Origin of the sequence: Gordonia malaquae, assembly GCF_037148075.1 — a bacterium.
Classification (GTDB): Bacteria; Actinomycetota; Actinomycetes; order Mycobacteriales; family Mycobacteriaceae; genus Gordonia; species Gordonia malaquae.
This window is the reverse complement of record NZ_JBBCUB010000001.1, coordinates 453,071-508,770: the sequence shown is the minus strand read 5'-3', so window position 1 is coordinate 508,770 and position 55,700 is coordinate 453,071. Positions and strand designations below refer to the sequence as shown.

At 66.1% G+C, this 55,700-nt stretch carries 64 protein-coding genes (2 of these 64 running past the window's edge); 20 read left to right on the top strand and 44 right to left on the bottom strand.

The window, feature by feature from the left end:
• The 5 genes from rpsD to infA form a co-directional block, all read right to left on the bottom strand.
• Positions 1 to 562, bottom strand: partial view of a 30S ribosomal protein S4 gene (rpsD, locus tag WFK36_RS02410; protein WP_008375923.1) — the 5' portion only. 44 nt of this gene lie to the left of the window's left edge; only the first 562 of its 606 coding nucleotides appear in the window; the start codon lies at positions 560 to 562; its stop codon lies off the left edge, out of view.
• A gap of 21 nt (positions 563 to 583) precedes the next feature.
• Entirely contained in the window at positions 584 to 991 is a 408-nt protein-coding gene (gene rpsK, locus WFK36_RS02405) for a 30S ribosomal protein S11 (protein WP_006895581.1), read from the bottom strand.
• On the bottom strand, positions 991 to 1,359 hold the full coding sequence (rpsM, locus tag WFK36_RS02400; protein ID WP_008375925.1) for a 30S ribosomal protein S13: 369 nt from the start codon (positions 1,357 to 1,359) through the stop codon (positions 991 to 993). The genes rpsK and rpsM overlap by 1 nt, the downstream gene beginning before the upstream one ends.
• Positions 1,360 to 1,532: 173 nt before the next feature.
• Positions 1,533 to 1,646, bottom strand: coding sequence for a 50S ribosomal protein L36 (gene rpmJ / locus WFK36_RS02395; RefSeq protein WP_024332746.1), 114 nt, complete (start codon positions 1,644 to 1,646; stop codon positions 1,533 to 1,535).
• 30 nt (positions 1,647 to 1,676) lie between these two features.
• Positions 1,677 to 1,898: a translation initiation factor IF-1 gene (gene infA, locus WFK36_RS02390; protein ID WP_007616247.1), complete on the bottom strand. Its 222-nt coding sequence runs from the start codon at positions 1,896 to 1,898 to the stop codon at positions 1,677 to 1,679.
• A gap of 306 nt (positions 1,899 to 2,204) precedes the next feature.
• Between infA and WFK36_RS02385 the strand changes: the two genes are divergently transcribed.
• From WFK36_RS02385 to WFK36_RS02365, 5 genes are read left to right on the top strand one after another with little or no spacing between them, the layout of a single operon-like run.
• Positions 2,205 to 2,714, top strand: a complete 510-nt coding sequence (locus tag WFK36_RS02385) for a hypothetical protein (RefSeq protein ID WP_336789343.1) — start codon at positions 2,205 to 2,207, stop codon at positions 2,712 to 2,714.
• 39 nt (positions 2,715 to 2,753) lie between these two features.
• Positions 2,754 to 3,161: a phage holin family protein gene (locus WFK36_RS02380; protein ID WP_008375930.1), complete on the top strand. Its 408-nt coding sequence runs from the start codon at positions 2,754 to 2,756 to the stop codon at positions 3,159 to 3,161.
• Complete coding sequence (locus tag WFK36_RS02375) at positions 3,158 to 3,787, top strand: SIMPL domain-containing protein (protein ID WP_336789341.1); 630 nt, start codon at positions 3,158 to 3,160, stop codon at positions 3,785 to 3,787. The genes WFK36_RS02380 and WFK36_RS02375 overlap by 4 nt, the downstream gene beginning before the upstream one ends.
• Position 3,788: 1 nt before the next feature.
• A complete protein-coding gene (gene dtd, locus WFK36_RS02370) occupies positions 3,789 to 4,241 on the top strand; it encodes a D-aminoacyl-tRNA deacylase (protein ID WP_008375932.1) in 453 nt (150 codons plus the stop codon).
• A gap of 53 nt (positions 4,242 to 4,294) precedes the next feature.
• Positions 4,295 to 5,530 (top strand): glycosyltransferase 87 family protein, encoded by a 1,236-nt coding sequence (locus WFK36_RS02365; protein ID WP_336789339.1) that lies wholly within the window; start codon positions 4,295 to 4,297, stop codon positions 5,528 to 5,530.
• Here WFK36_RS02365 and WFK36_RS02360 read toward each other — a convergent pair.
• The 11 genes from WFK36_RS02360 to rpsH all read right to left on the bottom strand — a co-directional run bounded on the left by WFK36_RS02360 (position 5,516) and on the right by rpsH (position 12,202).
• Entirely contained in the window at positions 5,516 to 5,938 is a 423-nt protein-coding gene (locus WFK36_RS02360) for a hypothetical protein (protein ID WP_157435714.1), read from the bottom strand. The two genes, WFK36_RS02365 and WFK36_RS02360, sit on opposite strands and share 15 nt — an antisense overlap.
• Positions 5,923 to 6,525: a hypothetical protein gene (locus tag WFK36_RS02355; RefSeq protein ID WP_336789334.1), complete on the bottom strand. Its 603-nt coding sequence runs from the start codon at positions 6,523 to 6,525 to the stop codon at positions 5,923 to 5,925. Before WFK36_RS02355 ends, WFK36_RS02360 begins: the two co-directional genes overlap by 16 nt.
• Positions 6,526 to 6,626: 101 nt before the next feature.
• Positions 6,627 to 7,421 carry a type I methionyl aminopeptidase gene (gene map / locus WFK36_RS02350; RefSeq protein WP_008375936.1) on the bottom strand — a complete coding sequence of 265 codons (795 nt, stop codon included), beginning with the start codon at positions 7,419 to 7,421 and terminating at the stop codon, positions 6,627 to 6,629.
• Positions 7,422 to 7,431: 10 nt separating this feature from the next.
• Positions 7,432 to 7,980, bottom strand: coding sequence for an adenylate kinase (locus WFK36_RS02345; RefSeq protein WP_008375937.1), 549 nt, complete (start codon positions 7,978 to 7,980; stop codon positions 7,432 to 7,434).
• Positions 7,977 to 9,308: a preprotein translocase subunit SecY gene (gene secY / locus WFK36_RS02340; RefSeq protein WP_008375938.1), complete on the bottom strand. Its 1,332-nt coding sequence runs from the start codon at positions 9,306 to 9,308 to the stop codon at positions 7,977 to 7,979. Before secY ends, WFK36_RS02345 begins: the two co-directional genes overlap by 4 nt.
• A 218-nt stretch (positions 9,309 to 9,526) precedes the next feature.
• Positions 9,527 to 9,967 (bottom strand): 50S ribosomal protein L15, encoded by a 441-nt coding sequence (rplO, locus tag WFK36_RS02335; protein WP_336789330.1) that lies wholly within the window; start codon positions 9,965 to 9,967, stop codon positions 9,527 to 9,529.
• Between the two features lie 3 nt (positions 9,968 to 9,970).
• Positions 9,971 to 10,150, bottom strand: coding sequence for a 50S ribosomal protein L30 (gene rpmD, locus WFK36_RS02330; RefSeq protein ID WP_006895590.1), 180 nt, complete (start codon positions 10,148 to 10,150; stop codon positions 9,971 to 9,973).
• Positions 10,151 to 10,152: 2 nt separating this feature from the next.
• The gene (gene rpsE, locus WFK36_RS02325) at positions 10,153 to 10,809 is read right to left on the bottom strand and encodes a 30S ribosomal protein S5 (protein WP_008375941.1); all 657 of its coding nucleotides are present in this window, start codon (positions 10,807 to 10,809) and stop codon (positions 10,153 to 10,155) included.
• A 43-nt stretch (positions 10,810 to 10,852) separates the two neighbouring features.
• Positions 10,853 to 11,248: a 50S ribosomal protein L18 gene (gene rplR / locus WFK36_RS02320; protein WP_008375942.1), complete on the bottom strand. Its 396-nt coding sequence runs from the start codon at positions 11,246 to 11,248 to the stop codon at positions 10,853 to 10,855.
• Between the two features lie 3 nt (positions 11,249 to 11,251).
• Entirely contained in the window at positions 11,252 to 11,788 is a 537-nt protein-coding gene (gene rplF, locus WFK36_RS02315; RefSeq protein WP_336789326.1) for a 50S ribosomal protein L6, read from the bottom strand.
• Between the two features lie 15 nt (positions 11,789 to 11,803).
• Positions 11,804 to 12,202, bottom strand: a complete 399-nt coding sequence (gene rpsH / locus WFK36_RS02310; protein ID WP_008375945.1) for a 30S ribosomal protein S8 — start codon at positions 12,200 to 12,202, stop codon at positions 11,804 to 11,806.
• Positions 12,203 to 12,582: 380 nt separating this feature from the next.
• Between rpsH and WFK36_RS02305 the strand changes: the two genes are divergently transcribed.
• Positions 12,583 to 13,488 (top strand): hypothetical protein, encoded by a 906-nt coding sequence (locus tag WFK36_RS02305; RefSeq protein ID WP_336789324.1) that lies wholly within the window; start codon positions 12,583 to 12,585, stop codon positions 13,486 to 13,488.
• Between the two features lie 32 nt (positions 13,489 to 13,520).
• Here WFK36_RS02305 and WFK36_RS02300 read toward each other — a convergent pair whose 3' ends face one another.
• The 9 genes from WFK36_RS02300 to WFK36_RS02260 form a co-directional block, all read right to left on the bottom strand.
• The gene (locus tag WFK36_RS02300; protein WP_336789322.1) at positions 13,521 to 15,197 is read right to left on the bottom strand and encodes a purine-cytosine permease family protein; all 1,677 of its coding nucleotides are present in this window, start codon (positions 15,195 to 15,197) and stop codon (positions 13,521 to 13,523) included.
• A gap of 134 nt (positions 15,198 to 15,331) precedes the next feature.
• On the bottom strand, positions 15,332 to 15,817 hold the full coding sequence (locus WFK36_RS02295) for a Fic family protein (RefSeq protein WP_336789320.1): 486 nt from the start codon (positions 15,815 to 15,817) through the stop codon (positions 15,332 to 15,334).
• Between the two features lie 22 nt (positions 15,818 to 15,839).
• A complete protein-coding gene (locus tag WFK36_RS02290; RefSeq protein ID WP_008375950.1) occupies positions 15,840 to 16,853 on the bottom strand; it encodes a HoxN/HupN/NixA family nickel/cobalt transporter in 1,014 nt (337 codons plus the stop codon).
• On the bottom strand, positions 16,850 to 17,590 hold the full coding sequence (locus WFK36_RS02285; protein WP_008375951.1) for an urease accessory protein UreD: 741 nt from the start codon (positions 17,588 to 17,590) through the stop codon (positions 16,850 to 16,852). Before WFK36_RS02285 ends, WFK36_RS02290 begins: the two co-directional genes overlap by 4 nt.
• The gene (locus WFK36_RS02280; protein WP_336789317.1) at positions 17,583 to 18,251 is read right to left on the bottom strand and encodes an urease accessory protein UreF; all 669 of its coding nucleotides are present in this window, start codon (positions 18,249 to 18,251) and stop codon (positions 17,583 to 17,585) included. The genes WFK36_RS02285 and WFK36_RS02280 overlap by 8 nt, the downstream gene beginning before the upstream one ends.
• Entirely contained in the window at positions 18,251 to 19,960 is a 1,710-nt protein-coding gene (locus WFK36_RS02275; protein WP_336789315.1) for an urease subunit alpha, read from the bottom strand. Before WFK36_RS02275 ends, WFK36_RS02280 begins: the two co-directional genes overlap by 1 nt.
• Positions 19,960 to 20,298, bottom strand: a complete 339-nt coding sequence (ureB, locus tag WFK36_RS02270) for an urease subunit beta (protein ID WP_336789313.1) — start codon at positions 20,296 to 20,298, stop codon at positions 19,960 to 19,962. The genes WFK36_RS02275 and ureB overlap by 1 nt, the downstream gene beginning before the upstream one ends.
• 10 nt (positions 20,299 to 20,308) lie before the next feature.
• Entirely contained in the window at positions 20,309 to 20,611 is a 303-nt protein-coding gene (locus WFK36_RS02265) for an urease subunit gamma (protein ID WP_336789311.1), read from the bottom strand.
• A 45-nt stretch (positions 20,612 to 20,656) separates the two neighbouring features.
• On the bottom strand, positions 20,657 to 21,742 hold the full coding sequence (locus tag WFK36_RS02260; protein WP_336789309.1) for a hypothetical protein: 1,086 nt from the start codon (positions 21,740 to 21,742) through the stop codon (positions 20,657 to 20,659).
• A gap of 162 nt (positions 21,743 to 21,904) precedes the next feature.
• On the opposite strand from WFK36_RS02260, the gene WFK36_RS02255 reads away from it, so the two are divergent.
• The 7 genes from WFK36_RS02255 to WFK36_RS02225 all read left to right on the top strand — a co-directional run bounded on the left by WFK36_RS02255 (position 21,905) and on the right by WFK36_RS02225 (position 30,496).
• A complete protein-coding gene (locus WFK36_RS02255) occupies positions 21,905 to 25,609 on the top strand; it encodes a nitrate reductase subunit alpha (protein WP_336789307.1) in 3,705 nt (1,234 codons plus the stop codon).
• Entirely contained in the window at positions 25,609 to 27,270 is a 1,662-nt protein-coding gene (gene narH, locus WFK36_RS02250) for a nitrate reductase subunit beta (RefSeq protein WP_336789305.1), read from the top strand. Before WFK36_RS02255 ends, narH begins: the two co-directional genes overlap by 1 nt.
• Positions 27,267 to 27,929 (top strand): nitrate reductase molybdenum cofactor assembly chaperone, encoded by a 663-nt coding sequence (gene narJ / locus WFK36_RS02245; protein ID WP_336789303.1) that lies wholly within the window; start codon positions 27,267 to 27,269, stop codon positions 27,927 to 27,929. Before narH ends, narJ begins: the two co-directional genes overlap by 4 nt.
• Positions 27,926 to 28,675, top strand: a complete 750-nt coding sequence (gene narI, locus WFK36_RS02240; protein WP_336789301.1) for a respiratory nitrate reductase subunit gamma — start codon at positions 27,926 to 27,928, stop codon at positions 28,673 to 28,675. Before narJ ends, narI begins: the two co-directional genes overlap by 4 nt.
• A complete protein-coding gene (locus WFK36_RS02235) occupies positions 28,672 to 29,886 on the top strand; it encodes an MFS transporter (RefSeq protein ID WP_336789299.1) in 1,215 nt (404 codons plus the stop codon). Before narI ends, WFK36_RS02235 begins: the two co-directional genes overlap by 4 nt.
• The gene (locus WFK36_RS02230) at positions 29,883 to 30,215 is read left to right on the top strand and encodes a cupin domain-containing protein (protein WP_336789297.1); all 333 of its coding nucleotides are present in this window, start codon (positions 29,883 to 29,885) and stop codon (positions 30,213 to 30,215) included. The genes WFK36_RS02235 and WFK36_RS02230 overlap by 4 nt, the downstream gene beginning before the upstream one ends.
• 149 nt (positions 30,216 to 30,364) lie before the next feature.
• A complete protein-coding gene (locus tag WFK36_RS02225) occupies positions 30,365 to 30,496 on the top strand; it encodes a hypothetical protein (RefSeq protein ID WP_336789294.1) in 132 nt (43 codons plus the stop codon).
• 78 nt (positions 30,497 to 30,574) lie between these two features.
• On the opposite strand, the gene WFK36_RS02220 is transcribed toward WFK36_RS02225, so the two are convergent.
• Positions 30,575 to 31,201, bottom strand: coding sequence for a trimeric intracellular cation channel family protein (locus WFK36_RS02220; protein WP_336789292.1), 627 nt, complete (start codon positions 31,199 to 31,201; stop codon positions 30,575 to 30,577).
• A gap of 93 nt (positions 31,202 to 31,294) precedes the next feature.
• On the opposite strand from WFK36_RS02220, the gene WFK36_RS02215 reads away from it, so the two are divergent.
• Both WFK36_RS02215 and WFK36_RS02210 read left to right on the top strand, forming a co-directional pair.
• Positions 31,295 to 31,534 carry a hypothetical protein gene (locus WFK36_RS02215; protein WP_008375965.1) on the top strand — a complete coding sequence of 80 codons (240 nt, stop codon included), beginning with the start codon at positions 31,295 to 31,297 and terminating at the stop codon, positions 31,532 to 31,534.
• Positions 31,531 to 32,901 carry an AIM24 family protein gene (locus WFK36_RS02210; RefSeq protein WP_336790933.1) on the top strand — a complete coding sequence of 457 codons (1,371 nt, stop codon included), beginning with the start codon at positions 31,531 to 31,533 and terminating at the stop codon, positions 32,899 to 32,901. Before WFK36_RS02215 ends, WFK36_RS02210 begins: the two co-directional genes overlap by 4 nt.
• Here WFK36_RS02210 and WFK36_RS02205 read toward each other — a convergent pair.
• The gene (locus WFK36_RS02205; protein WP_336789289.1) at positions 32,853 to 34,319 is read right to left on the bottom strand and encodes an aminotransferase-like domain-containing protein; all 1,467 of its coding nucleotides are present in this window, start codon (positions 34,317 to 34,319) and stop codon (positions 32,853 to 32,855) included. The genes WFK36_RS02210 and WFK36_RS02205 overlap by 49 nt on opposite strands.
• Before the next feature lie 95 nt (positions 34,320 to 34,414).
• Between WFK36_RS02205 and WFK36_RS02200 the strand changes: the two genes are divergently transcribed.
• Positions 34,415 to 35,635, top strand: a complete 1,221-nt coding sequence (locus WFK36_RS02200) for an aminotransferase class I/II-fold pyridoxal phosphate-dependent enzyme (RefSeq protein ID WP_336789287.1) — start codon at positions 34,415 to 34,417, stop codon at positions 35,633 to 35,635.
• A 12-nt stretch (positions 35,636 to 35,647) separates the two neighbouring features.
• Here WFK36_RS02200 and WFK36_RS02195 read toward each other — a convergent pair whose 3' ends face one another.
• Positions 35,648 to 36,604: a glycosyltransferase family 2 protein gene (locus WFK36_RS02195; RefSeq protein ID WP_336789285.1), complete on the bottom strand. Its 957-nt coding sequence runs from the start codon at positions 36,602 to 36,604 to the stop codon at positions 35,648 to 35,650.
• Positions 36,605 to 36,807: 203 nt separating this feature from the next.
• Between WFK36_RS02195 and WFK36_RS02190 the strand changes: the two genes are divergently transcribed.
• On the top strand, positions 36,808 to 39,126 hold the full coding sequence (locus tag WFK36_RS02190) for a GGDEF domain-containing protein (protein ID WP_336789283.1): 2,319 nt from the start codon (positions 36,808 to 36,810) through the stop codon (positions 39,124 to 39,126).
• Here WFK36_RS02190 and WFK36_RS02185 read toward each other — a convergent pair.
• The 8 genes from WFK36_RS02185 to WFK36_RS02150 all read right to left on the bottom strand — a co-directional run bounded on the left by WFK36_RS02185 (position 39,114) and on the right by WFK36_RS02150 (position 44,381).
• Positions 39,114 to 40,025, bottom strand: a complete 912-nt coding sequence (locus WFK36_RS02185) for a LysR family transcriptional regulator (RefSeq protein WP_336789281.1) — start codon at positions 40,023 to 40,025, stop codon at positions 39,114 to 39,116. The two genes, WFK36_RS02190 and WFK36_RS02185, sit on opposite strands and share 13 nt — an antisense overlap.
• A 107-nt stretch (positions 40,026 to 40,132) precedes the next feature.
• On the bottom strand, positions 40,133 to 40,318 hold the full coding sequence (locus WFK36_RS02180; protein ID WP_008375971.1) for a type Z 30S ribosomal protein S14: 186 nt from the start codon (positions 40,316 to 40,318) through the stop codon (positions 40,133 to 40,135).
• Between the two features lies 1 nt (position 40,319).
• Positions 40,320 to 40,898, bottom strand: a complete 579-nt coding sequence (gene rplE / locus WFK36_RS02175) for a 50S ribosomal protein L5 (protein ID WP_008375972.1) — start codon at positions 40,896 to 40,898, stop codon at positions 40,320 to 40,322.
• 2 nt (positions 40,899 to 40,900) lie between these two features.
• Entirely contained in the window at positions 40,901 to 41,218 is a 318-nt protein-coding gene (gene rplX, locus WFK36_RS02170) for a 50S ribosomal protein L24 (RefSeq protein ID WP_008375973.1), read from the bottom strand.
• A 3-nt stretch (positions 41,219 to 41,221) separates the two neighbouring features.
• A complete protein-coding gene (gene rplN / locus WFK36_RS02165) occupies positions 41,222 to 41,590 on the bottom strand; it encodes a 50S ribosomal protein L14 (protein ID WP_008375974.1) in 369 nt (122 codons plus the stop codon).
• Positions 41,591 to 41,801: 211 nt separating this feature from the next.
• Positions 41,802 to 42,866 carry a hypothetical protein gene (locus WFK36_RS02160; RefSeq protein ID WP_336789276.1) on the bottom strand — a complete coding sequence of 355 codons (1,065 nt, stop codon included), beginning with the start codon at positions 42,864 to 42,866 and terminating at the stop codon, positions 41,802 to 41,804.
• Positions 42,851 to 44,083 (bottom strand): sensor histidine kinase, encoded by a 1,233-nt coding sequence (locus WFK36_RS02155; RefSeq protein WP_336789274.1) that lies wholly within the window; start codon positions 44,081 to 44,083, stop codon positions 42,851 to 42,853. Before WFK36_RS02155 ends, WFK36_RS02160 begins: the two co-directional genes overlap by 16 nt.
• 16 nt (positions 44,084 to 44,099) lie before the next feature.
• Positions 44,100 to 44,381: a response regulator transcription factor gene (locus tag WFK36_RS02150; protein WP_336790931.1), complete on the bottom strand. Its 282-nt coding sequence runs from the start codon at positions 44,379 to 44,381 to the stop codon at positions 44,100 to 44,102.
• A 227-nt stretch (positions 44,382 to 44,608) separates the two neighbouring features.
• Here WFK36_RS02150 and WFK36_RS02145 point away from each other — a divergent pair, with 227 nt between their 5' ends.
• Entirely contained in the window at positions 44,609 to 45,064 is a 456-nt protein-coding gene (locus WFK36_RS02145; protein ID WP_336789272.1) for an SRPBCC family protein, read from the top strand.
• Positions 45,065 to 45,189: 125 nt separating this feature from the next.
• On the opposite strand, the gene WFK36_RS02140 is transcribed toward WFK36_RS02145, so the two are convergent.
• Positions 45,190 to 45,840 carry a response regulator gene (locus tag WFK36_RS02140; protein ID WP_040519232.1) on the bottom strand — a complete coding sequence of 217 codons (651 nt, stop codon included), beginning with the start codon at positions 45,838 to 45,840 and terminating at the stop codon, positions 45,190 to 45,192.
• A gap of 162 nt (positions 45,841 to 46,002) precedes the next feature.
• Between WFK36_RS02140 and WFK36_RS02135 the strand changes: the two genes are divergently transcribed.
• Together WFK36_RS02135 and WFK36_RS02130 are read left to right on the top strand one after the other, a co-directional pair.
• The gene (locus tag WFK36_RS02135; RefSeq protein WP_336789269.1) at positions 46,003 to 46,758 is read left to right on the top strand and encodes an acetoacetate decarboxylase family protein; all 756 of its coding nucleotides are present in this window, start codon (positions 46,003 to 46,005) and stop codon (positions 46,756 to 46,758) included.
• 62 nt (positions 46,759 to 46,820) lie between these two features.
• Positions 46,821 to 47,303, top strand: coding sequence for an MTB12 C-terminal domain-containing protein (locus WFK36_RS02130; RefSeq protein ID WP_336789267.1), 483 nt, complete (start codon positions 46,821 to 46,823; stop codon positions 47,301 to 47,303).
• An 89-nt stretch (positions 47,304 to 47,392) separates the two neighbouring features.
• On the opposite strand, the gene WFK36_RS02125 is transcribed toward WFK36_RS02130, so the two are convergent.
• The 7 genes from WFK36_RS02125 to WFK36_RS02095 form a co-directional block, all read right to left on the bottom strand.
• Positions 47,393 to 48,472, bottom strand: a complete 1,080-nt coding sequence (locus tag WFK36_RS02125) for a hypothetical protein (RefSeq protein ID WP_336789265.1) — start codon at positions 48,470 to 48,472, stop codon at positions 47,393 to 47,395.
• Positions 48,457 to 49,623, bottom strand: a complete 1,167-nt coding sequence (locus tag WFK36_RS02120) for a sensor histidine kinase (protein ID WP_336789263.1) — start codon at positions 49,621 to 49,623, stop codon at positions 48,457 to 48,459. The genes WFK36_RS02125 and WFK36_RS02120 overlap by 16 nt, the downstream gene beginning before the upstream one ends.
• A complete protein-coding gene (locus WFK36_RS02115; protein ID WP_336789262.1) occupies positions 49,620 to 50,675 on the bottom strand; it encodes a hypothetical protein in 1,056 nt (351 codons plus the stop codon). The genes WFK36_RS02120 and WFK36_RS02115 overlap by 4 nt, the downstream gene beginning before the upstream one ends.
• Positions 50,672 to 51,910 carry a sensor histidine kinase gene (locus WFK36_RS02110; RefSeq protein WP_336789260.1) on the bottom strand — a complete coding sequence of 413 codons (1,239 nt, stop codon included), beginning with the start codon at positions 51,908 to 51,910 and terminating at the stop codon, positions 50,672 to 50,674. The genes WFK36_RS02115 and WFK36_RS02110 overlap by 4 nt, the downstream gene beginning before the upstream one ends.
• Before the next feature lie 54 nt (positions 51,911 to 51,964).
• Positions 51,965 to 52,312: a hypothetical protein gene (locus WFK36_RS02105; protein ID WP_336789258.1), complete on the bottom strand. Its 348-nt coding sequence runs from the start codon at positions 52,310 to 52,312 to the stop codon at positions 51,965 to 51,967.
• Positions 52,313 to 52,575: 263 nt separating this feature from the next.
• Entirely contained in the window at positions 52,576 to 52,797 is a 222-nt protein-coding gene (locus WFK36_RS02100) for an MbtH family protein (protein WP_008375990.1), read from the bottom strand.
• A 109-nt stretch (positions 52,798 to 52,906) separates the two neighbouring features.
• Positions 52,907 to 55,700, bottom strand: partial view of a non-ribosomal peptide synthetase gene (locus tag WFK36_RS02095; protein WP_336789255.1) — the final stretch only. Its footprint extends 10,721 nt past the window's final position; the window shows 2,794 of its 13,515 coding nt (coding positions 10,722-13,515); the start codon falls outside the window, past its right edge — the gene reads right to left on this strand; its stop codon occupies positions 52,907 to 52,909.

Genomic DNA, 55,700 nt, shown 5'->3' with positions numbered 1-55,700 from the left:
CGTCGATCTGAGCACGCTCAGGCACCGAGTGCACGAGGATGCGCAGCGTCGACGGAACCACCTGCAGCCAGGCCGGAGGGGTCCGGTCGCCGACGGTCTCCAGAGAGATCTGGAACGGCGTCGACTGCAGCGACTTCTGACGAACGTCGATGATGTCGTACTGGCTCACGCGGTAGCTGGGCACGTCCACGCGGACACCGTTGACGGTGAAGTGGCCGTGGCTGACCATCTGGCGAGCCTGACGACGCGTGCGGGCGATGCCTGCACGGTAGACGACGTTGTCGAGACGGGTCTCGAGAATCTGGAGCAGCACGTCGCCGGTCTTACCCGAGCGGCGGTTGGCCTCCTCGTAGTAACGACGGAACTGCTTCTCCATGACGCCGTAGGTGAAGCGAGCCTTCTGCTTCTCCTGGAGCTGGAGCAGGTACTCCGACTCCTTGATGCGTGCGCGACCATGCTGGCCGGGCGGGTAGGGGCGACGCTCGAACGATGCGTCGCCGCCGATCAGGTCGACGCGAAGACGACGGGACTTCTTGGTGGCGGGGCCGGTATAACGAGCCATGTCTTATCTCTTCCTTTCCGCTTAGACCCGGCGCCGCTTGGGCGGGCGGCAGCCGTTGTGCGGCTGCGGGGTCACGTCGGAGATGGTGCCGACCTCGAGGCCGGCGGCCTGCAGCGAACGGATAGCGGTCTCGCGACCCGAACCCGGTCCCTTGACGAACACGTCGACCTTCTTGACGCCGTTCTCCTGAGCCTTGCGAGCGGCGTTCTCGGCAGCGAGCTGCGCGGCGAACGGGGTGCTCTTACGCGAGCCCTTGAAGCCCACGTGGCCGGACGACGCCCAGCTGATCACGTTGCCCTCGGGGTCGGTGATCGAGACGATGGTGTTGTTGAACGTCGACTTGATGTGCGCGTGGCCCAGCGGGACGTTCTTCTTATCGCGACGGCGGGTGCCCTTCTTCGGGCCTGCGCTACGTGACTTCGGAGGCATTACTTCTTCTTCCCGGCGATGGTCTTCTTCGGGCCCTTGCGAGTGCGGGCATTGGTCTTGGTGCGCTGACCATGGACCGGCAGGCCGCGACGGTGGCGCAGACCCTGGTAGCAGCCGATCTCGATCTTGCGACGGATGTCGGCCTGCACCTCGCGACGGAGGTCACCCTCCACCTTCACCGAGGCTTCGATGTATTCGCGCAGCTTCGAGACGTCTGCGTCGGTCAGATCCTTCGCACGCAGATCGGCCGAGAGACCGGTGGCGGCGATGATCTCCTTGGAGGTGGTACGACCAACTCCGTAGATGTACGTGAGTGCGATCTCCAGCCGCTTTTCGCGGGGGAGATCCACACCTGCAACACGTGCCATGTGGGGCGTTCCTTCTGTATCTCAGAGGTCTGCTTCCAGTCCGTCCCGAACTCATGCGTCGGGCCCCGGCCTCTGAACCGGGGGTCGGTGTCCACGCGTCTGCGGACACTGGTTCTGGAAGTTCATACGCGGTATTCAGTTGTGTGTTTCAAGCGACCTGTAAAAGGCGCTGATCAGCCCTGACGCTGCTTGTGACGCAGGTTCTCGCAGATCACCATGACCCGGCCGTTACGACGGATCACCTTGCACTTCTCGCAGATCGGCTTGACGCTCGGATTGACCTTCACGTCAGCGTTCTCCTTGTTGAACTTCTGGGGTTACTTGTACCGGTAGACGATTCGTCCACGGGCGAGGTCGTAGGGCGAGAGCTCTACAACGACGCGGTCTTCCGGCAGGATGCGGATGTAGTGCTGCCGCATCTTGCCGCTGATGTGGGCGAGAACCTTGTGACCGTTCTCCAGCTCAATGCGAAACATCGCATTGGGCAGGGGTTCGACAACGCGACCCTCAACCTCGATGGCTCCGTCTTTCTTAGCCATTTCCTCCGCGATTCTCCCGGTCACACGCTTTCACGCGTTACCGAGCCTGGATCCTTCGTGCTTCCGGTACGGTGGCACTGAACGCGAGCTCCTCCCCGGCCGGACGTGAACAACGCCCGGGCGAAGACATGCGGAAACCCGCGCGACGCACCGAGGTTCGAGTCTACGTCAGATGTGTTGTATCAGCCAACTCCGACCACCGCTGTCGTCCCGCGGGCGTGGCGACGCGCGGATCGGTCTCCGTTCGGTCGATTCACCTCTTTGATCTCTGTCGCATCGAGAGAGCACGGCATAGGGTGGCGAATCGTGATTTCTGAAATCGTCGCTTCAAGCGATCCCGTCATCGACTTGGCTGTCGATCATCTCGCCCGTCGCCGTCGAGGCGGCGGGAGCTTCTCGTTCGGAACCATCATCGTGCTGATCATCGTGGCCGCGGTGATCGGTGTCCTTGTAAAGGTGTTCAGCGACCCGGCCAAGCGCGCCCGTGTGATGGGTGCGTTCTCGTCGAACACCAACGGGCAGCCGGGCGGCTACCCTCAACAGCAGCCCGGATACGGGCAGCAGTACCCGCCGCAGCCGGGAATGCCCCAGCAGGGCTATCCCCCGCAGCAGGGTTTCGGGCAGCAGGGTTTCGGGCAGCAGCCGTACGGCACGCCGCAGCAGGGATATTCACAGCAGCCTGGCGGACAGCAGCAGCAGGGCTACAGTCCGCAGGGCTACGGCCAGCAGCCGGGACTCCCAGCGGCGCCGAACATGTATCCGCCTGCGCCACAGCAGGGACAGCAGCAGTGGCCGGCCCAGCCTCCCCAGTACTGATTCGCCTGCACCCATGACCACCCGTGCAACACTGGTCTCATGCGCGCATTCCTCATTCGCAGCGCCCTGACGGGCTTTGCACTCTGGGTCGCGGACGTCATCGTCCCCGGCGTCTACTTCGACTTCGGCGGTCTGAGCTCCTGGTGGGCGAAGACCGCCGTCGTTCTTCTCGTGGCCATGGTGTTCGGCTTGGTCAACGGATTCATCAAACCCGTCGTGCAGGTCCTGTCGATCCCGCTGTACATCTTGACGCTCGGGTTGATCCACGTCGTGATCAACGCGTTGATGCTGAACATCACGTCGTGGCTGACGACGGACGTCTTCCATGTCGGCCTGGTGGTGGACGGCATCTTCTGGTCCGGGGTGTTCGGCGCGATCGTGATCTCGGTGGTCGGGTGGATCACCACGATGCTCCTCAAGGATCGACCGGAGAACCTGTACCGGTGACCGACGTGGAGCGGACAGTGACCGTGGTCGGTCACGGCGCAGCGCAGACAGTCCCCGATGTGATGCACGTGGATCTCGGTGTGGAATGCCACGCGTACAGCGTGGGCGTGTCCCTGCAGGACGCGGGCGCCGCGGTCGCCGATCTGATCGCGACGCTGACCGATGCGGGTGTGCCGTCTCGTGACATCCAGACGTCCCATCTATCGGTGCAGCCGCGTTACGGCGACCACGGACCGAACGGCGCGCCGATCATCGGCTACACGTCGTCGCACACCATGACGGTGGTCCTCCGGGATCTGGAGCGAGTCCCGACCGTGCTCGCCGCAGCCGCCCGCGCCGGCGGCGACGCCGCGCGGATCCAGAACGTGTCGTTCGCGATCTCGGACGACACCGGCCTCGCCGCCGCGGCACGCGACGCCGCGTTCGCCGACGCCGTCTCCCGCGCCGAGCAGTACGCGATGCTCGCAGGCGCGCGTCTCGGTGCGGTGCAGTCCGTGACCGAAGAACCGGCATCGGACGTCCGACCGCTGTACTCCGCGCGCGCGATGGCCGCACCGATGCCGATCCAGGCCGGTTCGTCGTCTGTGACGGCGTCGGTCACCGTCGTGTTCTATCTGGACGACTGACATGCGGGCAGTTCTGCAACGAGTCAGTTCGGCGTCGGTGACCGTCGACGGCGAGATCGTCGGCTCACTCGACCTCGCCGACGGAGCACAGGGTCTGGTCGCGCTCGTCGGCGTCACCCACGAGGACGACGAGGCCGACGCCCGTACGCTCGCCGACAAGATATGGGGACTCCGCATCCTCGACGGCGACGACGACCGTCCACAAGCGGCCGCAGCCGACGTCGATGCGCCGATCCTCGTGATCAGCCAGTTCACCCTGTACGCGAACACCACGAAGGGCCGACGTCCATCGTGGAACGCCGCGGCGCCGGGGCCTGCCGCCGAACCCCTCGTCGATTCCGTCGTCGAGTCGCTGCGCGGATTCGGCGCCACGGTCTCGACGGGTCGATTCGGTGCCCACATGCACGTCGATCTGGTCAACGACGGACCGGTGACGATCCTGCTCGAGACCTGAATCACCCCTGCCCGATTCGGCGTTTGCGCAGGCAGCGCTGGTATTCTTGCCCGGTGCCGACCCCGCTGATGCTCCGCAACCGCTCCCCGAGGACCCTCGTGATCGCGGCTGCGGTGTTTCTCGCCGCCACTACCGCGATTGGTCTGACGCTACGTGTGTGGCACGGCTACCTGGACCTCATGGTGTACCGGCTGGGCGCACAGACGTTCCTCGACGGCAACGACGTCTACGGTCCGCTCCCGCCGCTCGACGGGAACATCCACCTGCCGTTCACGTATCCCCCACTCGCGGCCATCGTGTTCGCGCCGTTCGCCGCCATGCCCGCGACACCAGCCGCGACCGTCATGTTCGTGCTGACGCTCGCGTCCATCGGACTGACGGTCTGGCTGGTCCTCGACCGCTTGCGCCCGACGATGGACCGCGGCGTCCGCCTCGCGATCGTCCTCGTCGTCCTCGCCTTCGCGCAGTTCCTCGAACCTGTCCGCGAGACGCTCGGCTTCGGTCAGGTGAATGCCGTCCTCATGGCTGCCGTCGCCTTCGACGTCCTGAACCGTTCCGAGAGATGGCCGCGCGGCCTGCTGATCGGCATCGCGATCTCGATCAAGCTGACCCCTGCCGGTTTCCTGCTGCTGTTCCTGATCAGGCGGGACTGGCGCGCGTTCGTGACGACTATCTGCTCGACGATCGTCTCGATCGGCGTCGCATGGCTGATCATGCCCGGCGACTCCCACACCTATTGGTTCACGAAGCTCCGCGAGACCGGTCGCATCGGCGCACCGCACTTCGCAGGCAACGAATCGTTGAAGGGACTCGCTTTCCGTCTCGGCCTCGGCGAGACTGCGTCGTCGCTGGTGTGGATCGCCCTGTCCGCGATCGCTGTGGTCCTCGCGGCGATCTGGATGCGCAGACTCCTCGCCGACGGCAACCTCGCGACCGCACTGATCGTGAACGCGGCCGCGGTGCTTCTCGTCTCACCGATCAGTTGGTCCCACCACTGGGTGTGGGCGGTGCCCGCCCTCGTCGTCGCTCTCGACGCGATCGTGAAGGGCCGCCGCGACCTCCCGTTCTGCCTGACGACAGGCGCCGCCCTGGTGATGTTCTACGTGGGTCCCCACTGGCTCATGCCTGCCCGCGACGACCGCGAGCTGACGTGGTCGTGGTGGCAGCAGATCATCGGAGCGTCGTACGTTCTCGTCACGTTCGCCGTGCTCGCAGTGGGAGCGTGGACCGCCCTGTCGAAGCGAACGAGCGGCAGTCGAGACCACCGACCGGAGTCAGTGACCCGGTAGGTCCGAGATGCACCAATCGCCGTTGTGCTTCTCCAAGCGCATGGGCAGGTCGGTGCGCACGCCCCGAGTGTCCAGGACTGCGTCGACCACGGCGCTCGAACCGGTGATCGTCACGTCGTTGATGACCGCCGTGGACTGCACGACGACTTCGCCCGGGGGCTCGGTGACCGCGCTGCGTGCCACCGGGGTCGCCGAGCATGATCGCCCGACGGCGGCGAGGAACGCTCCGCGTGACAGATCGTCGACATAGCCGCGGACCTGCTCTTCGATGAGCTCACGGTCGGACGGCGCGGCAGGAGGCGACGGTCTCGCCAGCGCCAGCACGCCCACCAGCACGCCCGCCGCCGCCACCGCTGCCCCGAGCCACATGATCATCCGCATGCGTGCCGACATCACGTCATCAGACACCACTGGCCGTCCACCTTCTTCGCCGCTCCCGGCATGGGAGCGTTCTCGAGCCCGGGGAAGTCGAACGTCGCCTGCACTGTGGCGTCGTCGCCGTTGATCTGAATGTTCTGGACGTCGATCCCGAAGTCGAGGGTCCGTCCTTCGCCGACGGTCTGGGAGAAGAGCCCGAGTCCCTGAACGATCGGCCGCATAGGCGATTCACGGCAGATCCGGTCCGCGGCCGACGACCAGTCGCCTGCACCGAGGTCTTCGACGTAGCCCTCGAACTGCGCGACGATCTGTTCCTCGTCCGAACTGCCGCCGATGCCGCCGCCGTCGATGAGCCGAGGAACCACGATCACGCCTGCCACCACGACCACGACCGCCGCCACGATCCCGATGATCCAAGCGATCGGCGCACCGACACGGGGACCGCGCGGCGCACCACCGTTCGGCTGCGGGTACGAGAACCGTGGATTCGGGTACTGGGGTTGCGGGTACTGGGGTTGTGGGAAGGGATACTGCGGGTGCGGATTCTGAATCGGCGGCGGATTTCCCCACGCGGGTGTGCCCGGACCGCGGCGCGGATCTCCGTACGGATACGTCATCGTGGGCCTCCTCGCCGTACCGGAATAGAGGAGATCATCGCACGCAGCACGACGCGCACTGCACTGTCAGTCGAACGGTTCACAGACCGTCGAGTGCCGCGTCAGGCCGGGCGTGTGGTGAGGATCCGCGGTCCATCGGCGGTGACCGCCACGGTGTGCTCCCAGTGCGACGCGCGTGTTCCGTCGTCGGTGACGACCGTCCAGCCGTCGTCGAGTTCGGTGGTGTCCTCGGTGCCGAGCGTCAGCATCGGCTCGACGGCGAGCGTCGATCCGATCACCAGACGCGGACCGCGGTTCGGCTTGCCCTCGTTCGGGAGGAACGGTTCCATGTGCATCTCACGGCCGATGCCGTGGCCGCCGTAGCCTGCGACGATGCCGAACCGCCTGCCGAACTTCTCGCCCGCGGCGATCGTGCCCCGTTCGATGGCCGCGGAGACGTCGGTGAGACGCGCTCCGTCGACCATCGCGGCGATTCCGGCTTCCAGCGACAGGCGAGTCGCCTCGTTGAGTTCGTGGTCCGGCGTCGACAGTTCGCCGACCCCGAAGGTCCACGCCGAGTCGCCGTGCCAGCCGTCGAGAATCGCACCGCAGTCGATCGAGACGAGGTCGTGTTCGGCCAGGACGACGTCCTTGGACGGTATGCCGTGGACGACGACGTCGTTGACCGAGCTGCAGATCGATCCCGGGAAACCGTGGTAGCCCTTGAACGACGGCACGGCGCCCGCGTCGCGGATCACCGCCTCGGCGACCTGATCGAGATCGAGTGTGCTGACACCGACGGCGGCTGCCTCGCGCACCGCTACGAGCGCGGCGCCGACGATCTCGCCTGCCGCCGCCATCGCGTCGAGCTCACCGGCCGTACGGAACGGAACGGCCTTGGGTTTGCGGAATCCCACTGGCGTCCGGTCAGGCCTTGCCGAGCGAGGTCAGGACGCGCTGATGCACTTCCTGCACGTCACCGACGGCGTCGATACGACTGACGGTCGACGCGTAGTGGTCGAGCAGCGGAGCGGTCTCAGCGGCGTACACCGACATGCGGTTGCGGATGACCTCTTCGGTGTCGTCGGCGCGCCCGCGAGCAAGCATGCGCTCGACGACCACGTCGGCGTCGACCTCGAACGACAGAACGCCGTCGAGTGCGGTCCCGAGGTCGTCGAGGATGCCTTCGAGAGCGACCGCCTGCTCGGTCGAGCGGGGGAAGCCGTCGAGGATGAATCCGTTTGAGGCGTCGGGTTCAGCGAGACGTTCACGCACCATGTTGATGGTGATCTCCGGCGGAACGAGGTTGCCTGCGTCGAGGTACTTCTTCGCTTCGACGCCGATCGGGGTGCCCTGCGAGATGTTGGCGCGGAACAGATCACCGGTGGAGATGTGCGGAATGCCGAGCGACTCCGACAGCAACTCTGCCTGAGTGCCCTTACCTGCGCCGGGGGGACCGAGAATGACAAGTCTCACTTGAGGAACCCTTCGTACTTGCGTTGCATCAACTGACTGTTGACCTGCTTGATGGTGTCGAGGCCGACGGCCACGATGATCAGGAGGGCGGTGCCGCCGAACGGGATGTTCGCAGCGCTGCCGCTTCCGATGTCCATGAAGAGGTTGGGGAGGATCGAGATGATGCCCAGGTACAGCGAACCAGGCAGCGTGATCCGGTTGAGCACGTAGCCCAAGTATTCGGCGGTCGGGCGGCCGGGTCGGATGCCCGGGATGAATCCGCCGTAGCGCTTCATGTCGTCGGCGCGCTCTTCCGGGTTGAACGTGACAGCCACGTAGAAGTACGTGAAGAACACGATCAGCAGGAAGTACGTGACGATGTGGAAGACGCTGGACGGGTTGATCAGATTGTCCTGCATCCACACCTGCCAGCCGGCCACCTCGGTGCTGTTCTGATTGGTCAGCTGGAGGATGAGCTGCGGAATGTACAGCAGCGACGACGCGAAGATGACCGGGATGACGCCCGCGGTGTTCACCTTGATCGGCATGTACGTCGACGATCCGCCGTACATCTTGCGGCCGACCATGCGCTTGGCGTACTGGACGGGAATCCGGCGCATGCCCTGCTCGATGAACACGACGGCGATCAGGATGATGAGGATCGCGACGCAGACGAGACCGAAGCGAAGGCCTCCGCTGCTGTTGAGGATGTTGCGTCCCTCGGAGGGGAGGCGGGCGACGATGCCCGCGAAGATCATCAGCGACATGCCGTTGCCGACGCCGCGCTCGGTGATGAGCTCACCGAACCACATGACGAGCATCGCGCCTGCGGTCATCACCATGATGATGATGACGAGACCGAAGATCGAACGGTCGGAGATGATGTCCTGCGAGTTGCAGTCCGGCCCGGTGCTCGGCAGCAGGTTGCCGCTGGCGGCCAGCGCGACGATGCCCGTCGACTGAAGCACGGCAAGTGCCAGCGTCAAGTAACGCGTGTACTGCGTCATCTTGTTCTGGCCGGACTGGCCTTCCTTACGCAGCTGCTCGAACCGCGGGATGACAACGGTGAGCAGCTGAACGATGATGCTGGCCGTGATGTACGGCATGATGCCGATCGCGAACACCGACAGCTGCAACAGCGCGCCGCCGGAGAACATGTTGATCAGCGAGTAGATCTGACCGGAGTCGCCGCGGCTGGCGGCTTCGACGCATCGGTCGATCTCTTTGAAGTTGACGCCCGGCGACGGCATGGTCGTACCGAGGCGGTACAGCACCAGGATGCCGAGGACGTAGAAGATCTTCTTCCTCAGATCGGGCGTCCTGAAGGTCGCCACGAGGGGGGAAAGCACCAAGTCCTCCTATAAGCACCTGAAACATGCGGGCCTGTGCGGCCTCGGCGTGGTCGGGGCGTCACACTCGAAAAGATTGCAGGGCACTCACTCTTGGAGAATGCCCCCACGAACTCTAACAGTCATCCAATCAGCGACGGTCAGGTGAGCACCCACAGGACGGCGTACGTCCCGCGTTTGCTCACCTGACCGGCGTGATCAGAGATTCACCGACGTCTTTACAGCTCGGTGGCGGTGCCGCCGGCGGCGACGATCTTCTCCTTGGCGGAGCCGGAGAACTTGTTGGCGGTGATGTTCACCGCAACGGTCAGTTCGCCTTCGCCCAGCACCTTGACCAGTTCGTTCTTGCGAACGGCACCGGCTGCCACGAGCTCGTCGACACCGATGGTGCCGCCCTCGGGGAACAGTGCGGACAGATCGCCGACGTTGACGACCTGGTACTCCACGCGGTTGCGGTTGGTGAAGCCCTTGAGCTTCGGCAGACGCATGTGCAGCGGCATCTGGCCGCCCTCGAAACGTGCTGGGACGTTCTTGCGCGCCTTGGTGCCCTTGGTGCCGCGGCCTGCGGTCTTACCCTTCGAGCCCTCACCGCGACCCACGCGGGTCTTCTCGGTCTTCGCACCCGGTGCGGGGCGAAGGTGGTGCAGCTTGATGGTCATGACTTAAACCTCTTCGACTGTCACGAGGTGACGGACCACGTTGATGAGACCGCGGTTGATCGGCGTGTCCTCGCGGGTGACGGTCTGGCGGATGCCCTTGAGACCAAGGGTGCGCAGGCTGTCACGCTGGTTCTTCTTGGTACCGATGGTGCCCTTGATCTGGGTGATCTTGAGTTCAGCCATGGTTATGCTCCCTTGTTCGCGGCGGCAGCGGCGCGTGCGCGCAGCATGCCGGCAGGGGTGACCTCTTCGACGGTCAATCCGCGACGAGCAGCGACCTCTTCAGGCTGCTGCAGCATCTTCAGTGCGGCGACCGTGGCGTGGACGACGTTGATCGCATTGTCCGAGCCGAGGCTCTTCGCGAGAACGTCGGTGACGCCTGCACACTCGAGGACGGCGCGAACGGCGCCACCGGCGATCACACCGGTACCCGAGCTGGCCGGGCGGAGCATGACGACGCCTGCTGCGGCCTCACCCTGGACGGGGTGGGTCACGGTGCCGCCGATCAGCGGGACGCGGAAGAAGCTCTTACGAGCCTCCTCGACACCCTTCTGGATCGCCGCGGGGACTTCCTTGGCCTTGCCGTAGCCGACGCCGACCATTCCCTGGCCGTCACCGACGACGACGAGAGCGGTGAAGCTGAAGCGACGGCCGCCCTTGACGACCTTCGAGACGCGGTTGATGGTGACGACGCGCTCGAGGTGGTTCTTCTCCTCGCGCTCGCGTCCGCCGCGGTTGTCGCGACGATCGCCGCGGCCGCGGCCGCGCTCGTTGCCACCGTTGGCGTTGCTGTTGTTGTTTCCGGCGGGTCCGTTGCCGCCGTCACGCTGACGTCCGGGCATCAGATGTCCCCTCCGTTGTTGGTCATGTCGATCGTGATCATCATTAGAAGCTCAGGCCTCCCTCGCGGGCGGCGTCGGCCAGAGCCGCGATGCGGCCGTGGTACGCCTTGCCACCGCGGTCGAAGACGACGGCTTCGACGCCTGCGGCCTTGGCGCGAGCTGCGACGAGCTCTCCGACCTTGGCTGCCTGAGCCGACTTGTCGCCACCGGCTGCGCGGACGTCGGCCTCGATGGTGCTGGCTGCTGCCAGGGTGCGACCGGTCAGATCGTCGATGAGCTGCACGTGGATGTGACGGCTGCTGCGCTTGACTGCCATGCGCGGACGCTCTGCCGTGCCGGAGATGTTCTTGCGCAGGCGGAAGTGACGACGCTTGGTCGCGGTGCGACGACGGGTCGAGACGTCCTTGCCGATGGGCTTACGAACGGTTGTTTCACTCATGTCTTACTTACCCGCCTTTCCGACCTTGCGGCGGATCTGCTCGCCTTCGTAGCGGACGCCCTTGCCCTTGTACGGGTCGGGGCGACGCAGGCGGCGGATGTTCGCCGAGATCTGGCCCACCTGCTGCTTGTCGATGCCCGAGACCGAGAACTTGGTGGGCGATTCCACTGCGAAGGTGATGCCTTCCGGTGCCTCGATCGGCACGGGGTGGCTGTAGCCGAGAGCGAACTCGAGGTCCTTGCCCTTGGCTGCGACGCGGTAGCCGACACCGAAGATCTCCATCTTCGTGGTGTAGCCCTGCGTGACACCGATCACGAGGTTGTTGACGAGAGTGCGCGAGAGGCCGTGCAGGGCACGGCTGCGGCGCTCGTCGTTGGGCCGGGCGACGACGATGGAGTTCTCTTCCTTCGTCACGGTGATCGGCTCGGAGACGGTGAGGTTCAGTTCGCCCTTCGGGCCCTTGACCTTCACGTCCTGGCCGTCGATCGTGACGTCGACACCGGCGGGAATTGCGATGGGATTCTTACCAATACGCGACATTGTTTCTACGCTCCCCTACCAGACGTAGGCGAGGACTTCGCCGCCAACGCCCTGGTTCTTAGCCTGGCGATCAGTGAGCAGACCGGACGACGTGGAGATGATCGCCACGCCGAGGCCGCCCAGGACCTTAGGCAGATTGGTGGACTTCGCGTACACCCGGAGACCCGGCTTCGAGACGCGGCGGAGACCAGCGATGCTGCGCTCCCGGCTCGGGCCGTACTTCAGGGTGACGACGAGCTTCTTGCCGACCTCTGCGTCTTCGACGCTGAAGTCGGTGATGTAACCCTCGCGCTTGAGGATCTCGGCGATGTTCACCTTGATCTTCGACGACGGGAGGCTCACCTCGTCGTGGAACGCCGAGTTGGCGTTGCGCAGACGTGTCAGGAAGTCTGCGATCGGATCAGTCATGGTCATGGTTGTTGACCGTCAACCTTTCTCGTAGCGGTTCCCATACAGCAGTGACCTGCGGATTTCTCCGCCTGTTCGCCGGTGGGCCTTCCACGAAGTGGATAGTTGTGCATTGTTCTCGCCTACCGATGCCATTGGCTTTTCGCCGGCACCCGTGAGCTATGAAGTTGTGGCTCCCGGGGGCACACTTCACCCGGGCAACCACACAAGTGTAGGGAACTTGCTGGCCAGAGTCGAATCGGCGGGCCTGCGGCATCGTTCACTGCTCGCTCCGAGCCCAGTGACCACATATTGGTCACGAGGCTCGGAACAAGGGCTACTGTCCGGTATCCACAGATCGCCGGATGGGTCTCGTTTTCATCGCCGCTCTGGTTCACACTGAGCGGATGGGGGACGATCAGCGGGCGTTGGCGCGCCTGGACCAGGTGATTCACGATCAGTCCGGGGTGGTGAGCCGACGCCAGGTGCTCGACTGCGGCCTCGACTCGGCGTACGTCCGACAGCGATTGCGGCGACGCGCGTGGTGCGCGCTCCTGCACACCTGGCCGTCCGCGTTGTCACACCGGTCAGCGTGGATGTTGCTCACCGGGAGGGGTTCGACGGCCGGGCCGATCCATGTCGCGGTCGACGCCCGACGGAACCTTCGGCGGGTGGACGGGATCGTCGTCCACTACCGCTCCGACTACGACGACGCGGTTGTCGCGACCGTCGCTCCGCCGCGGGTGCGACTTGAGCAGACGGTCATCGATCTCGCAGCCGACGCGACGACGGCGGTGGAAGTGATCGCGGTCCTGTCCGACGCGGTCGGGTCGCGGCGGACCACCGCGATGAGGCTGCTGGCCGCACTCGACGCGCGCTGCCGCACCCGGAACGGCAGGTTCATCAGGGACGTCCTGGATGATGTGCACGCCGGGACCTGCTCGGTCCTCGAGCACGAGTATCTGACCGCCGTCGAACGTGCCCACGGACTGCCCGCTCCTCTGCGTCAGGCTCCTACCGGCGTCGGTCGGCCCGGATTTCGCGACCTCGACTATCCCGAATGGGGCGTAGTCGTGGAACTCGACGGGCGGCTCGGCCACGCCGACGCGGTGTCGCGGGACCGCGACATGGAACGCGACCTCGACGCGGCCGTCCACGCAGACCGCCGTACCTATCGGATCGGATACGGACAGGTCCGCAATCGCGCGTGCAGCACTGCCGAGAAGGTTGCGATCGGGCTCCGCAAAGGCGGATGGACAGGCCGACCGCACCCGTGCCGCTCACCGTCCTGCACCTTGCTCCGAGCCGCGTGACCACATAGCGGTCACGCGGCTCGGAGCAAGTCCTACTTCTGTGCCGGGAGCACGTGAAGTCCGGTCTTGTCGCAGGCCAGGGCCAGCGAGGAGATGTACTGCTTGGAGCCGTCGGCCGCGGGGACCGCGGAGGCCAACATGTCGGGGCGTTCGAACTCGACGCCGGAGACACAGCACAGCAGCTTCTCGTCGCTGGGGTTGCCGTGCTCGTCGTACATCGGGAGATCGATCCCGTCATCGGTGCGACGCAGGTAGTAGCGCCCCTTGGTCGCGACCGCCAGGATCGGAGGCAGCAGCATCGCGAGGACGGCGGCCACCAGCGGCGAGAATGGCGCGATGCCGTCGCCGAACAGTCCGAAGAACACTGCGATCGACGCGCCGGCGGCGACGATCACGGACACGAAGCCCACTGGATTGACCGCGTACAGCATGCCGCGGCGGAACTCCGGGTGCTTGGGGCTGATGCCGAGCAGGTACTTGTTGACGACGATGTCGGTGGCGACCACCACGATCCAGGCGATGCCGCAGTTCGCGTAGAAGTTCAGCAGCTCCGACAGGAAGCTGAACATGTTCGCTTCCATGAGAACGAGCGCGATGACCAGGTTCACCACGACGAACACCAGGCGTCCCGGGTAAGTCTTGGTGACGCGCGTGAACGAGTTGGTCCAGGCCAGCGAGCCGGAGTAGGCGTTGGTGACGTTGATCTTGATCTGCGAGATGACCACGAGGATCACGGCGAGGGTCATCGCCAGCCAGTGCGGCATCATCTCCTCGTAGGTGATCAGGAACTGGTGAACAGGCTGGTTCGCGATGCCCGCGCCGTCGGCGACGTTGGCGATCAGGTAGACGGCGAGGAACAGACCGACGATCTGCTTGACCGCGCCGAACAGCACCCAGCCCGGGCCTGCGATCAGCACGGCGGACCACCAGCGGCGCTTGTTCTCCGGAGTCTTCGGCGGCATGAAGCGCAGGTAGTCGATCTGCTCGGCGATCTGAGCGATCAGCGACAGGCAGACGCCTGCGCAGAGCATGATGCCCGCCCAGCTGACGCCTTCGCCGCGAGGTGCGCCGTTCTCGTCGACACCGGAGAACGCGAGGAATTCACTCACCGAACCGGGATGTGCCGCCAGCAGATAGATCAGCGGCCCGACCATCATGACCAGCCACAACGGCGTCGTCCACACCTGGAGTTTGGCGAGCGCCTTCATGCCGTAGATGACCAGCGGGAGGACGATCAGCGTCGACACCAGATATCCGACCGGCAACGGGACGGACAAGCCGAGGTGCAGACCCTGCGCCATGATCGAGCCCTCGAGGGCGAAGAAGATGAAGGTGAACGACGCGAAGATCAAGTTCGTGACGACCGAACCGTAATAGCCGAACCCGCTGCCGCGCGTGATCAGGTCCAGGTCGAGGTTGTAGCGGGCCGCGTAGTACGCGAGAGGGATGCCCGTCGCGATGATGACCGCGGCGAACAGGCCGATGCCCCACAACGCGTTGCCGGTGCCGTGCGCGATGCCGATGTTGGCGCCGATCGAGAAGTCGGCGAGGTAGGCGATGCCACCCAGCGCCGACGTCGCGACGACCGCACCGCTCCACTTGCGGTAGCTGCGCGGCGCGAACCGCAGGGTGTAGTCCTCCAGGGTCTCCTTCAGCGCACCTGATTCGGCGCCCTGCGCGGGTGCGACCCGCGTCAACTGATCCGTCATCAAACCTCCACTCACCGCCAGAAACATTCCGGTGAGAGGAAAGTTATGCAGGTGGTGTCACGACGACGGTGCGGAAGTGTTTCGTCGGCGATACAGAACGCGCCGCGTTGTTACGGGCGGATGGCAACGACAGCTCATCGACGTGTCCAGGTCGCGCCGCGCCCGACAGAGTCGACCTCGACCAACCCTTCGGAACGGAGCGCGTTCAATGCGATCCGGATGGTCTGATCCGAGACCCCCGGAAGCGCAGTTCTCACATCCGCGATCCGAAACACCGACGGCGCATGGCTGAGCACGTACTCACGAACACGTTCCTGTTTGCTCCCACTTGATCGGGCGGCCCCCGTCACCGCCGCGAACTCCGCGTATGTCGCGGAGACAAGTCCGATGAAGTATCGGAGCCACGGCCAGGGATCGTGCTCAGCGTCGTGCCAGCCGGCCGTCGATGCCAGCAACGAGGCGTAGTACCCATCCGCAGACTTCGCGATGGATACCTCCAACGAGACGTACCGCGTGACGTCGTACCCGACGTCGTGAAGAAGGACATTCGTCAGTGCCCGCGCAATCCGTCCGTTGCCGTCGATGAACGGATGGATCGTGAGCAAGTAACAACTAGCCAATCTGCCATCCTTCTTAGCTAGTTCAGCTAGTTCTGTTGGGCAGCAGGTCGCGCCGCGACGCGACGAAGACTGCGGCCCAGATGGCGAGGAGGACTCCCGTCAACCAGAATCCGAGTGTTTCGAGGTCGGCGCCGCCGATCCACGCGAAGAGGCCGTGCCAGCCGAACTCGTCGACTGCGAGGGCCGACAGTTGGACTCCGGCGATCGCGATGGCGACCGCCGCGGATATCCACGTCATCAACGCGCTGTACGAGAAGAGTCGCGACCGCTCCCCCGCGGGCGACCACTGGTAGGCGCGGCGCATCACCGCTCCCTGCACGGTGTCGAGCAACGACATTCCCGCCGCGAACAGGATCGGGAGTGTGAGCACGGCCCACCAGGGGACAGCGCCGAGTGTCGCGGTCCCGGCCAATGCGAGCAGGCCGATCTCGGTGGCTGTGTCGAACCCGAATCCGAACACGAAACCGACGCCGTACATGCGCGTCGGACGGTCGACGGCGGCCTCGAAACGACCCAGCAGACGCCACATCAGACCGCCGGGCGCGGCGTCGTCCGTGTCTCTGCGACGCAGCGACCACACGTTGATCACCGCTATCACCACGAGGAAGATCGACGACACCATCGGGCCCCACACACCGGTGAACTGGTGCAGGCCGGACTCCTCGTCGGACACGGCCCGACCGAGCGCCCCGATCCCGACGACGAGTGCCAGACACAGCAGGAACACCACCGACGAGTGGCCGAGAGAGAACCACAGCCCGACGGTCGACGCCGGGCGTCCGCGGTCGACGAACCGACGCGTGGTGTTGTCGATGGCGGCGATGTGATCGGCGTCGAACGCGTGCCGGAGACCGAGCGCGTACGCGCTGAGGCCGACGGCGAGGGCCGCAGGCCCACTCGTCGAGTAGCTGACCCCGGACGGCAGGACCAGCAGCAGCAGAGCACCCCATCCGAGGAGATGCAGGCCGACGATCACTCCGACCGCCCACCGCCAGCCCGGATCGCGGACTGTCCCGGTACGAGTCGTCGACGTCATGTGAGGTCCTCCATCAGGGTTCTCGTCCATCGGTCCCATGTCGGATCGAGTGGACTCTCGTGCAGGTGTTCGCCGAGGTGACGCGCCAATGCGCCAGGACCCGCCAGGTCCATCACATCGCAGGCGTCGACGTCGGATGATCGGCTGTCGCGGATTCCCGCGAGCAGGACCGACTCCATCACCCGATGTCTGCCGAGCACTCCGGGCTGCGGACGATCACCGCGAACGTCGAGCGACTCCACCAGGAGCGGAGTGTCGCCGCAGGTGACGGCGCTCTCGAGAAGAAGCCTGCCGCCACGCTCGCCGGATCGGCCGAACACGGTGACCTCCCGGATCACCGCGCGGGCCGACTCGGCCATCGTGATGTCGGTCCGGCGGTGCAGGTCGGCGCCGTCGGAGATCACCGTCTCCAGGCCGCGCCAGACGAGCCTGGCGCCGTCGTCGAGAACGATTCGGGTGGTCCACCAGGATTCGACGCCGTCCGCGTTGTACACGACGGTCCCGCCGACCTCGCTGAGTTCGAGGAGACAGCCGGCGCCGACGTGGATGTCGAGGCTGATGGTGTCGCCGCCGAGGATCATTGCGCCGCCCGCGACGAGTGCAACACGCGCGGAGTTCTCGGTGCGGTGCAGGAGTCTCGGGACCAGTGTCGCGCCGACTGCCGCCGAGAGAGCGACACGGGCACGGCCGGGTGCGGCGGTCACCCCGACCGTGGCGCGGAGCACCGGCTCAGGCACGGAACAGCCGATGCGTCGCGCGCGAGTGCCGCTGTGCCCACTCTTCGCTCTGCGGGGTCCCGGCGCCGGGAATCCCGGCCGGTTCGGTGATGGTCGAGAGACTCGCGACCTGATGTTCGGCGTACTCGCACGTGTCGAGGATCCACTTCGTCGTCTCTGCGGGATCCCGCGGATCGAGCTTCAACAGCGCTCCGGCCGCGGTGGCCGCCTCGTCGTAGATCACCACCCGCACGAGTTCGTCGGCGCCCAGCCCGGCCTCCGCAGCGATGGCGCCGACCACGACGGACCTGCTCGGCGACCACGACGCGCCCCGCATCTGCGCCAGGGACGAGGCAGCAGGCCACAAGCGGACCGCCAACCGGAGGTATCCCCTGGCCTGTGCGATCGACGCGTCGCGCACCGCGGGTGCGGGCGTGCGCGCCGCCCACGCGGCGTCGACCGACCGGACGTCCGCGCCGGTGAGCACTGCATGACGGGCCGCGACAGCGGTCCCGGCCTCCACACGCGACGACGTGACAGCCCGCGCGCGGAGGAACTCCGGGACCGATGACGCCGGGAGCCCGCCCATCATCGCGGGTTCCAGTCCCGCAGAGTAGGCGTGTCCACCGGTCGGCAGCCTGCCGTCGGCCAACAACATCGCGACCAGGGTCGACGATCCCATCAGAACATCGTGTACAGCTGCGCCAACGGGAGGACGTCAGCCGGTGCAGGTGTGACGACGGCTTCGTCGATCGCGATCTCGAACGTGTCGGGTCGGATGTCGATCGTCGGCAGCGCGTCGTTGACTTTCATGTCGGCTTTTCCGGTGGCCCGGGTGTCCTTCAGCGCAGCGAGTCGGCGACGCAGCCCCAGCCGCCCGGCGAGACCGTCGTCGAGTGCGTACGGCGACACGAATGTGAGGGACAGATCCGCGCCGATCGCGTCGCCGAAGGTCGGGCGCATCAGGACGGGCTGCGGGGTCGGTATCGACGCGTTCGGATCACCGAGGGCGCCCCAGACGATGCTTCCGCCCTTGATCACGATGGACGGCCGGACGCCGAAGAACCGCGGATCCCACAGGGTGAGGTCGGCGAGCTTGCCTATCTCGATCGACCCGACTTCGTGGTCGATCCCGTGCGCGACTGCGGGATTGATCGTGTACTTCGCGACGTACCGTTTGGCCCGCAGGTTGTCGGCGACGTCGCCGCCCGGCTCATCGAGCCGTCCGCGATGATTCTTCATCACGTGCGCGACCTGCCATGTGCGGGTGATGACCTCACCGATCCGGCCCATCGCCTGTGCGTCCGACGACGTGATCGACAGTGCGCCGACGTCGTGGAGGATATCTTCCGCCGCGATCGTCGTCGCACGGATCCGTGACTCGGCGAACGCCAGATCCTCGGGCACCGCGGGGTTCAGGTGATGACACACCATGAGCATGTCGAGGTGTTCGGCGACAGTGTTCACCGTGTGTGGAAGGGTCGGATTGGTGGATCCCGGCAGGACGTTCGGCAGACTTGCGATCGACAGGATGTCTGGTGCGTGACCGCCGCCAGCGCCTTCGACGTGGAACGCGTGGATGCTCCGACCCGCGATCGCGTCGACTGTCGAGTCGACGAAGCCCGCCTCGTTGAGCGAATCCGAGTGCAGCGCCACCTGCAGGCCCCACTCCTGAGCCGCACGCAGAGACGCGTCGATCGCGGCGGGCGTCGACCCCCAGTCCTCGTGGACCTTGTACCCGGCGGCCCCGCCGAGGGCCTCTTCTTCCAGGCCTCTCCACGACACCGTGTTGCCCTTGCCGAGCAGGAGGATGTTCACCGGCAGCGCATCGAGCGCGCGGTGCATCTGGTGCAGGTGCCACGGTCCGGGTGTCACCGTGGTCGCCTTCGACCCCTCGGACGGCCCGGTTCCGCCGCCGATCAGCGTGGTGAGGCCGGTGGCGAGTGCTTCGTGAGCCTGTGACGGGGAGAGGAAGTGGACGTGGGAGTCGATACCACCCGCGGTCAGGATCTTGCCTTCGCCCGCGATGACGTCGGTGGAGGGCCCGATCACCAGGTCGGGGTGAACGCCGTCGGCGATGTCCGGGTTTCCCGACCGCCCGACGCCGATGATCCGGCCGTCTTTGATTCCGACGTCGGCGCGTTCGATTCCCCACCAGTCGAGGACGATGACGTTGGTGATGACGGTGTCGAGCGCCCCCGCACTGCTCGGGACGGTCGACTGCGCCATCGATTCGCGGATCGACTTTCCTCCGCCGAACACTGCCTCCTCGCCGCCGACTGTGTGATCACGTTCGATCTCGATCCAGAGATCGGTGTCGCCGAGACGAACCTGGTCTCCGGCTGTCGGACCGTACAGCGACGCGTATGTGCCACGATCGATGCTCACCATCAGCTGCACTGTCCTTCGGTTCGGATCACGATGCCGGGAACGAGACGATGTCCACGGAAGGCGACGGCTGCCACACGCTTGGACGCCCCGGGTTCGAATCGCACAGACGTGCCCGACGGGACATCGAGTCGGAAGCCTTCGACGGCGCCGCGGTCGAAGTCCAGGGCGGTGTTGGCGTCGGGGAGATGGAGGTGGGATCCGATCTGGACCGGCCGGTCTCCGGTGTTGACGACGACGATCTCGCGCCTCTCGTCCGCTGTCCGGTCAGCGTTCAATTCGATGGTTCCCGGCTTCACCCGGACCGCGCCGGGGCCGGAGGAACGTGGGGTCGAAGCCATTGCCGTCTCCTCAGTCGATCGGGTGATGAATGGTGACGAGCTTGCGGCCGTCCGGGAACGTCGCCTCGATCTGAACGTCGTCGATCATCTCGGCGACACCCGGCATCACTTCGTCTCGCCCGAGCACCGATCGACCGGTCTCCATCAGTTCGGTGACCGGGACGCCTTCCCGAGCGCGCTCGAGCACCCACGTCGTCAGCAAAGCGACGGCTTCCGGGTAGTTGAGCTTCACCCCGCGGTCGCGGCGGTCCCGGGCGACCATGCCCGCCACCGACAAGAGGAGTTTCTCGGTGTCCGCAGGCGTGAAATGCATTCTGCGATAGTGCCACGTTCTCCGCCGGCCGGCAGTCCCGGCCGGTCAGCGATAGTCGATCGTGTGGTCGGCGAGGACCGCGACGATCTGGTCCTCCAGCTCCGGATCGCGGACGACGCGGGCGTCGAAGTAATCCCGGAAGTCGGTCAGCGGCTGCGCCAGGACGTCTACCGAGCTGGACCAGTCTCCCGCGTCCACCCGGTCCCAGATGTCCAGGAGCGACCCCGCGACGCGACCTTCGACCTCATCGCCGTCGTCCCAACCAGCGATCTCTCCGAGGCCTCTGACGTCGACCTCTTCACCGTCGTCGAACACATGCCGCGTGTCGCCGAGGAAGTGGGCGGAAGTCGCGACCGCGAATCCCTCGGTCCAGGCGCACGTCGTGGACGTGGCGACGGCGGCCTCGTGGTGCTCGCAATCGGTGACCACGGGCGTGTTCTCGGGACCTTGGACGTTGTACTGGAACCAGTGGGCGGCCTCGTGAATGATGACGTGCTTGGATTGCGCGTCCTTGTGACCGAGAATCACCTGGTTCGACGCCTCATCGAAGTACGAGTCCTCCGATCCTGGTTCGACCGCCCACCTGATGACCAGCCGATCGCAGGTCAGGTTCGTCCAGCACCCGGGGCGCCCGGTGCTGCGCGCGTCGTACAGCATCCCGACTGTGTCGACGACCTTCCACGCCTGTGACGGGGCAATGTCATCCCCGACGACGAGGTCGCCGAAGTCACGCGTCCCGGATGTCGTCTTCGTGTCGAACGACAGCACGTCACCGTCCGTCGCCCCGACGACGGCGACCTCGGTCGCCGAACTCGATGAGAGGAAACGCATGCTGTGCGCCACGTCCCCCTCGGCACATGCACGCCATCGACCGTCCAGGCCGGTTCGTCCGCGATCCACCACGCGTGGACCGTCGCCATCGTGCTCGACCATTTCCCAGTCGATTCGACGAGCCGGCGCGGAGACGACCGGGAGGTCGGTGCCTGCTTCGGCGTCGGGAGCCTCATACAGGAGCTTCCCAGACAGGCACTGTTGCGAGGCGGATCGGTCGAACTCGGTGACGGCCACGGCTGCGCCGATGACGGCCAGGATCGCCATCAGCGCTGCGATCACGAGTGGTGCACGACGCATCAGAACTCCCTTCTGGTGACCACGCGTCGCCCGTCGGTTGTCGACACAATTTCGAACACCGTTCATAATTTGCGGTCAGCGGAACGCTGTCAAGTGAGCCTTTCGTCCCTACTTCTGCCCGAGTGCACACGAACTACGCAGACTGGGCCTAACGTCCCCAGTATGCCGACGTCTCACGATGTGCAGGGTCCAGCGGCGCAAGCGCTGCTCGACGTGGGTCGATTCTTCACGAGGTGGGACGAGACGGGAGACGGCAGAGCCGTCTTCCGCGAAGGCGGACGAGCAGGCGACGTCTTCTATCGCGATCGGTGGAGCCACGACAAGGTGGTCCGGTCCACCCATGGAGTGAACTGCACCGGATCCTGCTCGTGGAAGGTGTACGTCAAGGACGGCATCATCACCTGGGAGACGCAGGAGACCGACTACCCGTCCGTCGGCCCAGACCGCCCAGAGTACGAGCCGCGCGGCTGCCCGCGAGGCGCGGCATTCTCCTGGTACACGTACTCACCCACGAGGGTGCGACACCCGTACGCCCGCGGTGTGCTCGTCGAGATGTTCCGGGAGGCGAAGCGCCGCCTCGGCGGCGACCCGGTGCTCGCGTGGGCCGACGTCGTCGGCGACCCGATTCGACGGCGCTCCTACCAGCGAGCACGCGGCAAAGGCGGGCTGGTCCGCGTCTCCTGGGACGAAGCGATCGAGATGGCCGCCGCCGCACACGTGCACACCATCAAGACCCATGGCCCTGACAGATGCACCGGCTTCTCTCCCATCCCCGCCATGTCGATGGTCAGCCACTGTGTCGGCACCCGGTTCATCCAGTTGATCGGCGGCGTCATGACGTCGTTCTACGACTGGTACGCCGACCTTCCGGTGGCGAGCCCCCAGGTGTTCGGCGACCAGACCGACGTCCCCGAGTCCGGCGACTGGTGGGACGCGTCATATCTGATGATGTGGGGTTCCAATGTCCCAGTCACCCGCACACCGGATGCCCACTGGATGGCCGAGGTGCGCTACCGAGGCACCAAGGTCGTGACGGTCTCCCCCGACTACGCCGACAACACGAAGTTCGCCGACGAGTGGCTTCCCGCGCAAGCGGGTACGGACGCCGCCCTCGCGATGGCCATGGGGCACGTGATCCTTCGTGAGTTCTACGTCGAGAAGCAGACACCGTTCTTCTCCGAGTACGCGGCCAAATACACCGATCTCCCGTTCCTGATCCGCCTCGAGGAGCACAACGGCTCCCTGGTCCCCGGCAAGTTCGTGACCGCGGACGAACTCGACGGTGGCGGGCAGGCGTCCGAAGAACAGTGGAAGCCCGTGCTCATCGACGCGGCGACGGGCGACCCGGTGGTCCCGAACGGATCCTTGGGGTTCCGGTACGCGGAGTCTGGCGAGGGCAGGTGGAATCTCGACCTGCAGGGCGTCACGCCGTTGATGAGCTTGTTCGACGTCGACCATGAACCGCTGGAGGTGAGCTTCCCTTCGTTCGACGCCCCCGACGGCAGCGGAACGGTGATCGTCCGTGGAGTCCCGGCCCGGCGCGTGCACGGCCACCTGGTCACTACCGTCTTCGACTTGATGCTGGCTCAATACGGAGTCAGTCGCGACGGGCTTCCCGGCCGGTGGCCCACCGGATACGACGACCCGACCAGCCCGTACACGCCTGCGTGGCAGGCCGAGATCACGAGTGTGCCAGCCGAGGCCGCGATCCGCGTCGCCCGCGAGTTCGCGACCAACGCCGAGCAGTCCCGCGGCCGCTCGATGATCATCATGGGGGCAGGAATCTGCCAGTGGTTCCACGGGGACGCGACCTACCGGGCCATCCTGTCGATGCTGCTGCTCACCGGCAGCATGGGCCGCAACGGAGGCGGGTGGGCCCACTACGTCGGCCAGGAGAAATGCCGTCCGATCACCGGGTGGATCTCCCTCGCCAACGGCCTCGACTGGTCCCGGCCGCCACGTACCCAGCCGGGTACGTCGTTCTGGTACATGCACACCGACCAGTGGCGCAATGACGGGTACTCCACGTCGACCCTCGCCTCACCGCTGTCGCGAGGCACGCTCGACGGAATGCACACCGCCGATGCGATCGCGCAGTCGGCGGCACTGGGCTGGATGCCCTTCTATCCGCAGTTCAGCGACAACCCGCTCGACGTCGCCGAGAGCGCTCGCGGCGCGGTCGACGCCGGTGAGGCGCCCGACGCCGCGTCGTACGTCGCCGAACGCTTGCGAGACGGCACGCTGACACCTGCGATCTCCGACGTCGACGCGGAGGAGAACTGGCCTCGGACTCTGGTCCTGTGGCGATCGAACCTGCTCGGGTCATCGGCCAAAGGCAACGAGTACTTCCTGCGTCACCTGCTCGGCACACACCACAATGTGCTCGGCACCGAGAACCCGGAGACCCCGCACCCGACCGGGGTCCGATGGCACGACGAAGCACCGGAGGGCAAGCTCGACCTGCTGTTGTCCGCAGACTTCCGGATGACGAGCACCACGCTGCTCTCGGACATCGTCCTGCCTGCTGCCACCTGGTACGAGAAACACGACTTGAGCTCGACGGACATGCACCCGTTCGTGCACGCCTTCAGCCCGGCGATCGACCCGGCGTGGGAGGCCAAGACCGACTTCGACCTGTTCCATCTGCTCGCGCAGGAGTTCTCGAAGCAGGCGGAAGTCCACCTCGGCACTCGTCACGATCTGGTCAGCACGCCCGTCCAGCACGACACACCCGGCGAGACCGCACAACCCCACGGTCGAGTCGTCGACTGGCGCGAGTCGGGAAATCCCGGGAGGCCGGGGGTCAACATGCCGACGTTCGCGCTCGTCGAGCGCGACTACACCGCCATCGCAGACAAGCTCGCCACGGTGGGTCCACTCGCCGACGACCTCGGTTTCACGGTCAAGAACATCACTTACGATGTCGGATCACAGATCCCGACGCTCGCCGCGTCGAACGGAGTGATGCCGTCCGGTCCCGGTCAGGGACGCCCGGCCATCGACACCGATGCGAAACTCGCCGAAGCGATCCTGCTGTTCTCCGGAACCACGAACGGACAACTGGCGGTCGACGGATTCGAGAAACTCGAGAAGCGAGTCGGCAGGGAACTCGTCGACCTCGCCGCGGGTTCGGAGGAGAAGCGGATCCGGTTCGCCGACACCCAGGCCGCACCGGTGCCCGTGATCACCTCACCGGAGTGGTCGGGTTCGGAGACCGGCGGGCGGCGCTATGCGCCGTTCACCGTGAACATAGAGCGTGACAAGCCGTTCCACACCCTCACCGGGCGGATGCACTTCTACCTCGACCATGACTGGATGATCGACATCGGCGAACAGTTGCCGATCTACCGCCCGCCGCTCGACATGCATCGACTGTTCGGCGAACCGAAGCTCGGGCCGACCGGGGAACGGGAGATCACGCTGCGGTACCTCACGCCGCACAACAAGTGGTCGATTCACTCCGAGTACCAGGACAACCTGCTGATGCTGTCGCTCTCCCGCGGCGGCCCGACGTGCTGGTTGTCGGCGGAGGACGCGGCGTCGATCGACGTCGCCGACAACGACTGGATCGAGTGCGTGAATGCGAACGGCGTGTACGTGGCACGAGCCGTCGTCAGTCACCGCATGCCCGCAGGCGTCTGCTACGTCCATCACGCGCAGGAGCGGACGATCGACGTCCCGAAGTCGGAGGCGACGGGACGGCGCGGCGGCATCCACAATTCGGCCACTCGGCTGCTCGTGAAGCCGTCGCACCTGATCGGCGGCTACGCACAACTCTCGTACGCGTTCAACTATCTCGGACCGACCGGCAACCAACGGGACGTGGTGTCGACGATCCGCAAGCGCAGCCAGGAGGTGACGTACTGATGCGAGTGATGGCGCAGGTCGCGATGGTGATGAACCTCGACAAGTGCATCGGCTGCCACACGTGTTCGGTCACGTGCAAACAGGCGTGGACCAATCGGGCAGGCACCGAGTACGTGTGGTTCAACAACGTCGAGACTCGCCCGGGGCAGGGATATCCCCGACGGTACGAAGACCAAGACGCCTGGCGCGGCGGATGGACTCTCAACAACCAGGGAAAGCTCCGCCTGCGGGCGGGCGGGCGGTTGAAGAAGCTGCTGACGATCTTCCACAGTCCGGTGCAACCGACACTCGACGACTACTACGAACCGTGGACCTACGACTACGAGAAGCTCGTCAACGCTCCCCTGGGCGACGACTTCCCGGTCGCCCGACCCAAGTCGTTGATCACCGGCGAGGACACCAAGGTCACGTGGTCGGCGAACTGGGACGACAACCTGGGCGGCGGTCCCGACGCGGCCGAACTCGATCCGATCGTCGCGAAGCTGCGCGCCGAGTCGGAGGCGGCGATCAAGTTCTCCTACGAGCAGACGTTCATGTTCTACCTGCCGCGGATCTGCGAACACTGCCTCAATCCGTCGTGCATGGCCTCGTGCCCGTCGGGGGCGATCTACAAACGGTCTGAGGACGGCATCGTGCTGGTCGACCAGGACCGGTGCCGAGGCTGGCGGCAGTGCGTGACCGGCTGCCCGTACAAGAAGATCTACTTCAATCACCGGTCGGGCAAAGCCGAGAAGTGCACGTTCTGTTACCCGCGCATCGAAGTCGGGCAGCCCACAGTCTGCGCCGAGACGTGTGTCGGGCGGCTGCGCTACATCGGGCTGGTGCTGTACGACGCCGACCGCGTCACCGAGGCCGCATCGGTCGACGACAAAGATCTGTACGAGGCGCAGCTGGGTCTCATGCTCGATCCGACCGATCCGCAGGTGATCGCCGACGCCAAGGCGTGCGGAATCGCCGACGACTGGCTCGACGCGGCCCGCCGCAGTCCCGTCTACGCACTCGCCAAGAAGTATCGGATCGCGTTGCCCCTGCATCCGGAGTACCGGACGATGCCGATGGTCTGGTACGTCCCTCCGCTGTCCCCGATCGTCGACCTGCTGTCCGAGCAGGGGCACGATGCCGAGGACCCGCACAACCTGTTCGGAGCGATCGACACCCTGCGGATCCCGCTCGAGTACCTCGCCGAGTTGTTCACCGCGGGCGACGTCGGGACCGTCGAGCACGTGTTGAAAGTGCTGGCCGCGATGCGCTCGTACATGAGGGACATCAACCTCGGCCGGGAACCGGACGCGTCGATTCCAGCGTCGGTCGGCATGTCCGAGCAGACGATGTACGAGATGTACCGGTTGCTCGCGATCGCCAAGTACCAGGACCGATACGTGATTCCGACCGCTCATCACGAGCAGGCGTCCGAGTTGGAGGAGCTCGCGTGCTCCCTCGACTACGACGGAGGGCCGGGCATGTACGACTCCGGCGCGTTCGGCGAGGCGAGCGGCCGTCCCACACCGGTGTCGGTGGAGACATTCCACGCGTTGCAGCAGCGACAGACCTCCGACCTCCCGACCGGCGACGACGCACTGCGCGGCCGCACCAACCTGCTGAACTGGGACGGCAACGGCGCACCCGACGGGCTGTACCCCGACAGGAGGGCGAGCCGATGAAGTTCCGTATGCGCTCTCGCCCCCAGACCGCCGATCACCGGGTGACGCACCTGATCGCGTCCATGTGTCTGCGGTACCCCGACGACGATCTGTTCTCGCGCGCCGACATGCTGCACGCAGCGCTGAGCGAGCAGCCGCGCGGGCCCGCCGCCGACGAACTCCATGCGTTCCTGGGCCAGCTCTCCGGGCGCCTCCAACAGCAGTACGTCGACGTGTTCGATCTGTCGCAGCGTCAGACCCTGTATCTCTCGTATTGGTCCGACGGCGACACCCGTCGCCGCGGAGAGACGTTGGCGTCGTTCAAGCGGCTGTACCGGGACTCGGGGTTCGTCGTCGATCTGCACGGTGAACTGCCCGACCACCTGCCGATCGTGCTCGAGTTCGCGGCCCGCGTGGATCCGGTCCGCGGCGTGGAACTGCTGACCGAGCATCGTGGTGCACTGGAACTGATCCGGTTCGCGCTCCTCGACAAGGCATCGCCGTACGCCCACGTCCTCGCAGCAGTGTGCGCGACGCTGCCTGGGCAGTCGCCGCCGGACCGGGCGTCGGCCCAGGCCATGCGACCGCGGAGTCCCGAGACCGAGTCCGTCGGCCTGGAACCGTTCGATCCTCGGCTGCTGCCGTTGCACACCGGAACCGAAGCGGGTGTCGGCCGATGAACGTCTTCCTGTGGGGAGTGCTGCCCTACCTCGCCCTCGCATCGGTGATCGGCGGGACGATCTGGCGATACCGCTACGACAAGTTCGGGTGGACCACCCGGTCGTCGGAGCTCTACGAGTCCAGGCTGCTACGCATCGGGTCCCCGCTGTTCCACTACGGGATTCTCGCGGTGATCGCAGGTCACGCCGTCGGCCTGGTGATCCCGCAGTCGTGGACCGACGCCGTCGGGATCACCGAGACCGTGTATCACGCGGTCGCGGGCATCGGCGGCTTGATCGCCGCGGTGGCGACGGTCGTCGGCGTCGCGATCCTCATCTATCGACGCCGCACCGTCGGACCCGTCTTCATGGCGACCACGCGCAACGACAAGTTGATGTACGCCGTGCTGGTGTCAGCGCTGCTGGCAGGCACCTACATCACCGTCGTCGGAATGATCGATCCGCACGGGGAAGGCGTGAACTACCGGGAGACAGTGTCCCCGTGGTTCCGGTCGGTGTTCCTCCTGAATCCCGACGTCACCGCCATGGAGGCGGCGCCTTTCCGCTTCCATCTCCACGTCGTGATCGGCATGGGAATGTTCGTCCTCGTGCCGTTCACCCGGCTCGTGCACATCTTCACAGCGCCGATCCACTACCTGTTCCGGCCGTACATCGTCTATCGAAGCAGAGACTCCAGGACCGCCCCCGGCAATGCACCTGCTCGACGCGGGTGGGCGCCGATCGGAGTGAAGGACAAGGACAGATGACCACCACGACAGCATTCCCGCGTGCGCAGACACGCAACCTGGTGATCGCGACGCTCGGCTTCGCGATCAGTTTCTGGGCCTGGAACATGATCGCGCCGCTCGGCGTCCGCTACGCCGCAGATCTCGGATTGTCCGCCTCACAGAAATCGATCCTGGTCGCCGTCCCGATCCTCGTCGGATCGCTCGGGCGCATCGTCGCAGGTGTTCTGACGCCGCGCTTCGGTGGACGCGTGATGTTCCCGGCACTGCTGTTGCTGACTGCGCCGTTCGTTGTGCTGGTCGCCGTCGCAGGCCGTCTCGAGTCGTACCCGATGCTTCTGGTGATCGGCTTCTTCCTCGGCATCGGCGGCACCACCTTCGCCGTCGGGATTCCATTCCTCAACGACTGGTACGAGCCGTCACGGCGCGGGTTCGCCACCGGCGTGTTCGGCGCGGGCATGGGCGGAACTGCGTTGTCGGCGTTCTTCACACCGCGGTTCGTGACCTGGTTCGGATACACGGCTGCGCACATCGTCATCGCCGTCGCACTTGTCGTCATGGCCGCTGTCTGCTGGTTCGGCCTGCGCGACGCGCCGTCGTTCGTCCCGAACACCGAACCGCCGCTGCCCAAGTTGATCGACGCGCTCAAACTGCCCATCACCTGGCAGATGTCGTTCTTGTACGCGGCCGCGTTCGGCGGTTTCGTTGCGTTCTCCACCTACTTGCCGACATATCTGAACGACGTCTACGACATCCACGACCTGGCGTCCGCGGGCGCCCGAACCGCGGCGTTCGCAGTGGCCGCCGTCATCGCTCGGCCCGTCGGCGGTGCATTGTCCGACCGATTCGGAGCACGGCTGATCACCGCGATCTCCTGCGGAGGCGCAGCCGTCCTCGCCGTCTGGATGATCACCAAGCCGTCGTTGGACTCCGGCCTCGCGGCCGTCGACTTCATACTGATGGCCATCATGATGGGTCTCGGTTCCGGTGCGGTGTTCACCTGGGTGGCCAAGGAGGCGCCGCCTACCCGTGTCGGCGCGGTGACCGGGATCGTGGGCGCAGCGGGAGGCCTCGGCGGATTCTTCCCGCCACTCGTCATGGGCGCGACGTACAACGCCACGACGCACTCGTACACCATCGGCCTCGCGCTTCTGGTGGCCTTCGCCTCCGCCGCATGCCTGTTCACTGTGTTCGGCATCTCCAGCTCAACCGATCGGACGGAAGAACAATGACGGCCACCTCCCTCACCGCGCTCGCCGACGATCTGTTGGCCGAAGCCCGCACGCAGTCGTCGGGCCGCAGCGCACGCACGGTGCGAGGCCACGCCGAGCATGCGCTGCGCCATACGGTCATTGCCCTCGTTGCCGGGAGCCGCCTGTCCGACCACCAGAGTCCAGGTGAGGCGACCCTTCAGGTCCTCCGCGGAACAGTGCGTTTGACCTGTGAGGAGGGCGAGTGGACGGGTGTCGTGGGCGATCTCACCGATATCCCCGACGTGCGGCACGGTCTGATCGCGGACACCGATTCCGCGGTACTCCTCACCGTCGCGCTGTCCCACTGACGACGGGTTCCCGCGACGCGCCGTGCCGACCACTCCGTGCCGCCGAGGTCGAAAATGTGACAGTCCTGGCCCTGGTTGTCACATCCGCCGATTCGACGACGATAACCCCGATGTGCATGTTCGACATCAGACCATCGAACGCCTGCGGCGTGAGCACGCCTCACGACGGCCCGGGTGTCTACCCGACGTCGCATCCGCCGACCGGTTCGCGCGGCGACATCCGTCACCTGTCGAGCTCCGGACTCGCGACACCGCGCCATGGCTGGCGAGGCACGGAGTGAACCCGACCGGCTACTGACCGTCGGCGTCGTGGGCGCGACGAGCGACGTAGTGTGGTCGCGGCCCGTGCCACCTGTACTTCAAGGCGGCGAGACGTCCGACGTGATCAGCGCCGCACAGATGAGGCCGATCCACGGCCGGTACCAGTCGAAATGCATCAGTGTTGTGGTGAGGACCGCCCCGATGAACGCCGGGATCGCGTACAGCGGTTCGTCGGTGCGCAGGATCGCGGGGACCTTCCCCGACAGCATGTCGCGGATGATGCCGCCGCCCACGCCCGTTGTGAGCCCGAGCAGCGCCGCCGCCGGTGCACCGACCCCCCATGCGTAGCCGACCGCGGTGCCGGTGACCACGAACAGTCCGAGCCCGACCGCGTCGGTGACGTCGAGCGGCCATCGTTGCAAGATGGCGGGCGGATGCCAGAAGAAGATCACCAGACCGGTGGCCGCGGCGGCCGCGAGAAACTCGAAGTCGGTGAACGCCACCGGCGGCGTGTTGCCGATGAGCAGGTCACGGATCACTCCGCCGCCCAACGCCGTGGTGACCGCCAGGAACACGATGCCGACGATGTCGAGGTTCCGTCGGACGGCGAGCAGTGCACCGGACGCGGCGAACGCGACCACCCCGACCATCTCGCCGATCTGATGGACCAGCGACGCCGCGTCGTCGATCCCGCCGGCCAGAACGATCGTCTGCGCTGCACTCACGGTTCACCCCGTCCGTCATCCACGTGTACGAGTATCTGCCATCCGACCGAATACGATGGGGGCGACCCGGTTCGACGAGAAGGCGAGACACGCATGGCCAAGAAGAAGTGGACTGATCTCACCACCCGGCAGAAGAGTCTGATCATCGCCGGAAGCGCACTGGACGCCGCTCTACGGGTGTGGGCGGGCCGTGATCTCGCGAGCCGGAGCGCCGCCGAGGTGAACGGCCCCAAGTGGCTGTGGGGGGTCGGCCTCTCGGCGGTCAACTCGGCAGGCGTCCTGCCCGTCGTCTATCTCGTGAAAGGTCGCCGCGCGCGCACCTCGGTAGGCTGAGTCGAGTGAGATCTCTGTCCCCCGGCGAGAACCAGCCGCTGCCGTCGTCGACGGTGATCATCCAGGTGCGCAGCGCGTCTCCGGTGAACACGTCGGCCCTCCTGCTGACGAGTGCGGGGCGGGTCCGCTCCGACGCCGACTTCGTGTTCTACAACCAACCCTCGGCTCGCGGAGTGCAGTACCGCGACGAAGGCCAGGTGGATGTCGTCACCATCGACACCACGGCCGTCGAAGGCACGATCGAGACGATCGCCGTCACCGCGAGTCTCGACGGCACGGGACCCACGTCGTTCGCCACCGCGGGAGTTCTGCAGGCCACTCTTTTCGACGCGAACCGCACCCCCGTCGCCGACTTCGTGGTCCCCGGACTGACCAGTGAGACGGCGGTCGTCTGCCTCGAGGTGTACCGCCGCGGCGACGCGTGGAAGGTCAGGGCTCTCGGTCAGGGCTACGACACCGGGCTCGCCGGCCTGGCGACCGCGTACGGCATCACCGTCGACGACCCCGATCCCGTTCCGCAGCAGCCTCGTGTCGCCGACCCGCAGCCATGGCCGCCGAGACCAACTCCCACCCCGCCCGCCCCTGCCGCGCCGGTACCGAACCCGGCCGTCGCCCGTCCGTCTGGAGCCTCCATGCAGAGCGAACTGTTCAATCCCGCACACGCCGAGGTGCAGTCGCACGGCATCGCCAAGCAGGGCAGCAAGATGTGCCGCGTCGGCATGAACGGCGAGATCATGGCCCGCCAGGGATCGATGGTGGCCTACCAGGGCAATCTGCACTTCGAGGCGCTCGGCGCGGGCGGCATCGGCCGGATGATGCGGCAGGCGATGACCGGCGAAGGCGTGCCCCTGATGAAGGTGACCGGCCAGGGTGACCTGTTCCTCGCCGACAACGCGAGTGAAGTGCACCTGATCGATCTGGACGGATCCGACGGTCTGACGATCAACGGCGCCAACGTCCTCGCCTTCGACTCCACGCTCCAGTACAACGTGGAGCGCATGCACGGCGCCGGTTCGATGAGCAACGCGGGCATGTTCAACTGTGTCTTCACCGGCCGAGGCCGCATCGCGATCACGACCAACGGCACGCCCGTCGTCCTGAACGTCGCAGGCGACACCTTCGCCGATCCTCAGGCCGCGGTCGCGTGGTCGTCGAGCCTTCGGACATCGGTGAAGACGAACGACAGCTTCGGCCTCGGCACCTTGATGGGCCGCAGTACTGGAGAGCGTTTCACGCTCGCCTTCGCAGGCCAGGGCTTCGTCGTCGTCCAGCCGTCCGAGCAGCCTCCGGGCGGAATGATCGGCGGCACCGGTCAGGGTCAGGACGCGGGCGTCGGCGGCATGCTCGGCGGTTTCCTCGGTCGGTGACGGACGAGTACCTCTTCCAACGTGTGGGCGAACTCCACCGCGTCCCGACCGGTGAGGCGTGCGTAGTTCAGAACCAGACCTGACACACGCCGCTCCGCGGACTGACTGCTCAACGACCGAGTCCGCCATCCTGTCGCTTCCAGTGCGGCGACGACGCTCTCGTCGTCGTAGTCGCTCAGCAAGACGCATAGGTGCAGGCCCGCTTCGACTCCGGTGACCTCAAGATCGGGGCAGGCCTCGGCGAGCGCCGCGACCAACTTCGAGCGGCGGTCGCTGTACACCCGAGCCGCCCGCGCCAGATGACGATCCATCGCACCCGAGGTGATGAATTCGGCCAACGCGTCAGCGGGCAGCGCCGACGGACCACGTCGGTGGACAGCGAGCCACCGCTGGACGTCGCGAGTCAGCTCGCCGGGCGGGAGACACCACGCCACCCGCAGGTCCGGCGACACCGACTTCGACGACGTCCCGACGTACGCCACGTGCTCACGCCCGCCGGGCAGTGTGGCCAGAGCAGGCAACGGCGCCACGCCATAGCGGAACTCGCCGTCGTAGTCGTCCTCGACGATCAACGATCCCGTTCGGCGCGCCCACTCGACCAGAGCGACCCGACGGTCGACGCTCATCCGGTGCCCCAGCGGGTACTGGTGGGCCGGCGTGATGAAGACGATTCCCGGTTCGTCGCCGAGCCTGGAGGCGTCCATGCCGTCGGGATCGGCCGGGTGGAACCGCACGTCGAGGCCCTGCTCTCGAGCCATCAGCAGAGCCCCTCGATACCCGGGGTCCTCGATGTGGAACTGGATCTGCGACGGCGTCCGCCCATCGCTTCGGGATGTCGAGAACGCCCAGCACAGCGCCGCGATCGACGAACGCGAACTGTCGAACAGCAGTGGCTCAGCGGCAGACAATCCGCGATGCCGCCGCAGGTGGACTGCGAGCGCCGCCTGGAGAGCCGGACTCGGTTCGTCCCAGGGATTGAGCCCGGACAGCCCGGCGGATGCGGCGGCCCGAACCGCCCGACGCCATGCCTGATCGTCCACCAACGTCGCATCCGGGACACCCGGCCGCAGGTCTCTGCGTGATCGTCCGCGACGCGGTGCGACGACGCCGCGCGTCTGGGGCACGCCGCGTCCGCGGGTACGAGCCCCCGCGCGGGCCGCTTGCGTCGCTCCTGCGCTCACCTTGGTGCCGGAGCCGTGTTCGGCGGAGACGAATCCGGCCGCGGCCAATTCGTCGAACGCCCGGACCACGGTCCCCCTCGAGAGACCCGTCTGCTGTGCGAGTACGCGGCTTGACGGAATGGTGTCGCCGTCGACAAGCACGCCGTCGGCGATCCGGTCGATGATCGCATTCACCAGATCCTCGGATCCGGTGACAGCGGGCAGCACCAGTGATCCGGAACCACGTGAGCGAGCCATGCGTCGAGAGTATGCCAATGATCGACAAGTGGTCCTACTGAATCTCGCATTTGTGGATCTATCTGATCATCCACTTACCGTGTGAAATGAGAACCATGACGATGTACAAACAGTCTCACCGCCTCCGCGACGTCCGCTACGACGTCCGCGGCCCGATTCTCACCGAGGCCATGCGCCTCGAAGCCGACGGCCACGACGTGCTGCGCCTCAACCTGGGGAACATGCGCCCGTTCGGGCTCGAGGCGCGACCCGAGATCGTCGACGCTGTCGCAGCAGGCCTGAACCGGGCACAGGCGTACTCCGATTCACGTGGGATCCCCGAAGCCCGCGAGGCCGTCGCCGCCCACTACCGCAAGCACGTCGGCGACACCGTGTCCGCCGACGACGTGTTCCTCGGCAACGGAGTGAGCGAGCTCATCACGCTGACACTCCAGGCGCTGGTCAACCCGGGCGACGAGATCCTGGTCCCCGCGCCGGACTATCCGACGTGGACCGGCGCGGTGAACCTCACCGGTGGGGTGCCGGTCCACTATCTGGCGGACGAATCGAACGGCTGGAACCCGTCCGTCGAGGACATCGAGTCAAAGGTCACGCCGCGAACAACCGCGCTCGTGATGATCAATCCGAACAATCCGACCGGTGCCGTCTACAGCGAGGAGACGGTCCGCGGGATCGCCGATGTCGCGCGCCGCCACGGCCTCGTTCTGCTCAGCGACGAGATCTACGAGGATCTGGTCTTCGACGACGCCCGCCATCACCACGCCGCGCGCGCTGCGGGCGACGACGTCCTGTGCCTGACATTCGGCGGACTCTCTAAGTCTTATAGGGTCTGCGGCTACCGAGCCGGATGGGTCGTCGCGACCGGTCCGCTCGACCGCGCCGGTGATCTCCTCGAGGGGATCACGCTGCTGTCGAACATGCGGGTCTGCCCGAACGTCGTCGGACAGCACGCGATCCCGGTCGCTCTCGCGCAGGGCTCCACTCTCGGCTCCGACGTCATCGATCCCGGCGGCGCCCTGGCGCGCAAGTTGACGCGAACGTCGGCCGCTCTCAACGCCATCCCCGGCGTGAGCTGCGTTCCACCCCGTGGGGCTCTGTACTGCTTCCCCCGACTCGACACGGACATGTTCGGCATCGACAGCGACGAAGCCCTCGTGCTCGATCTATTGCGGACCGAGCACGTCCTCGTCACGCACGGCACCGGCTTCAACTGGCCCGAACCCGACCACTTCCGGATCGTGTGCCTCCCCGACGACGACGTGCTCGACCGGGCCGTCGAATCGATCGCCGCCTACCTGGACCGTCGACGGCGGTGAAGCGTATGCGCGTCAACGAACTCTTGTGACGTCATCATGAAGGTCGGAGGGCCGACGCAGGAGTCGATGCGGACGCCATGTCCGGGTGTCCTCATCCCATGGCCGAATGAGCAGCCACAGCCACGTGAACGAGCCGAACCTGACAAGGGCATTCACTCGGGCGGCGCGGATGGTCGAAGCCGATGCACCACGCGCCTTGACCGTTCTCACGTTCCCCGTGATGTACCTGAGGTTTCGAATCGGCGACGCACGGAGAGTCCGCACCGACGTCTTCACCTTCATGTTCGGGTCGAGAAAGATCTTCTTGCCGTGCTCTGTCAGGGCCAGGCTGAGATCGAAGTCCTCCCAGACGTCCTGCCGACGCGTCACCGAGTCTCGAACCGCCTGCCATGCCGTCTTGCGCAGCGCGTGGTTGGGCCCGGAGAACGAGCTCACCTCGATCCCATCAGCTGCTGCGGCAGGCAGCGGCCGCTCGGCGAACATAGGGAACGGAGGGACCTCGTACATCGTCGCGACGCCGCCGACTGCTGCGAACTCGGCACCCCGTTCGCTGGTGAAGAACGACTCGATCGCCTCCACCCATCGGGAATCCACCCGGGTGTCGGCATCGGTCCGAGCGATCACATCCCCCGACGCCGCGTCGTAGCCCGCAGCACGAGCGGCATGGCATCCGGGCTCAGACTCGTGGATCAGACGGACGGTCGGATGTGCCGCGGCGATCTCGGCGACGATGGCGGCCGACTCGTCGGTCGAGTTGTTGTCTACGACGAGGATCTCGTCGGCCGTACGAGTCTGGTCGATGAGCGCATCAAGGCACGACCCGATCTCGTCCTGCTCGTTGTACATCGGAATCACAACACTGATCGCGACCACAGTTCCCCCACGTTCCCCGACTGACTGTTCCCTGCGGATGTTACGGACATTCCGCCGCCGACAAAGCTCACGTGACCGAGCACACAGCAGGTTCATCCAAACCTACCAATGGTTCGAAAGCGCAAGAACGGCACATACGCGACGAAAGCTCCCCGATGACCCGCCTGCAGTTGATCCGACCGCAGCCTACGACTTGATCGCGTCCACCTACCGTCGGTAGCCGACGGGTCTGTCGTCCCATTGAGTGCATCTGGACACACAGTCCGATCGGCCGACCGGAGCGACTTAGAATCTGGCGGGTGACTGTCGGACTCCCCAGCTACATCACCGGCGCCCTCCCGAGCCGAATGCTCACTCCGCACGACGAGGCGGACTTCCGCGTCTCGTTCAACACTGCGGCCCGCACGTACCGCGCGGAGCTGTGGGTCATCCTGATGATCGGGATGGCCCTGCTCCTCGTCTTCGACGACGTGTTCCTCGACGCCGAACATCAGATCACCCACAAGCTCTTGCTGGTGATCGTCGGCATCGCGCTGCCCGTCCTGCTCCGCTGGGCGAGTGCCCGGAGCGTCCGCCTAGCGCGATGGTCAACCCCGCTGTACGTGGTCTCGGTCGTCCTCGACATCGTCGTCTTGTTGGCCGTCCGGATTCAAACCACCGATGACGATCACGAGACGATCCCGCTCCTCGCCGTCATCGCGGTCCTGTTGAGCCTCCTACTGGTGCAGATCAGGTTCGAGATCCTCGCTCCGCTGCTGATTGTCGGGTATGCAGGCGTCGCCATCGCCGAGCTGATCGTGTTTCCGTTGACTCCGAGCAATCAGGTCGAACTGTTCGCGTCAGCAGCCGTCACCTTCATTCCGTTGGGAACCGTGTACGCGCATGAACGCACCCTCCGACGCACCTGGCTCGTCGAACGTGAGCTGGGGGTCGCAGCGCGCACCGACTCCCTCACCGGCCTGCCCAATCGTCGGGCTGCGGAGGAACATCTGGCTGCACTCCCTCCGAACGCCGCCGTGTCGGTGGCGATCTTCGACGTCGACGACTTCAAGCACTACAACGACGACTTCGGACATCCGGCGGGCGACCGCTGCCTCGCGATGATCGGCGCGAGCCTTCGCGCTGACACGCTGGACCATCACACTGAGTTCGCAGCACGACTGTCGGGCGAAGAGTTCATCGTCGTGTGGCACGACCGCGACGGGGCCGACGTCGTCGAGCGGGCGGAGACGCTCAGGACAAGGGTCGGCGACATCGCTCCGGTCCCGCCGGCCGACAGGACCGTCACGATGTCTGCCGGACTCTGCACCCTGTCGGACCCCTCTCGACTTCGATCCGACGTGGAGTTCCAGTCGTTGATCGACCGTGCGGACAAGGCCTTGTACGCGGCGAAGGAGTCGGGGAAGAACCGGCTTGTCGTCGGTCCGCAAATCGACGCCGAAGACTTGTCGCTGCATGGGCAGAAGGTTGCGCAGTCCTCGGTCTACCCAGCGGACGCTGCAGACGAGATCGTCACCACCGCGTCGCAGCTGCGATTTCGCGACTCGGGCGACGAGGACGGCTTCAGTCGCAGCCACAACGATCGAATCCTGCCTGTCAGGCGCCTTGTCATGGGCGGCTTCGCCGCGGTCATTGCAACGATGTTCTCGGTGCAGTCCCTGTCGGTGATGACGTCGGCCGATTCCATTGAACTGTCACGCGTGGTTCTCGGCGGACTGATGTTCCCCGCGTCACTCCTCGGAGTCGCCGGGACCGTGGTCAATCGTCTCCGGCCCTATTCGACGCATTTGTACATCGCCGCCTGCGGTGTCATCCTCATCGCGCAGATGATCCAACGGTCGATTCAGCTTCCCCAGGGCATCGACATGGTCCCGATCCTCTGGCCGTTGGCGGTGATCCTGAGCATGTCGGTCGCCCAGATCCCGTTTTCGAAACTGCTTCCGGCCTCTGTGCTGTACCTGGCAGCGATCATCGCGATCGACGTCACAGTGCTGCCTGTGACCACGTCCCGGAGCATCACCTACGCGACGTCGATTCTGATGGTCGCGACGACGATTCGGCTCGCGTACCGCGTCGAGTTCTCGGCTCGGCTCGGCTGGATGTCGGCGCGCCGATTGAAACAACTCTCGAACACCGACACCCTCACCGGGCTGCCGAACAGGCGAGCGTTCGACGCGACCGTCGCTTCGTGGCGTCGGTCAGGCGAACCGCACGCGCTAGTCCTCATCGACGTGGATCGCTTCAAAGCGTTCAACGACGAGTTCGGGCACCTAGCGGGTGACGACCGCCTACGCGAGGTCGGCGAACGGCTCGCCGCGTACGCCACACGGGACGTCGTCGTCGCACGCGTCGGCGGCGAAGAGTTCGCGGTACTCGTCCGCCGATGCGATCGGACCGACCTGTGCAGCGCCGTCGAGGCCGCGAGGCGGAAGCTCTCAACTGTGCGTCCCGACGCGTCGCTTCCCGCAGCTCTCACCCTGTCGGCGGGACTCGCATTCTCCACGGACCGGGACGACCTGGTGTCGAGAGCGGACAGCCAGCTGTACCGGGCCAAGGCCGAAGGTCGTGATCGGCTCGCTGTCGAGCACGCCGTGCAACCGTCGGTTCACTCCGTCTGATCGCGAGCGACATACGTTTTGACCGCGCCGAGGACCACTCCGGCCGCAACTGCGACCCGGTCCTGTCGTTCCATCGACTCGCGTCGAATCGCGAGGAACACGGTGTTGATCGGAGGCTCGTCCACCTCGTGGACCTGGACCAGTCGACCCGACCTGAGTTCGTCGGCGACAAGATACCGAGGAAGCACTGATATTCCGCGCCCGCTGACGACAGCGGCCTTCACCGCGACGAGGTCGGGGACCACGACACTCGCGTCGAAGACGGGCTCGGCAGCGAACACGGTGTTCCAATACCGCCGGATGATGGCGAGTTCCCGGTTGAAGGCCACAAACGGCGCCGCCGACAGTTCGGCGAGTGAGCCCACCGGAACGTCGAGGCGCGGAGAGGCGACCAAGACGAGCTCCTCGTCGGCGATCGGCGACACGGCGAACGTGGCGCCTCGGGGCCGCACCGTCGACACGACCATGTCGACCGACCCCGCTTCGAGTGCTTGGAGGAGAGCGGCGGACGAGTCGGGAACATATCTGATCCGCGGAAGACGGTCGCCGACACCGCCGAGCGCTGGGATCAGGCAGGTGACGAGGAACTCGTGGGGACCTCCCACAACCACTTCGCGGAGACCTGTCGCCGATGCCTCATCGGCCACGATCCGGTCGATCTGATCGAGGTGGACCGCCAGCTGACTCGCGAGTTCCCGACCGAACACCGTCGGTTCCGCACCTGTCGTCGTGCGGACGAACACGTCGCGTCCGAAGTGCTCTTCCAGATTCCGGATGTGCGACGTCACCGTCGGCTGCGAGAGTCCGCTCCGAGACGCGGCTTCGCTGAATGTTCCAGCGCGGAAGACATGGAGAAACGTTCGGAGCTGATCGAGCGACGGACGGCGGGCGGGAGGCACCCGACAATCATCCCACGACTTCCGGAAAGCGCCTCGGCCCCGCCTCCAGAGGAGACGGGGCCGAGAACATGAAGTTCCGTGTGCGGACGCTCAGCGCCCGCGAGAAGTCACCAGCTGGACTTCTGCACACCCGGCAGCTCGCCGGCGTGAGCCATGTCACGCAGGCAGATGCGGCACAGGCCGAACTTGCGGTAGACCGAGTGCGGGCGGCCGCACTTGTTGCAGCGCGTGTAGGCACGCACGGCGAACTTCGGCTTCTTGGCGGCCTTGTTGACCAGAGCCTTCTTTGCCATGTCAGTTGTCCTTAGCGTTGTTGTCCTTGAACGGGAAGCCCAGGGCACGCAGCAGCGCGCGGCCTTCCTCGTCGTTGGTGGCCGAGGTGACGACGGTGATGTCCATGCCGCGCGGCCGGTCGATGTTGTCGATGTTGATCTCGTGGAACATCGACTGCTCGGTCAGGCCGAACGTGTAGTTGCCGTTGCCGTCGAACTGACGGTCGCTCAGACCGCGGAAGTCGCGGATACGCGGGAGGGCGATCGACACGAGGCGGTCGAGGAACTCCCACATGCGGTCGCCGCGAAGCGTGGTGCGGGCGCCGATCGGCATGCCCTCACGCAGCTTGAACTGTGCGATCGACTTGCGTGCGCGACGGATCTCCGGCTGCTGGCCGGTGATCAGAGCGAGATCGGCGACAGCGCCGTTGATGAGCTTGGCGTCACGGGCGGCGTCGCCGACACCCATGTTGACGACGACCTTGACGACGCCCGGGATCTGCATCACGTTGGCGTAGTTGAACTCGCTGTTCAGCGAGTCCTTGATCTCGGCGCGGTAGCGCTGCTTGAGGCGAGGCTGAACCTTCTCAGATGCGGTCATGTTCAGATGTCCTTCCCGGTCTTGCGCGAGATGCGGACCTTCTTGCCGGTCTCTTCATCAACGCGGTATCCGACGCGGGTCGGGTTGCCCTCGGAGTCCACGACCATCACGTTCGAGACGTGGATCGGGGCTTCCTGGGTCACGATGCCGCCGGAGCTGGCACCGCGCTCGTTCGCCGACTCAGCGACGTGCTTCTTCATGCGGTTGACGCCCTCGACGAGGACCTTGTCGCGCTGCGGGTAGGCCTCGATGACCTTGCCCTTGGCGCCCTTGTCCTTGCCGGACACGATGATGACGGTGTCACCCTTGTGGACCTTCATGAATCAGATCACCTCCGGTGCGAGCGAAACGATCTTCATGAAGCGCTTGTCGCGAAGTTCGCGGCTGACCGGTCCGAAGATGCGGGTACCGCGGGGGTCGGTCTCGTTCTTGAGGATGACTGCGGCATTCTCGTCGAACTTGATGTACGAGCCGTCTGCACGACGGCGCTCCTTGACGGTGCGAACGATGACGGCCTTGACGACCTCACCCTTCTTCACGTTGCCGCCGGGGACGGCATCCTTGACGGTGGCGACGATGACGTCACCAACGCCGGCGTAACGCCGCGACGAACCGCCGAGCACGCGGATGCAAAGGATTTCCTTCGCACCGGTGTTGTCGGCGACGCGCAGGCGGGATTCCTGCTGAATCACTGCTTGTCTCCTTGACCTGGATTTCTATGCCCGCCGGATTTCCGACCCGACGCGCACGGTCTGTCGCCACCAAAAACATGCGCCTGCCTGGAATTTCTCCGCGGAAAGCAGATCGACCCCAATGGGTTCGCAAGTCGGTTCGCGGTGCACGCACCGCAGGCAACCGCTCAAGTGTAGGCGAATGTCCCGGTCAGGGCCAAATTCGACGGCGTCACACAGGTTGGTCGGCGCTGTCGAGCTCACGCAGGGTCACACCGCCGTCGGACGCGACGGTGATCGTCGCGAAGGTCTGTCGCCCTTCGGGGAGCAGTCGGACGGTCACGTGGTCGCCGCTCGACGAGTCGAGAAGTGTCGCGACGGCCACGGCTCGCGCGCGGTCGAGTCGCCCGTCCCCGTCCTCCGACCCCGACAGTGCGGCTCGATCGCCCCGATCGTCGAGCAGGACCACCCGCACGTTCCGTTCCCGCGCGGTCCAGACCGCGTCGGCGACTGCCGGCACGTCGAGCCCCGGCGCCCTGATCCGGTCCCGGAGCTGCGCTTCGACGAGGCGGCAGTGGACCAGCTCCGCGTCGTCGAGCGCGCCGCCCGCCGCGATGCGCCGCAGCAGGGGTCGGACACGATCGTCGAGTCGGGCCAGTTCGTGATCCCGGATGGCGCGGACCGCGAGCGCCTTGCTCTCCCGCGTCGCCTGCCTGCGCAGCGCGAAGATCTGTTCCGCGCGGGGACCGATGATGGCCGCGAAGACGGTCATCATCACGAGTATCCCGAGATTGCCGCTCTGCGGTTCCGCGACGTAGTGAAGGGCATCTGCGCGTTGCCGCCCGAGCACACCGAGAACCACGGTGACCAGCCCGAACGACACCCACCCGCTCACGACGCGCCCCCGCAGGCAGAACAGCGCGCCGATCACCGCGGTCGCGCCCGCGAACGGCATCATCGCACCTCGGTCGACCGGGACGATGGCCCAGACGAACGCTGCGGCGGCACCCACTTCGGCTATCACCGCCCCACCAGTCGCCCACGATGCCGCCGGCGTGCCCGGCGCGAACAACAACAGCCCGAACGCAACACCGATCGCACCGAACATCACCAGGTAAAGCCAGGTCCGCTCGACGCCACCGCTCATCAGGCCCAGCATGAGGAACACCGCCCAGGTGGTCCCCAACGCGACAACGGCGAAACCCGACTGCAGGCCGATGACGGCCGACGTGTCTTCACGTTGATCGGACTGCCACCAGCGCCGTTCCTCCGGCGGTTCGATCAGGGCCGCGTCCATGACACCTCGATCATGGTTCCGGCGCCGGGCGTGCTCCGCACACTCGCTCTGCCGCCGGGCAGGGTCTCCAGCCTGCGGCGCACGCTGAGCGCCAAGCCGAGGCGGTCCACGGCGACGGCAGAAGGATCGAAGCCCACACCGTCGTCGATGATCGCAACACCCACATGGTCGGCGTCGACGGTGATCACCACGGCGCGTTCGGCGTCCGGTCCGGCATGGACAGCACTGTTGCGCACGGCTTCTCCGACCGCTTCAGCGAGTGCACGCACGGCGGCCACAGGCACCCCGCCGGACATGGAGCGCAGCGTGGACCCGTCCGGCACGTTGACCACGGTGTCGACCTGAGGATCGATGACGGTCCGCAGACGAGCGACCGTCTCCATGTGTGAAACGTGTTCGTCGTCGTACACGTGGTCGTCGGCCAGGGCGTCGAGCCGGTCGAGGGCGGACGCCGCCAACGCGGCGACTCGCGGGTCGCTCGGATCCGATCCTGCTGCCACGAGCGTGGAGATCACATGGTCGTGGATGAGCCCGTCGAAACGGGCGAGTTCAGCGTTCCGGACGTGCGCTTCGACAAGCGCGGCCGCATTCGATCGAGATCGGTCCAGCGCCGCGCCCGACCGCACCACCATGACCGCCGTGCACACGAACAGCGTGGTGAACACGACGCCGAACACTGCTTCACGGACCATGTCGGCCACCTCCGGAGGGTCCTGGTGAGCGAGTGCCACGTAGGCGGCTACGGATTTGCCGAGCACGAGGAACCCGAGCGACTGCGGAATCGTGCAGACCAGGCACGCGGCGACGGCTGTCAGTCCGACGAAGTCGAGCATCCAGATCGCCGGCAGCGGCGACGAACCGATTCCGGCAACTCCCCACACCAGCCCGGCAGCGACTACCCCGACCTGCGACAGCAGGACCCAGACCGTGATCCACCGCACCTGCGCGGTGACGAACCGTGTGCCGAGCAGCATCAGTCCCGGCCCCATCCCCAGAGCCACGCCGACGGGCGGATACCACGCGGCGACGGTCGCCTCGGCTTGCGCGACCATCATCGGCACGGTGATCAACGCGTACACGACGTATCCGCCACCGACGAACGTCGCCATCACCACCAGGATGCGCACGTGCTCACTCGCATCGACACGCAGACGGCTCCGCCCGCGACCTGAGAAGTCAGGTTGCGGGCGGAGCCGAGTCAGCGTCTGGGCGGTCACCACAGAGACAATGGTGTCACCAGACGTCGAGCGTGGTGTAGCCGTCCTGCAAAGCTCGAGCGAGCAGATGCGCCTTGGTCGGCACCGGGCGGGACACCGCAGAGTACTTCGTACGGATTCTGGAGATGTGTGTGCTCACCGTCGACGCCGAGATGAACAGGTGAGCGGCTGCGTCCTCCTTCGACTCGGCAGCGAGCCAGGCGAGGAGAACTTCCACCTCGCGGGTCGACAGCGCAGGACGGACCAGCGGCCCGCCCACCACGGTGAGCGTCGGTGCGCTCTCGACGACTTCTCTCAACGTCGGTGCCGAAACCGTGTCCGCATCGATGAACGGATCAACTTCTGCAACAGTCACCGGTGACCTCCCTGCTAACTCCCCGACGAATGATGATCGACCCGGACGAACCTCTTCCAGGCTTGTCGTCAACCGTACGAACACACGACACGTCCCGGTAGACCCAGAACTGGGGACACCGAAAGGTGGGTCGCCAGACATCGGGGCCTGCGCGCACTAGTGTGTGCGGCATGCCTTCGTTCTCGAACTCCCGCTCCATCGTGATTCCTGCTCCCGCCGAGACCGTTCACCCGCTGATCAACGACTTCCGCGAGTGGCAGCAGTGGTCGCCGTGGGAGGGCCTCGACCCCGCACTGCGCCGCACCTACTCGGGGCCCGAGTCGGGGGTCGGGGCGACCTACGAGTGGGCGGGCAACTCGAAGGCGGGTGCGGGCACGATGACGATAGTGTCATCGGACGCCACGCGCATCGTGGTGGATCTGCTGTTCACTGCTCCGCTCACGGCCAAGAACGTCGCGACATTCGAGCTCACTCCCGAGGGGGACGGCACCCGCGTCACGTGGACGATGTCCGGCTCGCGGAACCTGCTCATGTCGATCGGCGGGATGCTGTATTTCGACAGGGCCATCGGCAAGGACTTCCAGCGCGGACTCGAGGCCCTCAAGCAGGCCACCGCGGCGCGGTGAATCGTCTGAGGTGAATCGTCTGAACGGTGGAACAAAACTGACCACGAACAAAGCCGACCCGGGCCGAACGCCAGGAACGGCCCGGGAGCGGGGATCGCGCATCGTCTGAACAGACTGCGCGTGTGTCAGTCGCGACCGCGGTGCGGCATCGGGAGCCAGCCGTCTTCGACGGCTCGCTTGAAGAGGTCGAGCTTTGTACGGGTGGGGCGACCCGCGTCCGCGTACTTCTGGCGGATGCGTTTGAGGTACTCGTTGACGGTGTCGGCCGCGACACCGAGTTCACGTCCGACGCTCACCGAGGTGCCACCCGAGGCGTACAGCGTCAGGACGCGCTGCAACTGGGGACTGAGGTCGACGGCGTCGAGGTTGGGGTCGCCGTCGATGGCTGCGGCCCATTCGGTTGTGAGGACTTCTTCGCCCGCGCCCGCACTCCGGACCGCATGCAGGATCTCGTCCTCGGACGCCGATTTCAGCACCACACCGAGTGTGCCCGCACGTGCGGCGGACCGCAGGAGATCCGGATGCTCGCCGGAGGTGTACACAACAGTGCCGATGCCCAAGTCGGCAAGACGTTCGACGTTCTCACGCGGCGTCGTGCCGTCGTTGAGGCGGAGGTCGAGGATCACGACGTCGAGATCGGATGATTTCGACAGCAGTTCAGAGACGGTCGCCGCGGCGCACACGAAGTCGAGGTCGTTGTGCGGCTCCAAGATCCGATCGATTCCCCACACCGGTGACGGATGGTCGTCGACCATCCCCACGCGCACCGCCGTCATGTCGTGCTTCCCCTAACTGCCAGCCTCGTCCTGCCCGCGAGGCCCGCTTTCAACGTAGTCCATTCCACCGACAAAACCCGGCACTCGGCGCACGAGTAGGGACTTTGTGCCCTAGTCATCGAACCGGTTCCAATCCGGCACCCGAGACCGTAGCGTCGGACCATGACTGTTTCGAGCCACACCGTCTTGGGCACCCCGGTGACGATGCCCGTCGAGATCCGTTCCGCGCGCTGTTTCATGGCCGGCTTCTCCGCGTCTGCGACTGCCGTCGATCGCGCCATCGCCGAGCGCGGGGATTCCGACCTGAAGCCGCTACAGATCCGTCCGGGCCGCACCATGTGCATGCTCGTGTTCGTCGACTACGTGGACGGCGACCTCGGCCCGTACAACGAGTTCGGCGTCTGTTTCCTCGTCGAGGACCCCACGGGCGCGCGCCCGTCGACGTTCGGCGCCCTCCGGTCGCTGGTCAAGGGCGATGCTCACGCGTTGATCCACGAACTCCCCGTCGACGGCGACTTCACGCTGGCTGCGGGGCGCGGCATCTGGGGCTTCCCGAAGGTCCTAGCGGATTTCGACGTCGACCACGCGTCTCCGACCAAGACCGGAAGCGTCCGCCAGGACGGAAAGCTGATCGCCGAACTCACCGTGCGGCGCGGCATCGGTGTTCCCGACAACTCGTCGGAGGCCGTTCTGCAGTCGTATGCACAACTCGACGGGGTCACCAGGCGCACTCCGTGGCGCCTGACGTCCACCACCGGGACGCGCACCCGGATCGGCGGCGCCGCACTGCGGCTCGGTGATCACCCGATGGCCGACGAACTGCGCCGACTGAAGCTGTCGCGGCACGCGATCATGTCGAGTTCGGTGTCCGACTTGTCGATGCGGTTCGAGGACGCCGTCGTGCTGACCCGCGCCTGAACTCCCACCGCAGCTCAGGAGACCGCGATGTGTTAGGTTCGCCTTACACGAAAGGACCCCGCATGACTCTCAGCTCCACCTTCCGCCGCCCGCTCGTGGCAGCCGTCGCCCTCGCCGCAGGCGCAGCGATCGCGCTCACCGGATGCTCCAGCAGCGACGACAGCAGCAACTCGAACGCATCGGCGTCGACGTCGGCCGCGCAGTCCACCGAACTGACCGTCGAGCAGGCGCAGACCACCCTGCGCAAGGCGCTCGACGCGAACACGCCCGAGGCCGAGCTCGCGGGACTCGTCCAGTTCACCGACCCGTCGGTGCAGACCAAGCTCGTCGACTACAACAAGAAGGCCGCGAAGGCCGGCTACACCCCCGACATCTACACGGTGAAGTCCGTGAAGGTCGACGGCGACAAGGCCACCGCGGTCGTCGCAGTCAAGGGCCCCCACCAGCCTGCCGCGATCGACATGAACTTCGGGTTCGTGAACGTCGACGGCACCTGGAAGCTCGGCTCGGAAGCCGTCACCATGCTCGTCTCCATGATGCGCTGACACTCCACGCTCTGACGCGACGCGCCCTCACCCATGCCGGGTGAGGGCGCGTCGTCGTTTCGGATGAATGTGGCGAGTCCGTTTCACCATCAGGCGAACGCGACGACCTCCCCCGCCGTCCACCGGAGCTTTCCGCCGTCCCTACTGCACACGATGCGCTGGATGTCGTCGACGGTGACCGTGGTGATGACGGCGACGCACCCTCGGCCCGAGGGCAGGATGCGGGCGGTGACCGCTCCGCTCTCGACCGACGCCAGGACGCCGGCGAGTCCGCTGCGCAGCACCCCGAGATCCTCCGGAGTGAGGACCGCGCCGTCTGAGCTGTCATCGAACACGCGGACCGCGATACCACGCAGACGGGCGTCGGCCAGGCATTCCCGCGTGAGCGCAGAATGCCAGCCGCGGCCGCGGACGGAGTCGCGAAGGTCCTCCTCCAGCAGTCGAGCACGGGCCGCCGACTCCTCGTCGAATATCTCCCCGTCCGCCACACGCTGGACGAACGGACGCACCTCGGCGTCGAACTGCTCGAGCTGGTCGGCTCGCTCGGAGACGGTGGCGCTGGTGACGGCCATCGCGTGCATCGTCTGAGCGCGGCGAGCCTCCAGAACCGCAGTCAGATGCAGCATCGGTCGGATCAGGACGGCCATCAGCGTCGACGGCAACAACGACACCGCGATCCGCAACGTCAACTGGCCTCCCGCGACGAGCGTCCCACCGTGCTGCAGCGACCACACTGCAGCCATCGCCACCGCGACGACGCTGCTTCCCCACGCGGTGCGCGAGCGCCCACGCAGTGAGAGGAGCCCCGCGACGACGGCGAAGACGACAAGCGGTGCGCCGGGCTGCACCCACAAGCCCGCACCCTCGGGGGTGGCCCACCACGCCGCACCGAGCCCTCCGGTGGCCAACACCGCGACCGCGGCGGTCTCCGCGGGCGGCAGCGGGTCCTCGTCTCCGCGGACCACCGTGAACACGCTCGCCCACAACGCGACGGCGCCCACGCCCTCGAGAAGCCACTGCCATCCTTGACGAGGGTCGCCGAACGCCGTCATCCGGGTGATCGCGCAGGCGCCGAGCAGAAAGACCAGCATCACCCGCAGACGCCGGGTCCGCAGACCGAACATGACGGGGATCTGCACTGTCTCGGCGCCGGTCACTGTCGGCTCCATTCCAGGGACACCATCGTCCCGTCGAGCGGTGCTGCGTCGACCACTGCGGCACCCCCGGGGAGCAGATCCATCCGCTGCTGAATGCCGAGCACGATCCCCGATCGGTCAGGAGCGATGCGATCGGGATCGAAGCCGCACCCGTCGTCGACTACCCGGACCCGCACTCCCGACCCGGAGATGAGCCCGACGACGGCGGTCGACGCTCGCGGCCCGGCGTGGACCACCGAGTTCCCGACTGCTTCGACGAGCGCCGCGCCGACGGCGTCGACGACGGACACCGGTAGATCGGCGGCGTCGTCGGTCGCCTCCACGGACACCAGCAGGTGATCGCCGAAGGCGATGACGGCTTCTCTCAATTGAACGACTGCGTCCGAGGGCGTCACCATCCCCGCGGCCAGTGGGTCGACGTCCGCGCCGTCGAGTTCATCGAGCACTGCACGAGCCTGCCGTTGATGACGGTCGTCCGGGGTGCCCGGCGCTATGTCGCGGAGCACGGCGATCACTTTGTCGCGCAGGACCACGTCGAGACGTCGTCGTTCGTCGACTCGCGCGGCGCTCGCGGCGGCCGCGACACTCTCGGTGAGGACGACCGCTCGAGTCGCGTCGACGGTGCGTGCGATGCCCATGGCGGTCCCGAGCATCGCGAGGAAAACCGCCATCAGGGATGCGGTCATCATCTGGTTGAAGTACGCGTCGGCGCCGTGACCGCCGAACCCGGCCCGCTGCTGAGCGACGGCCAGCATGCCGAGCCCGACCACCGTGTAGGCGGCCGCCCAGCGGATGGGAACCAGTGTCGCCAGCGCCACCGCGGGCAGGACGACGGTGTTCGCCGACCACACCGGCGGTGAGCCGAATCCGGTGTAGTCCAGATGTGTCCATGCGGGAAACCACAGCATGAGAGCGGCCACGTTGGCCGCCGCCAGCACAACCGCAGACCGGAACAGCGCGTGTGACCGACCCGATTCGGGGACCGCGGCGATCAGCATGATGATCGCGGCGCCGAGTATCAGCACAAACGACGTCGGCGTCCACCATGCCTCTGTCACGCCCTTGCCTGCGATGATCGCCGGAACGATCGACATGAACGGTACGAGGAGGGTGCTGATCGACACGGTGAGCGCCGCGGCACGCCGCATCCGGTAGACGTTCACGACTGCACCACGCGGTGGATCCGACCGTCGACAGTCAGTTCGATTCGGCGGCGAACGCTTCCCGAGACCACACCGACGGTGGCTATCGGATCACGGCCGGGCGGTGCGATCCGGGCGACGACGTCGCCTCCGGACAGTCCGGCGAGTTCCTCTTCGAGCACAAGCGCTGCCGCGTCCACGACCGCGTCAGCGCGCGCGGTGTCGAGTTCGGTCAAGCCGCCGTCGTCGAGGACGGTCACCGACACTCCGCTACGGCGGGCGTCCCACACCGCTCGGCGCACACGCGGCACATCAAGCGCCCGGCCACGAATGCCGTCGCGCAGACGGGCCTCGATGAGACGCGCGTCGGTGACGTCGTCGTCGGTCACCGGGTGACCGTCGACGACCTTGGTGAGCAACGGTCGGACGCGGGCGTCGATGCGCCGGATGCGGACGTCTCGGGCGGCGATGTCCTCGCGGACGTCGTCGACTCCCTTGCGATCGGCTCGTCGGCGGGCCGACAGCGCGTGAAGTTCGGCAACCTGCGGTGCGAGGAGCAGCGCGGCGCCTGTCGCGATGAACAGCATGGTGAAACTGGCGCGCGGGAGAACTGCGTTCAGCCATGTCGGCGACCCGGTGAGCGGACCCACGATCACACCGATCACCGTGTTGACGGCGACGACGACCCACGCGAGCAGGAGCCTGCCCCGCATCATAAACACCACGAGCACGATGGTGGCCGTCGACAGCATCGTCTGGAAGGGGCCGAGCGCCTCGGAGCCGAGGAGCGCTGCCGATCCCCACACCGCGGCCACCGCGATGACCACCGCGCCGCAGACCACGCCTGCCTGCCAGTCGGCGAGGGCCGACGTCGCCGAACTGGCGGTGACTGTCATCGCGATCGCGAGCAGTACGAACGCAAGGGTCGTTCCGGCCCAGGTCACCGCGGTGAAGTCGGCGAGGCGGCCGTTGACTACTGTGCGAACGCCGAGCGCGACGAAGTAGATCGCGAGGATGCCGCCTGCGATCCATCGGCCGGGAAGGTTCTCGAGGAAATCACCGGAGCCGGTCACTGTCGCTCCCACTGGAGTCGAACCCTGGTCCCGTGGCCAGATGCGCTGACGATGCTGCTCGATCCGCCGCGGATCGACGCCATGCGACCGGTGATGCCGAACGACAGGCCGAGTCTGCCTGCCCGGGTGGCCGACGGATCGAACCCTGCCCCGTCGTCGGCGATCGTCACTGCGATCGCCGCATCGGACACCGCCGCGATGACAACGCATGACGCGTCGGAGCCTGCGTGGCGGTAGAAGTTTCGGATCGCCTCGGCCGTGGCGTCCAGAAGCGCCTGGGTCACTTCGGCGTCGAACTGCGCGGCACTGTTCGGATCGAGGTCACCGCGCACAGTCACCGCGTCGCCCAGTGATGCCGCCGTGGTGCGGATGCGTTGGATGAACTCCCGACCGTCGAGGAGATCGGACTGCCCCGCGGTCGGATCCCACCAGTGGTCGAGTTCGTCGATCACCCCACTGGCAGCCGCTCGCAGCGACGGCTCGGGGTCTCCCGGTCGCAAGGCGAGGAGGAATGCGATGATCCGATCGTGGACCAACGCGTCCAGTCGCCTGCGGTCGACGTCGTGGAGGTCCTCGTTCGCTCTGTCTCTGGCGGTGGTGATGGTGGCGGCGCGGGCCGTGTCGAGTCGTTGCGCAAAGATGACGGCGGCGGCGGTCAGCATCAGGTACACGCCGCCGAAGGCGATCGACCAGAACGCCTGGGTCCAGAACCGGTAGTCGACTTGACCGGTCCACGCGAGCGCGGAGGTCGCTTCGCTGAGCGCGACGGCCACTATCAGGTTGGCGACCGCGAGCACCGGGCGACGACCGATCATGAGCGAGATGCTGGCGAGTTCGGGCAGCATGCTGATCCAGACGACGATCGTCTGACTGCCCGAGTCGAGTTCGACGGTGCGGTCGTTCCAGGCGACGAACCACGATCCGATGATCAGAAGGTAGGCGACCGCGCACCCGATGGCGACGCGCCCGAGCAGATCGGGGCGAGCTGCGACGGCGACAGCGATCAGAGCGAGTCCGCTGGCCACCACCGAGACGATGCTGAGCGGCAGCCACCAGGGGTCGACAAGGTCACCGAAAGCCGTGAGGGAACCCGCCGCAGCGAACACATAGAACAGGTAGCCGCCGCCAACCATGCCGGCACCGACTGTTTGAAGAGTCTCCGACGCCGTACGTCCCGTAGGCCGCAGTTGCGGCACCCGCAGCCGGGGCTCCGCCTGAGGCGCTGTGCGGGTCATCGCCCCATACTTTCACGCGACTCGGGGCGACGGAGCAGTTACTCCTGGCCGGGTCTAGGAGACCGAGCGGAGCGCGGGACGTCCGACGGTGGGCTCGGGGACGTCGCGTCCGAGCCATCCCACGATCTCGGTGAGGGCACGCGCCTGCTCGGCAGGCTCGAGGGCGACGAGTCCGGGCAGCGCGGTGCAGAGAGCCGCCGTCAGGGCGCTCTCGAGGGACATGCCCTGGGTGCCGACGACACGCCGGTAGTCGTTCAGGGAAACGGTCAGCGCATCGAAGGTCACCGAGTCGCCTGCGTGACGCACAGCAACCATCCAGCCTGCGGTCTCGGCACGATCGGCGAGGTGCACGCAGAGGTCGGCAATCCACTGGTCGCGGCCACTCTGTGCGATCGTGCTCATCGCTCGGTCCTCCGTTGATTCGGTTAGTCCTTGCTAACCGTTCTGGCTGGTAGAACGTTGTTTCGCCCTCCTACGAAAGCGTAACTTAACTCGCCAGTAGGAGCTAGGTCGTTTCTGTGCCCAATTCGCCCACCATTCGTGCCGTCACCGTTGTCAGATTCCAGTGGACCACGTGACCAGCGGAAATGTTGCAGTTAGCTAGCGTGTCGCCGGTTCGTTATTGAAGTGAGATGTCCATCACACATTGAAAGATGAGGTAACACTCAGCTTGACTTGTCGCTATTCATGGCGTCGATCAAGCTCTGCGGGCGCAGGTCCGTCCAATTGGTCTCGACGTACTCGAGGCACGCCGCACGCGAATCCTCGCCGAACACCTTGGTCCATCCTGCGGGGATGTCCGCGAAGGTGGGCCACAGCGAATGCTGGTTCTCGGCGTTCACCAGAACGTAGAAACGGCCGTCTTCGTCGTCGAACGGGTTGGTCATTGCCAGTCCTTCCTCCTGCGCTGATGCGCGTCACTCGGTCGTCCGTCGGATCGACCGTCACTGCTTTCTAGTAAATCACTGTCCGACCCGCGGGCCGTTGGTTGTCAGGTCACTCGAGCGCCCTATCGATCACCGGGCCGATCACGGCGAGCGACTCAGCGTCGGTCATCCCGAGATGGTGGGTCTGAACGTAGTGAGCGTCGACGCCTTCGACGTGCGGCGCCCAGGCGCCGGCGACGCTCTCCGGATCGGCCTTGTCGGCTGTTGCAACGAACACCTGGACCCGCCCGGCGAACGGCTCGGGACGGAGTGTGACCGCGAGGTCCGGCGCCGAGGCGAAGCTGTCCATGATCGCCTCGACCTGCCCTTCCCCGAAAAGACCCATGCCCGCGATCTGCGAACGGATCAACTCGGTCAGGTCCTCCGTGCTCTCCGCGGTGACGTCGTCGTCAAGATCGAACAGAGTGCGCCACCCGCCGAGAACGTCCATCACCTCGTCGGTCGCCATCTCGTCCGCATCAGCGCCGGTCCGCTCGGCTCGTGCCTGAACCGCAGCCGCGATCGACTCCGGATCGTCCGGCTGAGCGTCCATCACACCGAGATAGCCGACGCTCTCGCCCTCGCGCTCGAGCCTGTTGGCCATCGCGAACGCGATGACACCTCCGATGGACCAACCGAGGATGTTGTACGGACCCTCGGGCTGCACAGCACGGATCTCGTCGACGTAGCGGTCCGCGAGCTCCGCGATGTCGGTGAACAAGTCCTCCCCCGCCACGACGTGAGGATCCTGCAGGCCGTACACCGGCCGGTCTGGCAGATATGGCAGCAGACCTCCGTAGAACCACGCCAGACCCCCGGCGGGATGGACGCAGAACAGCGGAGCCTTCGAACCATCGCTGCGCAGCGCGATCACGACGTCGTTCGCCTCCGCTCCGCCCTCCTGCAGCCGACGAGCGAGGTCACGTGGCGTCGGATCGCTGAACAGCCATGCCAGTTCCACGACCAGCCCGTTGCGCTCACTCAACCGCGACCGGACGCGGGTGGCCGACAACGAGTTTCCGCCGACGTCGAAGAACGACGCCGTCGCGCTGACGCGCTCCACGCCCAGTACGTCCGCGAACACCTCTGCGATCGCGGTCTCGACCGGATTCGCCGGGGCCACGTAGTCGACCGCCGTCACCGCGTCGGACGCATTCGGAACCGGCAGCGCACCACGGTCGAGCTTTCCGTTGGCGGTCAGCGGCAAGTCGTCGACAGCCACGATCGCGTCCGGCACCATGTACGCGGGGACGGCACGGCCCACTGCAACCCTGATCGCGGCGGCGTCGACCACCCCGTCGGACACGACGTACCCGATCAGTTGCTCGCCGCGCCCGGGCATGTCCACCACCGACGCCGCAGCCCCGGTCACGCCGTCGGCCGCCGCCATCGCGGTTTCGATCTCGCCGTACTCGATCCGGTAGCCGCGCAACTGCACCTGAGAGTCGCCGCGCCCAAGGTAGGCGATGTCGTCGCCCACCCGACGAGCGAGGTCTCCGGTTCGATACATCCGTGACCCGGCAGGGCCGAACGGGTTGGCCACGAACCGCTCCGACGACAGGCCCGGACGATTCAGGTAGCCCTGGGCCAACTGGCCTCCGGTCACGTACATCTCGCCGACCACACCGTCGGGCACCGGTCGGAGATGGGAGTCGAGAACGCACAGCCCCAACGATGAGAGCGGCCTGCCGACGAAGCTCGCGTCGTCCGCTCGCACAGTCGCCGGGTCGAGCTCACGGAACGTCACATGCACCGTCGTCTCAGTGATTCCGTACATGTTCACCAGCACCGGCCCCTCGACTCCGCTCGGGGAACCGGCGGGGAAGTCGTCGAACCAGCGACGCACGTACTCGAAGTTCAGCTCCTCGCCGCCGAACACCAGGTATCGCAACGACAGATCGACGTCGCCGACATCGCGACGCGCCTGAGCGAACTGGTAGAACGCCGACGGGGTCAACGACAGCACCGTCACCGACTCGTCCGCACAGAACCGCACGAAGGCTCCGGGATCACGTGCGAGCAGTCGATCGACGACAACCAGTCGGCCGCCCGTCAGCAGCGGCCCCCACAGCTCCCAGACCGAGAAGTCGAACGCGTACGAATGGAACATGGTCCACACGTGCGTCGACTCGAACACGAAGTCGTCCGCGGCCGAATCCATCAATGTCACGACGTCGCGATGCGTCACCTCGACGCCCTTGGGACGGCCGGTGGACCCCGACGTGTAGATCACGTAGGCACGTGCGTCCGGCTGGATCGACGGTGGATCGACGTCTGCGCCGGTCCCCCGTTCGACGAGGTCGTCGACGGTGACGACGGCCACCTGCGGCGGCAGCGACGACCACAGACCGAGTCCGGCGGTGGAGGCGTCGACGATCACCGCCGACGGCATCGCGTCTTCGACGATGAACCGCAGGCGATCCTCCGGATTCGACGTGTCCAACGGGAGGTAGCCCGCGCCGACCTTGAGGACACCGAGGATCGACGAGGCGAGATCGACGCTGCGGTCGGTGGCGACGGCCACCAGGTCGCCCGGGAGGACCCCGGTGTGCTGCAGCGATGCGGCGATCGCCGACGACCGAGCATTCAACTCCGTGTAGTCCAATGCCCGGGCGCCGTCCGAGACCGCGCTGTTCGAACCGTGCTCGGCGACGGTGTCCGCGAAGAGGTTCACCAGACTGCGCCCGGCGTTCACGGTGTCCACGTTCGGCGCAGGCAGGTCGGCCGGGCCGTCGCCGAGCACAAGCGCCGACACCGGAGTCGACGGCGCGGTCACTCCGGCGTCGAGGGCGGTGACGAACATGTCCGCGAATCGTGCGACGGTCGAAGCGTCGAACAACTCTGTCGCATAGATGAGCGAGCCA

Coding starts and splice junctions, on each gene's coding strand:
- narI (WP_336789301.1), top strand. CDS start 27,926: ATGAACGTCTTCCTGTGGGGAGTGCTGCCCTACCTCGCCCTCGCATCG.
- WFK36_RS02230 (WP_336789297.1), top strand. CDS start 29,883: ATGACGGCCACCTCCCTCACCGCGCTCGCCGACGATCTGTTGGCCGAA.
- WFK36_RS02110 (WP_336789260.1), bottom strand. CDS start 51,910: ATGACCCGCACAGCGCCTCAGGCGGAGCCCCGGCTGCGGGTGCCGCAA.
- rplF (WP_336789326.1), bottom strand. CDS start 11,788: ATGTCGCGTATTGGTAAGAATCCCATCGCAATTCCCGCCGGTGTCGAC.
- WFK36_RS02100 (WP_008375990.1), bottom strand. CDS start 52,797: ATGACCAACCCGTTCGACGACGAAGACGGCCGTTTCTACGTTCTGGTG.
- WFK36_RS02265 (WP_336789311.1), bottom strand. CDS start 20,611: ATGCATTTCACGCCTGCGGACACCGAGAAACTCCTCTTGTCGGTGGCG.
- dtd (WP_008375932.1), top strand. CDS start 3,789: ATGCGGGCAGTTCTGCAACGAGTCAGTTCGGCGTCGGTGACCGTCGAC.
- rpsM (WP_008375925.1), bottom strand. CDS start 1,359: ATGGCACGTGTTGCAGGTGTGGATCTCCCCCGCGAAAAGCGGCTGGAG.
- WFK36_RS02235 (WP_336789299.1), top strand. CDS start 28,672: ATGACCACCACGACAGCATTCCCGCGTGCGCAGACACGCAACCTGGTG.
- rplO (WP_336789330.1), bottom strand. CDS start 9,967: ATGACCATCAAGCTGCACCACCTTCGCCCCGCACCGGGTGCGAAGACC.
- WFK36_RS02280 (WP_336789317.1), bottom strand. CDS start 18,251: ATGGGATCGTCGACCCTGGTCGCGATGTTGTTGGCCGACGGCAGGCTG.
- WFK36_RS02125 (WP_336789265.1), bottom strand. CDS start 48,472: ATGGAGCCGACAGTGACCGGCGCCGAGACAGTGCAGATCCCCGTCATG.
- WFK36_RS02215 (WP_008375965.1), top strand. CDS start 31,295: ATGGCCAAGAAGAAGTGGACTGATCTCACCACCCGGCAGAAGAGTCTG.
- rpsH (WP_008375945.1), bottom strand. CDS start 12,202: ATGACCATGACTGATCCGATCGCAGACTTCCTGACACGTCTGCGCAAC.
- WFK36_RS02260 (WP_336789309.1), bottom strand. CDS start 21,742: ATGCGTCGTGCACCACTCGTGATCGCAGCGCTGATGGCGATCCTGGCC.
- WFK36_RS02300 (WP_336789322.1), bottom strand. CDS start 15,197: ATGACGGATCAGTTGACGCGGGTCGCACCCGCGCAGGGCGCCGAATCA.
- WFK36_RS02130 (WP_336789267.1), top strand. CDS start 46,821: ATGACTCTCAGCTCCACCTTCCGCCGCCCGCTCGTGGCAGCCGTCGCC.
- WFK36_RS02205 (WP_336789289.1), bottom strand. CDS start 34,319: ATGGCTCGCTCACGTGGTTCCGGATCACTGGTGCTGCCCGCTGTCACC.
- WFK36_RS02195 (WP_336789285.1), bottom strand. CDS start 36,604: ATGAACCTGCTGTGTGCTCGGTCACGTGAGCTTTGTCGGCGGCGGAAT.
- rplX (WP_008375973.1), bottom strand. CDS start 41,218: ATGAAGGTCCACAAGGGTGACACCGTCATCATCGTGTCCGGCAAGGAC.
- narJ (WP_336789303.1), top strand. CDS start 27,267: ATGAAGTTCCGTATGCGCTCTCGCCCCCAGACCGCCGATCACCGGGTG.
- rpmD (WP_006895590.1), bottom strand. CDS start 10,150: ATGGCTGAACTCAAGATCACCCAGATCAAGGGCACCATCGGTACCAAG.
- WFK36_RS02140 (WP_040519232.1), bottom strand. CDS start 45,840: ATGACGGCGGTGCGCGTGGGGATGGTCGACGACCATCCGTCACCGGTG.
- WFK36_RS02380 (WP_008375930.1), top strand. CDS start 2,754: ATGCGCGCATTCCTCATTCGCAGCGCCCTGACGGGCTTTGCACTCTGG.
- WFK36_RS02135 (WP_336789269.1), top strand. CDS start 46,003: ATGACTGTTTCGAGCCACACCGTCTTGGGCACCCCGGTGACGATGCCC.
- narH (WP_336789305.1), top strand. CDS start 25,609: ATGCGAGTGATGGCGCAGGTCGCGATGGTGATGAACCTCGACAAGTGC.
- WFK36_RS02255 (WP_336789307.1), top strand. CDS start 21,905: ATGCCGACGTCTCACGATGTGCAGGGTCCAGCGGCGCAAGCGCTGCTC.
- infA (WP_007616247.1), bottom strand. CDS start 1,898: ATGGCTAAGAAAGACGGAGCCATCGAGGTTGAGGGTCGCGTTGTCGAA.
- rplE (WP_008375972.1), bottom strand. CDS start 40,898: ATGACCGCATCTGAGAAGGTTCAGCCTCGCCTCAAGCAGCGCTACCGC.
- WFK36_RS02305 (WP_336789324.1), top strand. CDS start 12,583: ATGGGGGACGATCAGCGGGCGTTGGCGCGCCTGGACCAGGTGATTCAC.
- WFK36_RS02105 (WP_336789258.1), bottom strand. CDS start 52,312: ATGAGCACGATCGCACAGAGTGGCCGCGACCAGTGGATTGCCGACCTC.
- rpsK (WP_006895581.1), bottom strand. CDS start 991: ATGCCTCCGAAGTCACGTAGCGCAGGCCCGAAGAAGGGCACCCGCCGT.
- rpsE (WP_008375941.1), bottom strand. CDS start 10,809: ATGCCCGGACGTCAGCGTGACGGCGGCAACGGACCCGCCGGAAACAAC.
- WFK36_RS02275 (WP_336789315.1), bottom strand. CDS start 19,960: ATGGTGAGCATCGATCGTGGCACATACGCGTCGCTGTACGGTCCGACA.
- WFK36_RS02160 (WP_336789276.1), bottom strand. CDS start 42,866: ATGGACGCGGCCCTGATCGAACCGCCGGAGGAACGGCGCTGGTGGCAG.
- rplR (WP_008375942.1), bottom strand. CDS start 11,248: ATGAGTGAAACAACCGTTCGTAAGCCCATCGGCAAGGACGTCTCGACC.
- ureB (WP_336789313.1), bottom strand. CDS start 20,298: ATGGCTTCGACCCCACGTTCCTCCGGCCCCGGCGCGGTCCGGGTGAAG.
- WFK36_RS02180 (WP_008375971.1), bottom strand. CDS start 40,318: ATGGCAAAGAAGGCTCTGGTCAACAAGGCCGCCAAGAAGCCGAAGTTC.
- WFK36_RS02200 (WP_336789287.1), top strand. CDS start 34,415: ATGACGATGTACAAACAGTCTCACCGCCTCCGCGACGTCCGCTACGAC.
- WFK36_RS02290 (WP_008375950.1), bottom strand. CDS start 16,853: ATGACGTCGACGACTCGTACCGGGACAGTCCGCGATCCGGGCTGGCGG.
- WFK36_RS02145 (WP_336789272.1), top strand. CDS start 44,609: ATGCCTTCGTTCTCGAACTCCCGCTCCATCGTGATTCCTGCTCCCGCC.
- WFK36_RS02355 (WP_336789334.1), bottom strand. CDS start 6,525: ATGACGTATCCGTACGGAGATCCGCGCCGCGGTCCGGGCACACCCGCG.